The sequence below is a fragment of the Aquibaculum arenosum genome, from assembly GCF_029222965.1.
Taxonomy (GTDB): Bacteria; Pseudomonadota; Alphaproteobacteria; order Kiloniellales; family DSM-21159; genus Aquibaculum; species Aquibaculum arenosum.
This window is the reverse complement of record NZ_JARHUD010000004.1, coordinates 340,817-385,801: the sequence shown is the minus strand read 5'-3', so window position 1 is coordinate 385,801 and position 44,985 is coordinate 340,817. Positions and strand designations below refer to the sequence as shown.

General features: G+C 65.8%; 47 protein-coding genes (1 of these 47 running past the window's edge). 27 read left to right on the top strand and 20 right to left on the bottom strand.

Annotated elements, in window-relative coordinates; genetic code table 11:
• The first annotated feature begins 309 nt into the window (after positions 1-309).
• Entirely contained in the window at positions 310-648 is a 339-nt protein-coding gene (locus P2G67_RS08980; RefSeq protein ID WP_275822184.1) for a P-II family nitrogen regulator, read from the top strand.
• 93 nt (positions 649-741) lie between these two features.
• A complete protein-coding gene (gene glnA / locus P2G67_RS08975; RefSeq protein ID WP_275822182.1) occupies positions 742-2,151 on the top strand; it encodes a type I glutamate--ammonia ligase in 1,410 nt (469 codons plus the stop codon).
• 110 nt (positions 2,152-2,261) lie between these two features.
• Here glnA and apbC read toward each other — a convergent pair whose 3' ends face one another.
• On the bottom strand, positions 2,262-3,401 hold the full coding sequence (apbC, locus tag P2G67_RS08970) for an iron-sulfur cluster carrier protein ApbC (protein ID WP_275822180.1): 1,140 nt from the start codon (positions 3,399-3,401) through the stop codon (positions 2,262-2,264).
• 149 nt (positions 3,402-3,550) lie between these two features.
• Between apbC and hflK the strand changes: the two genes are divergently transcribed.
• From hflK to P2G67_RS08940, 6 genes are all read left to right on the top strand, one after another.
• Positions 3,551-4,717, top strand: a complete 1,167-nt coding sequence (hflK, locus tag P2G67_RS08965) for an FtsH protease activity modulator HflK (RefSeq protein ID WP_275822178.1) — start codon at positions 3,551-3,553, stop codon at positions 4,715-4,717.
• 22 nt (positions 4,718-4,739) lie between these two features.
• Positions 4,740-5,672 (top strand): protease modulator HflC, encoded by a 933-nt coding sequence (gene hflC / locus P2G67_RS08960; RefSeq protein ID WP_275822176.1) that lies wholly within the window; start codon positions 4,740-4,742, stop codon positions 5,670-5,672.
• Positions 5,673-5,729: 57 nt separating this feature from the next.
• On the top strand, positions 5,730-5,915 hold the full coding sequence (locus P2G67_RS08955) for a DUF2065 family protein (protein ID WP_275822174.1): 186 nt from the start codon (positions 5,730-5,732) through the stop codon (positions 5,913-5,915).
• Between the two features lie 247 nt (positions 5,916-6,162).
• Positions 6,163-7,644 carry a DegQ family serine endoprotease gene (locus P2G67_RS08950; protein WP_275822172.1) on the top strand — a complete coding sequence of 494 codons (1,482 nt, stop codon included), beginning with the start codon at positions 6,163-6,165 and terminating at the stop codon, positions 7,642-7,644.
• Positions 7,645-7,879: 235 nt separating this feature from the next.
• Entirely contained in the window at positions 7,880-9,757 is a 1,878-nt protein-coding gene (locus P2G67_RS08945) for an AI-2E family transporter (RefSeq protein WP_275822170.1), read from the top strand.
• Positions 9,758-9,839: 82 nt separating this feature from the next.
• Positions 9,840-10,595 carry a sulfite exporter TauE/SafE family protein gene (locus P2G67_RS08940; RefSeq protein WP_275822168.1) on the top strand — a complete coding sequence of 252 codons (756 nt, stop codon included), beginning with the start codon at positions 9,840-9,842 and terminating at the stop codon, positions 10,593-10,595.
• A 94-nt stretch (positions 10,596-10,689) separates the two neighbouring features.
• On the opposite strand, the gene P2G67_RS08935 is transcribed toward P2G67_RS08940, so the two are convergent.
• Together P2G67_RS08935 and P2G67_RS08930 are read right to left on the bottom strand one after the other, a co-directional pair.
• Positions 10,690-11,403 carry a rhomboid family intramembrane serine protease gene (locus P2G67_RS08935; protein ID WP_275822166.1) on the bottom strand — a complete coding sequence of 238 codons (714 nt, stop codon included), beginning with the start codon at positions 11,401-11,403 and terminating at the stop codon, positions 10,690-10,692.
• Positions 11,400-12,362 (bottom strand): complex I NDUFA9 subunit family protein, encoded by a 963-nt coding sequence (locus P2G67_RS08930; RefSeq protein WP_275822164.1) that lies wholly within the window; start codon positions 12,360-12,362, stop codon positions 11,400-11,402. The genes P2G67_RS08935 and P2G67_RS08930 overlap by 4 nt, the downstream gene beginning before the upstream one ends.
• Positions 12,363-12,610: 248 nt before the next feature.
• On the opposite strand from P2G67_RS08930, the gene P2G67_RS08925 reads away from it, so the two are divergent.
• From P2G67_RS08925 to ptsN, 8 genes are all read left to right on the top strand, one after another.
• The gene (locus tag P2G67_RS08925; protein ID WP_275822162.1) at positions 12,611-13,219 is read left to right on the top strand and encodes a ribonuclease D; all 609 of its coding nucleotides are present in this window, start codon (positions 12,611-12,613) and stop codon (positions 13,217-13,219) included.
• Positions 13,220-13,528: 309 nt separating this feature from the next.
• The gene (locus P2G67_RS08920) at positions 13,529-14,539 is read left to right on the top strand and encodes a KpsF/GutQ family sugar-phosphate isomerase (protein ID WP_275822210.1); all 1,011 of its coding nucleotides are present in this window, start codon (positions 13,529-13,531) and stop codon (positions 14,537-14,539) included.
• 11 nt (positions 14,540-14,550) lie between these two features.
• Positions 14,551-15,201, top strand: coding sequence for an LPS export ABC transporter periplasmic protein LptC (gene lptC, locus P2G67_RS08915; RefSeq protein WP_275822161.1), 651 nt, complete (start codon positions 14,551-14,553; stop codon positions 15,199-15,201).
• On the top strand, positions 15,198-16,052 hold the full coding sequence (locus P2G67_RS08910; protein ID WP_275822159.1) for an LptA/OstA family protein: 855 nt from the start codon (positions 15,198-15,200) through the stop codon (positions 16,050-16,052). The genes lptC and P2G67_RS08910 overlap by 4 nt, the downstream gene beginning before the upstream one ends.
• 47 nt (positions 16,053-16,099) lie before the next feature.
• Complete coding sequence (lptB, locus tag P2G67_RS08905) at positions 16,100-16,843, top strand: LPS export ABC transporter ATP-binding protein (RefSeq protein WP_275822208.1); 744 nt, start codon at positions 16,100-16,102, stop codon at positions 16,841-16,843.
• A gap of 8 nt (positions 16,844-16,851) precedes the next feature.
• Positions 16,852-18,294, top strand: coding sequence for an RNA polymerase factor sigma-54 (rpoN, locus tag P2G67_RS08900; protein ID WP_275822157.1), 1,443 nt, complete (start codon positions 16,852-16,854; stop codon positions 18,292-18,294).
• Between the two features lie 191 nt (positions 18,295-18,485).
• Positions 18,486-19,094: a ribosome hibernation-promoting factor, HPF/YfiA family gene (gene hpf, locus P2G67_RS08895; RefSeq protein WP_275822155.1), complete on the top strand. Its 609-nt coding sequence runs from the start codon at positions 18,486-18,488 to the stop codon at positions 19,092-19,094.
• Between the two features lie 22 nt (positions 19,095-19,116).
• A complete protein-coding gene (ptsN, locus tag P2G67_RS08890; protein ID WP_275822152.1) occupies positions 19,117-19,581 on the top strand; it encodes a PTS IIA-like nitrogen regulatory protein PtsN in 465 nt (154 codons plus the stop codon).
• A gap of 61 nt (positions 19,582-19,642) precedes the next feature.
• Here ptsN and P2G67_RS08885 read toward each other — a convergent pair whose 3' ends face one another.
• Complete coding sequence (locus tag P2G67_RS08885) at positions 19,643-19,861, bottom strand: DUF1150 family protein (RefSeq protein WP_275822150.1); 219 nt, start codon at positions 19,859-19,861, stop codon at positions 19,643-19,645.
• A gap of 80 nt (positions 19,862-19,941) precedes the next feature.
• Positions 19,942-20,379: an Hsp20 family protein gene (locus tag P2G67_RS08880; RefSeq protein WP_275822148.1), complete on the bottom strand. Its 438-nt coding sequence runs from the start codon at positions 20,377-20,379 to the stop codon at positions 19,942-19,944.
• Positions 20,380-20,631: 252 nt separating this feature from the next.
• On the opposite strand from P2G67_RS08880, the gene P2G67_RS08875 reads away from it, so the two are divergent.
• Positions 20,632-21,909: a cobyrinic acid a,c-diamide synthase CobB gene (locus tag P2G67_RS08875; protein ID WP_275822147.1), complete on the top strand. Its 1,278-nt coding sequence runs from the start codon at positions 20,632-20,634 to the stop codon at positions 21,907-21,909.
• A 25-nt stretch (positions 21,910-21,934) separates the two neighbouring features.
• Positions 21,935-23,269, top strand: coding sequence for a dicarboxylate/amino acid:cation symporter (locus P2G67_RS08870; protein WP_275822145.1), 1,335 nt, complete (start codon positions 21,935-21,937; stop codon positions 23,267-23,269).
• On the opposite strand, the gene P2G67_RS08865 is transcribed toward P2G67_RS08870, so the two are convergent.
• Complete coding sequence (locus P2G67_RS08865; protein ID WP_275822143.1) at positions 23,266-23,748, bottom strand: Lrp/AsnC family transcriptional regulator; 483 nt, start codon at positions 23,746-23,748, stop codon at positions 23,266-23,268. The genes P2G67_RS08870 and P2G67_RS08865 overlap by 4 nt on opposite strands.
• A 143-nt stretch (positions 23,749-23,891) precedes the next feature.
• Between P2G67_RS08865 and P2G67_RS08860 the strand changes: the two genes are divergently transcribed.
• The gene (locus tag P2G67_RS08860) at positions 23,892-24,146 is read left to right on the top strand and encodes a DUF6356 family protein (RefSeq protein WP_275822141.1); all 255 of its coding nucleotides are present in this window, start codon (positions 23,892-23,894) and stop codon (positions 24,144-24,146) included.
• A gap of 16 nt (positions 24,147-24,162) precedes the next feature.
• Here the strand turns inward: P2G67_RS08860 and P2G67_RS08855 are convergent, their stop codons facing one another.
• From P2G67_RS08855 to P2G67_RS08835, 5 genes are all read right to left on the bottom strand, one after another.
• The gene (locus P2G67_RS08855; protein WP_275822139.1) at positions 24,163-24,624 is read right to left on the bottom strand and encodes an RrF2 family transcriptional regulator; all 462 of its coding nucleotides are present in this window, start codon (positions 24,622-24,624) and stop codon (positions 24,163-24,165) included.
• Between the two features lie 7 nt (positions 24,625-24,631).
• The gene (dut, locus tag P2G67_RS08850) at positions 24,632-25,123 is read right to left on the bottom strand and encodes a dUTP diphosphatase (protein WP_275822137.1); all 492 of its coding nucleotides are present in this window, start codon (positions 25,121-25,123) and stop codon (positions 24,632-24,634) included.
• Positions 25,120-26,331, bottom strand: coding sequence for a bifunctional phosphopantothenoylcysteine decarboxylase/phosphopantothenate--cysteine ligase CoaBC (gene coaBC / locus P2G67_RS08845; protein ID WP_275822135.1), 1,212 nt, complete (start codon positions 26,329-26,331; stop codon positions 25,120-25,122). Before coaBC ends, dut begins: the two co-directional genes overlap by 4 nt.
• Before the next feature lie 107 nt (positions 26,332-26,438).
• Entirely contained in the window at positions 26,439-27,764 is a 1,326-nt protein-coding gene (gene rimO / locus P2G67_RS08840) for a 30S ribosomal protein S12 methylthiotransferase RimO (RefSeq protein WP_275822133.1), read from the bottom strand.
• Between the two features lie 84 nt (positions 27,765-27,848).
• Positions 27,849-29,474, bottom strand: a complete 1,626-nt coding sequence (locus tag P2G67_RS08835) for an OpgD/OpgG family glucan biosynthesis protein (protein ID WP_275822131.1) — start codon at positions 29,472-29,474, stop codon at positions 27,849-27,851.
• Positions 29,475-29,656: 182 nt separating this feature from the next.
• On the opposite strand from P2G67_RS08835, the gene P2G67_RS08830 reads away from it, so the two are divergent.
• Complete coding sequence (locus P2G67_RS08830) at positions 29,657-30,349, top strand: RluA family pseudouridine synthase (protein ID WP_275822129.1); 693 nt, start codon at positions 29,657-29,659, stop codon at positions 30,347-30,349.
• Between the two features lie 25 nt (positions 30,350-30,374).
• On the opposite strand, the gene P2G67_RS08825 is transcribed toward P2G67_RS08830, so the two are convergent.
• The 8 genes from P2G67_RS08825 to P2G67_RS08790 form a co-directional block, all read right to left on the bottom strand.
• Positions 30,375-31,346 carry a ketopantoate reductase family protein gene (locus tag P2G67_RS08825; RefSeq protein ID WP_275822127.1) on the bottom strand — a complete coding sequence of 324 codons (972 nt, stop codon included), beginning with the start codon at positions 31,344-31,346 and terminating at the stop codon, positions 30,375-30,377.
• A 19-nt stretch (positions 31,347-31,365) separates the two neighbouring features.
• Complete coding sequence (locus P2G67_RS08820) at positions 31,366-32,898, bottom strand: inorganic phosphate transporter (RefSeq protein ID WP_322099669.1); 1,533 nt, start codon at positions 32,896-32,898, stop codon at positions 31,366-31,368.
• A gap of 32 nt (positions 32,899-32,930) precedes the next feature.
• Entirely contained in the window at positions 32,931-35,345 is a 2,415-nt protein-coding gene (gene pheT / locus P2G67_RS08815) for a phenylalanine--tRNA ligase subunit beta (protein ID WP_275822125.1), read from the bottom strand.
• 4 nt (positions 35,346-35,349) lie between these two features.
• Complete coding sequence (gene pheS, locus P2G67_RS08810; RefSeq protein ID WP_275822123.1) at positions 35,350-36,426, bottom strand: phenylalanine--tRNA ligase subunit alpha; 1,077 nt, start codon at positions 36,424-36,426, stop codon at positions 35,350-35,352.
• A 151-nt stretch (positions 36,427-36,577) separates the two neighbouring features.
• Entirely contained in the window at positions 36,578-36,955 is a 378-nt protein-coding gene (gene rplT / locus P2G67_RS08805; RefSeq protein WP_275822121.1) for a 50S ribosomal protein L20, read from the bottom strand.
• 20 nt (positions 36,956-36,975) lie between these two features.
• Positions 36,976-37,176 carry a 50S ribosomal protein L35 gene (rpmI, locus tag P2G67_RS08800; RefSeq protein ID WP_275822119.1) on the bottom strand — a complete coding sequence of 67 codons (201 nt, stop codon included), beginning with the start codon at positions 37,174-37,176 and terminating at the stop codon, positions 36,976-36,978.
• A gap of 234 nt (positions 37,177-37,410) precedes the next feature.
• Positions 37,411-38,166 (bottom strand): DUF4394 domain-containing protein, encoded by a 756-nt coding sequence (locus tag P2G67_RS08795; RefSeq protein ID WP_275822117.1) that lies wholly within the window; start codon positions 38,164-38,166, stop codon positions 37,411-37,413.
• A gap of 15 nt (positions 38,167-38,181) precedes the next feature.
• Positions 38,182-38,727, bottom strand: a complete 546-nt coding sequence (locus P2G67_RS08790; RefSeq protein ID WP_275822115.1) for a hypothetical protein — start codon at positions 38,725-38,727, stop codon at positions 38,182-38,184.
• 265 nt (positions 38,728-38,992) lie between these two features.
• Here P2G67_RS08790 and P2G67_RS08785 point away from each other — a divergent pair, with 265 nt between their 5' ends.
• Positions 38,993-39,298 (top strand): Rieske (2Fe-2S) protein, encoded by a 306-nt coding sequence (locus tag P2G67_RS08785; RefSeq protein ID WP_275822113.1) that lies wholly within the window; start codon positions 38,993-38,995, stop codon positions 39,296-39,298.
• Between the two features lie 21 nt (positions 39,299-39,319).
• Here P2G67_RS08785 and P2G67_RS08780 read toward each other — a convergent pair whose 3' ends face one another.
• A complete protein-coding gene (locus P2G67_RS08780; RefSeq protein WP_275822111.1) occupies positions 39,320-39,955 on the bottom strand; it encodes an MBL fold metallo-hydrolase in 636 nt (211 codons plus the stop codon).
• A gap of 96 nt (positions 39,956-40,051) precedes the next feature.
• Between P2G67_RS08780 and soxR the strand changes: the two genes are divergently transcribed.
• From soxR to P2G67_RS08750, 6 genes are all read left to right on the top strand, one after another.
• Positions 40,052-40,507, top strand: a complete 456-nt coding sequence (soxR, locus tag P2G67_RS08775) for a redox-sensitive transcriptional activator SoxR (RefSeq protein WP_275822109.1) — start codon at positions 40,052-40,054, stop codon at positions 40,505-40,507.
• Between the two features lie 124 nt (positions 40,508-40,631).
• Entirely contained in the window at positions 40,632-40,982 is a 351-nt protein-coding gene (locus P2G67_RS08770) for an NIPSNAP family protein (RefSeq protein WP_275822107.1), read from the top strand.
• Between the two features lie 84 nt (positions 40,983-41,066).
• Complete coding sequence (locus P2G67_RS08765) at positions 41,067-41,291, top strand: AbrB/MazE/SpoVT family DNA-binding domain-containing protein (RefSeq protein ID WP_275822105.1); 225 nt, start codon at positions 41,067-41,069, stop codon at positions 41,289-41,291.
• Positions 41,288-41,689, top strand: coding sequence for a type II toxin-antitoxin system death-on-curing family toxin (locus P2G67_RS08760; protein ID WP_275822103.1), 402 nt, complete (start codon positions 41,288-41,290; stop codon positions 41,687-41,689). Before P2G67_RS08765 ends, P2G67_RS08760 begins: the two co-directional genes overlap by 4 nt.
• Positions 41,690-41,958: 269 nt before the next feature.
• Positions 41,959-43,956: a ligand-gated channel protein gene (locus P2G67_RS08755; RefSeq protein WP_275822101.1), complete on the top strand. Its 1,998-nt coding sequence runs from the start codon at positions 41,959-41,961 to the stop codon at positions 43,954-43,956.
• Between the two features lie 221 nt (positions 43,957-44,177).
• Positions 44,178-44,985: the start of a GcvT family protein gene (locus tag P2G67_RS08750; RefSeq protein WP_275822099.1), read on the top strand. The gene runs 1,646 nt beyond the window's last position; only the first 808 of its 2,454 coding nucleotides appear in the window; the start codon lies at positions 44,178-44,180; its stop codon lies beyond the right edge, outside the window.

Sequence of the window (44,985 nt, the reverse complement as noted above, 5' to 3'; positions counted from 1 at the left end):
CGACAGAGAGGACCGCCGACCTCCATAGCCCCGCCGAGGCTGCAGGGTAAGGCGAGCGCAATACTGAAGCACGGCGCGGCTTGGCTGCTTCAGAACATCAAACCCGGTTGTTAGAGGTCCTCAGCTTCTCAGAAGGCGCATTGCCCATTCCTTGAGCAGGCTGCTACCTTCGCAGGCAGTCAGTTGCGTCACAGTCCGACAGACGGCTGACTTCGTCTCGTTCGGCACATTGGCACGCATCTTGCATCTATGTTGGGCAGGAGCACGCCGGGCGACCGCTCCCCGTGAATGACACAGCGACGTTGGGCCATGAAAAAGATCGAAGCGATTATCAAACCCTTCAAACTCGACGAAGTGAAGGAAGCCCTGCACGAGGTCGGGATCAAGGGCATCACCGTCACCGAAGCCAAGGGCTTTGGACGGCAGAAAGGCCACACCGAGCTCTACCGGGGCGCCGAGTACGTCGTTGATTTCCTGCCGAAGGTGAAGATCGAAGTGGTGGTCGACGACACCCTGGTGGAGCGAGCCGTGGAAGCGATCATGGAAACCGCTCGCACCGGACGGATCGGCGACGGCAAGATTTTCGTCTCCAGCGTGGATGAAGCCATACGCATCCGCACGGGCGAACGCGGCCCCGACGCGGTCTGACCGCGAAGCGGCGCGCTTACCCCCGGACCTCTTTTCGCCGGAACTTTCAACAAAACCCCAAGAGCTAGACAGCCAGAAAGGACGGAGCCGCCAATGTCGGACTCGAAGACCGTTCTCCAGATGATCAAGGACAACGACGTTTCCTACGTCGACTTCCGTTTTACCGACCCCAAGGGCAAGTGGCAGCATATCGCCCAGCACGTCGACACGGTCGACGAAGACCTGCTAGAAGAAGGCATCATGTTCGACGGCTCCTCCATCGCCGGATGGAAGGAGATCAACGAATCTGACATGGCGCTGAAGCCCGACCTCAGCACCGCGGTGATGGATCCCTTTGCCGCCCAGCCTCAGCTCATCCTGACCTGTGACGTTCTCGACCCCGTCACCGGCCAGCCCTACAACCGCGACCCGCGCACCACCGCCCGCAAGGCTCTGAAGTACATGGCAGCCTCGGGCATCGCCGACACTGCAGTGGTGGGCCCGGAAGCCGAGTTCTTCGTGTTCGACGACATCCGCTTCAGCGTGGAGATGAACCACACCTTCGTGAAGTTCGTCAGCGAGGAAGGCCCCTACATGTCCGGGGCCAAGATGGAGGAAGGCAACCTGGGCCACCGCCCGGGGATCAAGGGTGGCTACTTCCCAGTCCCGCCGGTGGACAGCGGCACCGACCTGCGCGCCGAGATGGTCTCGGTGATGAAGCAGATGGGCGTGAACGTCGAGAAGCACCACCACGAGGTGGCGCCCTCCCAGCACGAACTGGGCATAAAGTTCGATTCCCTGGTGAAGTGCGCCGACAACATGCAGGTCTACAAATACGTGGTGCACAATGTCGCGCACAGCTATGGCAAGACCGCGACTTTCATGCCCAAGCCGGTCTATGGCGACAACGGCTCAGGCATGCACGTGCACCAGTCACTTTGGAAGGATGGCAAACCGCTCTTCGCGGGCGACGGCTATGCGGGTCTCTCAGAAACGGCGCTCTACTACATCGGCGGCATCATCAAGCACGCCCGGGCGCTCAATGCCTTCACGAACCCCAGCACCAACAGCTACAAGCGCCTGGTGCCGGGCTTCGAGGCCCCGGTGCTGCTCGCCTATTCGGCGCGCAACCGCTCGGCCTCCTGCCGCATTCCCTACGGCGCCGGCCCCAAGGCCAAGCGTGTCGAGGTCCGCTTCCCCGATCCGCTCGCCAATCCCTATCTGGCCTTCACCGCCATGCTGATGGCTGGCCTCGACGGCATCCAGAACCGGATCCATCCGGGCGACGCCATGGACAAGAACCTCTACGATCTGCCGCCGGAGGAACTGAAGGAAGTGCCGACGGTCTGCGGTTCGCTCCGCCAGGCGCTGGAGGCCCTGGAGGCCGACCACGACTTCCTGCTGGCCGGCGACGTCTTCGACAAGGACCAGATCGAGGGCTACCTCGCGGTGAAGTGGGCGGAGGTCTATGCCTTCGAACAGTCCCCGCACCCGATCGAGTTCAAGATGTACTACTCGGGCTGAGCCTGAGCTTCAGGTAGCGCAACGAAAACACCCCAGGGCTTCTGACAGGAGGCCCTGGGGTGCTTCTTTTGTAAGCTGCTGCGACGGTACCGGTGGCCGCAGCGATCCGCCTACTCCATGACGATGCGCGGCGCGGCGCGCTGTGCGCCCTCGAGTTTTGCCTTCACCTTTTGCGCAATGGCGATATAGGCCTGGGCATGGGGGCTGTCCGGTACGGTGACGACAATGGGCCGGCCGGAATCGGAGGTTTCGCGAATCTCGATGTCGAGCGGGATCTCGCCCAGCAGGTCGACCCCCAGCTTTTCCGCTTCCTGCACGGCTCCACCATGGCCGAAGATGTGCGCTTCATGTCCGCAATTGGGGCAGACATAGAGGCTCATGTTCTCGACGATGCCAAACACCGGCACGTCCACCTTGCGGAACATGTTGAGCCCCTTGCGCGCATCGATCAGGGCGATGTCCTGCGGCGTCGAGACGATGACAGCGCCGGACAGCGGCACCTGCTGCGCCATGGTGAGCTGGGCATCGCCCGTGCCAGGCGGCATGTCCACCACCAGCACGTCGAGCTCGCCCCAGTCCACGTCGCGTAGCATCTGCGAGATCGCCGACTGCACCATGGGGCCGCGCCAGATCATCGGCGTATCCTCGGCCACCAGGAAGCCCATGGACATGCACTTCACACCGAAGTTCTCCATCGGCCGCAGGGTCTTACCATCGGGCGAGGAGGGGCGGCCAGCAATGCCCATCATGCGAGGCTGCGACGGCCCATAGATATCCGCATCCAGCATGCCCGTACGCCAACCCAGGCTGGCAAGCGCAAGCGCAAGATTCACCGCGGTCGTCGACTTGCCCACGCCACCCTTGCCACTGGCGACGGCGATGATGTGCTTCACACCGGGCACCATCGCGCGGCGCGCGCCCGGCCCCTGGGCCTGCTGCTGTGCAGGGCCTGCGGATGCGCCGCCGCCCTGAGCCGCTGCCTGGTCCGCGGAGCCACCTTCACGCTGGGCGGTAAGTACTGCCGTAACCGACAGCACACCGGGCACTTCGCCAGCCGCCTGCTCGGCCGCTTTGCGCAGCGGTTCCATCTGCGCCCCGCGTCGGGGATCAACCTCGATCGCGAAGCCGACGTTGCCGTCGCGCACCACGAGGCCACTCACCATATCGCGGCTGATAATATCTTCGCCGCTGTCCGGATCTCGGACCTTCTGCAGGGCGCTGCGAATCTGGGCTTCGCTCGGTCCGGTCATGCTTGAATTCCCCCTCCCGCGGGCAATATCTTCGGGACGTCCGGCACTAGAGGATGCGTGTGCTCGGCTCTGTGGCCTGATATAGGATCACACCCGCCCGTTTGTACAGCAGCCGGGTTACCAGCAGCAGGAATTTGGGGAGTTAACATATGCCTTGGCAATCCGGCGGCAGCGGTGGCGGCGGCCCCTGGGGAGGTGGCGGTTCCGGAAATACGGGCGGCCCCTGGGGAGGAGGCACCGGCGGCAGCGGCGGCGGTGGTGGTGGCGGGGGTGGCTTCGGCGGCCAGCGTCCCCCTGACCTGGAAGACATGATCCGCCGCAGCCAGGAGAAGCTCAAAGGCGTGGTTCCTGGTGGTTTCGGCGGCGGACGAGGCGTGTTGATCGCCATCGCCATCATCCTGGTGCTCTGGCTTGCCTCGGGCTTTTATCGGGTCCAGCCTGACCAGCAGGGTGTGGTGTTGCGCTTTGGCGCCTGGGTCCAAACCACCGAGCCCGGTCTGAACTGGCATCTTCCCTATCCCATCGAGACGGTCCTCACGCCTTCGGTCGAGGCCATCAACTCGATCGACGTTGGCTACCGCTCCGGCAGCGGGGCCAGTCGCACGACCCAGGATGTGCCGGAAGAAAGCCTGATGCTGACCGGCGACCAGAACATCATCGACATCGATTTCGCGGTCTTCTGGAAGATCGCCGACGCCGGCCAGTTCCTCTTCAACATCCGCGACCCCGAGGCGACGGTGAAGACTGCGGCCGAGGCGGCGATGCGTGAGATCATCGGCCGCACCGACATCCAGCGCGCTCTGACCGAATCGCGTCAGAACATTGAGTTGGACACCCGCGAACTGTTGCAGTCGCTTTTGGTGGAGTACGAGGCCGGCATCGAGATCACCCAGGTTCAGTTGCAGCAGGTGCAGCCCCCAGCCCAGGTGATCGACGCCTTCAACGACGTGCAGCGTTCGCTTCAAGATCGCGACCGACTGCGCAACGAGGCCGAGGCCTATCGCAACGACATCCTGCCGCGCGCCCGAGGCGAAGCGCAGCAGATCATTCAAGACGCCAACGCTTATCGCGAGCGGATCATCAACGAGGCAATCGGTGAGGCGCAGCGCTTCGTGAGTGTCTATGAGGCCTATCAGCAGGACCCAGAGATCGCCACGCGGCGTATGTATCTTGAAACCATGCAGGAGGTGATGAGCGGCACGAACAAGGTGATCCTGGGCAACGGCACCGAAGGCATCGTGCCCTACCTGCCCTTGAACGAACTGCAGCGCCGCATGCCGACAGCGCCCCAGTCATCCGACGGCCAGAGCCGTTGAGGCCGGGGAAGGGAGTAAGTTGATGAAAGCACGTTTCCTCGTCCCGCTCGCGATCCTGCTCGGCGGCGGCCTCATTTTGCTGCTGGCCTCGCTCTTTACCGTGCAGCAGACCCAGCAAGCCTTGGTGCTGCAGTTCGGTGAACCGCGTCGTGTTATCACCGAGCCAGGACTGAAGTTCAAAATCCCCTTCATTCAGAACGTCCTCTACTACGAGCGGCGGGTGCTGAACCTTGACCCGCCGACCCAGAGGGTGCTGCTCACCGATCAGAAGCCGCTGCTGGTGGATTCCTACGCGCGTTACCGCATCTCTGACCCGCTGCGCTTCTATCAGGCGGTGCGCACTGAAGCGACGGCAGCCAGCCGGCTCGGTTCAATCGTAAACGCCACGATGCGTGGTGTTCTGGGTAACGTGACCCTGGCCTCAGTGCTGTCGGAAGAACGCGTCGGCATCATGAACAGCATTCGTGACCAGGTGAACGAAGAGGTGTCACGCTTCGGCATCGAGATCGTCGACGTGCGCATTCGTCGATCCGACCTACCAGACGAGACCAGTCAGGCGGTCTACGACCGCATGCAGTCGGAACGCGAACGCGAAGCGGCCGAGTTCCGTGCCCAGGGTTTCGAACAGGCCCAGCGCATTCGCGCGAGTGCCGATCGCGAAGCCACGGTGATCCGAGCGGAAGCCACCCGTGAATCACAGATCCTGCGCGGTCAGGGTGAAGCTGAACGGACCACCACGCTGAGCGAAGCCTTCGGGCGCGATGCGGAGTTCTTCGAGTTCTATCGCTCCATGCAGGCCTATGTGGAAGCCATCGACGGCGACAACTCGCTGCTGGTGCTGCCGCCGGATAACGACTTCTTCCGCTACTTCAATCAGGCGGGCGGTGCGAACGCACCGCAGGCGGCCCAGCGGGCTCCGCTCCTGGAGGAATCGGCACCGGCGCCCGCCGAGTAGACCTGAAACCAAGAGCCGGCTCTTGCCCAAGTCGGGAGCGCGTGCCAGGGAGGGAGCATGACTGACCTGCTCACCGCCCTGGCACTCGTTCTCGTGATCGAGGGCCTGATGCTGGCACTCGCTCCCAATGTGCCGCAGCGCGTGCTCCTGCTGCTGGCCCAAGTGCCTCACTCGGTGTTGCGAACGGGCGGATTGGCGGCCATGGCGCTCGGCACCTTTTTTGTGTGGCTGTTGCGCGGATGAGCGCTCGCACAGCAATTCCGAGCCACCCACACTCAATCGGGTTCATTTGATGATCCGACTGCTCGCGTGGAGCAGCGATACGCCCTTGAATCCTCTTCGAATTCACGCGCTCAATCACGAACCTTGCGGTTCAGAATGACCGCGACCTGCTCGAAGCTTCCTCCGGGGGCGGCGGGGCGCTACACTTGTCGAAAGCAAGGTCCGAGACGCCGGCTCGCCAGCGCACAGGAGAGGCAAGAAGCGCGTAATGCAGTTCCCATCCACCCCTCTATTCGCAGCACCATCCGCTAAGCGATCCTGCACGGCAGGCCTTCGCTCGGCGCTCACCTGCCTTGCGCTGCTCGGCTTCATTCTGTCCTGTATTGCAGCCCCGGCGCAGGCGCGCGGCGCCCCGGACAGCTTCGCCGACCTGGCCGAGGAACTTCTGCCCACAGTGGTGAACATCTCCACCAGCCAGGTGGTCGAGGGCGGTGGCGGGCCGGAATCCTTCGAGGACCTTTTCCGGGAGTTCTTCGAACGCCGCGGCGGCGAGAGCCTGCCCTCCCTGCCGCAACGCCGGCAAGCCTCTCTCGGTTCCGGCTTCATCATCGACCCCGACGGCTACATCGTCACCAATCACCATGTGGTTGACGGTGCTGACGAGATCACTGTTCGCCTCGCCGACAATCGACCTCTGGCCGCCGAGGTGATCGGCACCGATGATAAAACCGATCTGGCGCTGCTCAAGGTGGAGGCGGACGAGCCCCTGCCCTATGCCCGCTGGGGTGACAGCGACAAAGCCCGGGTCGGCGACTGGGTGCTGGCCATCGGCAACCCCTTCGGCCTCGGCGGCACGGTGACCGCCGGTATCATCTCCGCCCGCCAACGCGACATCAACGCCGGCCCCTACGACGACTTCATCCAGACCGATGCCTCGATCAACCGCGGCAACTCCGGCGGCCCGACCTTCGACCTCGACGGTGCTGTCATCGGCGTGAACACCGCGATCTTCTCACCTTCGGGAGGGTCAATCGGGATTGGCTTCGCTATTCCCTCCACCATGGCCCGCAGCATCATCGCCAGCCTGCGGGAGTACGGCGAGGTGCGCCGCGGTTGGCTGGGTGTGCATCTGCAAAGTGTCACCGACGAACTGGCCGAGGGCATGCGCCTGCCGGACACCGAAGGGGCGCTGGTCGCCTCGGTCGTTGCCGGTGGCCCGGCGGACGAAGCAGGCATCGAGCAGGGTGATGTCATCCTGCGCTTCAATGGACGTCCGGTCACCGAAATGCGGCGCCTGCCACGCATGGTCGCGGAAACGCCGGTGGGCGAGAGTGTGGAGGTGGTGATCTGGCGCCGTGGCGAGGAAGTCTCCCTCTTCGTGGACCTCGGACTGCTGGACGAAGAGGTGGTCGCCGCCCTGCCCCAGCCCCGTGAGGAACCGGCGAGCGAAGAGAGCATCGAGGATCTGGGCCTGACGCTCAGCCCGATCACGGAAGAACTGCAGGAGCGTTTCCTGCTCGAGCCCGATGCGGCGGGCGTGGTGGTCATTGACGTCGCACCCATGAGCCCGGCCGCTGAACGCGGCTTGCGGCCGGGCGATGTGATCGCCGAAATGGATCAGGAGCCGGTGACAACGCCCGAAGAGGTGCGCGATCACCTGGTGCAGGCGCGCGAAGAAGGCTACCGCGTCATAACCCTGCTGATCCGGCGCAACGGCGAGTATCAGTGGGTGGCCCTGCGCATCGAGTAGGTCACAGGCCCAGCACACCGCACGGGCAGAACCGGATGCCCTAAAACTGACACCGTGTGGTTGCTTGCACTGGCACTCCTTCTGCCGGAAGGTGAGATCATTCAGCGAGTGATGTCCCGCGGCCGCCAGACGGCCCGGAAACCGCGCGTGCGTGGGGAGGGTTATGGCGGCTGAGCGTTCGGCGGCAGGCATGACAGGAAACGGCGGAACGGGACGTCCGCGGGGCACTGAACCTGTGCGGCGGGGCGTTGACCCGCGCACCATTCTGCTTTTCGCCGTCGCCATCATCGCTGCGCTGCACTTCGGCCAGGATATCTTTATCCCCCTGGCCGTGGCGGTCCTGCTGTCCTTCGTGCTCGCACCGCTGGTCCGCTTGCTGCGCCGCATCTACCTGCCGCGCCTGCTGGCGGTTCTGCTGGTGGTCACGGTGGCTTTCATGATCGTAGCAGGCATTTTCGGCGTTGTTGCCGATCAGCTGCGCGATCTCGCCAGCAACCTACCGCGTTACGAATACACACTGCGCAACAAGATCCGCAACATCGACGTGTCCCTGCCAGCCGACAGCGGCTTCGAACGGGCCTTCCAAACCCTGCGCCAGGTGGGCGAAGAGATCGAGCGCAAGGCCGCACCTGACGGGAACGGCGAGGAGGCGCAATCGCCGCCGGCCCCGGCTGGTCCCACACCCACCGGGAGCTCCTCTCAGGCCAGCGAGGAGGGCTCGGAGGAGGCGCAAGGGCCTTCGGTGGTACGCATCGCGCCGCAGCCACAATCGGCCTGGGAAACCGTCAAGTCCATCGCCGGACCTCTGTTCAAGCCTCTGGCCACGGCCGGACTGGTGCTGGTGCTCGTCGTATTCATGCTTTTGAAACGCGAGGACCTACGCGACCGGGTGATTCGCCTAGCAGGCGCCGAGGATGTGCTCCGCACCACCGCGGCCATCGATGACGCGGCTTCCCGGGTCAGCCGCTACCTCCTGATGCACCTGATCATCAACGTCACCTATGGCATACCGGTTGCCCTGGGACTCTGGGTGATCGGCGTGCCCAATCCCCTGCTCTGGGGCCTTCTCGCCACGGTGCTGCGCTTCATTCCCTATGCTGGGCCGATCATCAGCGCCATCATGCCCATTGCGCTGGCCTTTGCCGTGGATCCGGGCTGGTCGATGGTGCTCATGACCATCGCCTTGCTCATCGTCCTGGAGGTTTTCTCCAATAATGTCATGGAGCCCTGGCTCTACGGCTCCAGCACGGGACTGTCCTCCATCGCCATTATTGCCGGTGCGGTCTTTTGGGTGACGCTCTGGGGGCCGGTGGGATTGCTGCTGGCCACACCGCTTACCGTCTGCTTGGTGGTGCTCGGCCGACACGTGCCGCATCTGTCCTTCCTCGACATCCTGCTCGGGAGCGCCCCGGCCCTGCCGCCGGAGATCAAGCTCTATCAGCGACTGCTGGCCGGTGATGAGCAGGAAGTGGAGGAACTGACGGAGGAACTGGCCGAGCGCATGGAACTGGAAGTCCTCTGCGATGAGGTGCTCTTTTCCGTGCTGGCCTTGGCTGAACAGGACCGGCGGCGCGGCGCCCTGTCGACTGCCCAGCAGGAGCAAATCGGCAGCACGTTGGTCGAGATCCTGGACGAGTTGATCGTGGATCAGGGGGGAGCGCCGGCAGAAGCGATCCCCACGGCAGCTTCCGCAGGCGACGGCGGGCTCTGCCTGCTGGTGGCCGCGCGCCACCAGCTCGATGAGGCCGCCGCCAATCTGCTGTGCCGGCTGCTGCAGCGCCGCGGCACTCGGGTGGCCGTTGTTTCACCGCGCGCGGTCGCACGGCGTGCACTGGCAGACCTGGAGCCTGGCCGCGTGGATCGCTTGTTGATCTGCTACATCTCTCCGGTCTCGCTGCATCACCCGCGGCGTATGTTCAGGCGCCTGCGCGCCGTGTTCCCTCCCCCGACGCCCGCCGGACTCTGCCTGTTGCACGCCGAAGGAGACGCGGCGCAAGGGGCCCTGGCCGAGGGTGTGGAGCGCATCACCAGCGCGCGGATGCTGCTGGACAGTATCCCCGGCAAACCAACGGGCGTCGATATCCCCTCAGCGGAGCTGCGGCGGCGAGCCTGACGCAAGGCAGGGCTGCGCCTGTTGGGGTGGCTGCGCCCCGCTTTCGGCGGCATGATCCGCCGCCGAAAAGGGGCGCTGAGCATTGGAATACCTGAACGATATCGAGTTTCTCCTGGCCGTTGCCGGGATCCTGTTTCTGGGTGGCTGGATCAAGGGGGTGATCGGCCTGGGGCTGCCGCTGGTGTCGGTCCCCTTGCTGACCTATCTCCTGCCAGTGCCCGTGGCCATCTTCGTTCTGGCCGTTCCGGTGTTGGTCTCCAACTGCTACCAGGCCACCCGCGGCGGTCTTCTGGTCGAGGCCCTGCAGCGCTTCTGGCCGTTGCTGACCGCGATGATGCTGGGCGTGGGTCTGGGTGCCCAGTTGCTCATCACTCTGGATGAGCGCAGCCTTTACCTGATTCTGGGGACGATGGTGACCCTCCTGGGCTTCATCTACCTCTTTGGCGGTAACCTGATGATCAGCGCGCGCTTCGAGCGGGGCACCGGCGTCGCCGTCGGCTTCGGCTCGGGGCTTCTGGGCGGCGTCTCCAGCTTCCTGGGCCCGCCGATCGTGCTCTACCTGGTGGCACTTCACCTGGGCAAGGAACTCTTCATCGTCGCGCTCGCCCTGGTCTTCTTCCTGGGCGGGGTGCCGCTCTACGGCACCTTGGCAGCCAGCGACATCGTGAGCTGGGACGAGATCCTGCTCTCGGCACTTGGCGTCCTGCCGGTCATGCTGGGCGTCTTTGCTGGACAGCGGCTCCGCCGCGTGATGCCCCAGGAACTCTTCCGCCGGGTCGTGCTGGCGGTCATGGTCATCATGGGCCTGCTGCTGATCCGCCGCGGGCTGGTGCTCTGAGAGGTCAGGAGCAAGGCCTTGGGCAACCAAGGAGGTTAAGAAAGGAAGCTTTCGTTAGCGCAATGCTTACGAAATGATTCCGCCCAAAGCTTTCTTAAGCCACTTCCCGCCGCTGCCTTTGCATGCGGATGAAGAGCGGCAGCAGCAGGATTCCGGCCAGGAAGCCGCCGGCGTGGGCTTCCCAGGCGATCCGGCCGGCTTCGGCGCCCGGCGAGCCGATATAGGCGTAGGCCAGGTTCAGGGCCATCATCACTGCGGTAAAGGCCAGCAGGCTGCGCAGACGCGCCGAGCGAGACTGCCAGGGTCGGGCCACGCCAAGGTGACCGAAGGCGCCAATCAGCCCGAACACGCCGCCCGATGCGCCGATGGCCACCGCCGTCTCGCCCCAGTGCACAAAGCTGTAGGCCAGCCCCCCGGCTATTGCCGACGCGAAGAAGAGCAGAAAGAAGCCCAGATTGCCGAGGACGCGATGGATCAGCGTGCCCAGCGTGGCGATCCACAGGCCGTTGAAGAGCAGGTGCAGCCAGCCGTCGTGCAGAAAAACGCTGGTAACCAGGCTGTAAAGCCGCTGCCACTGGAACTGCCCATCGATGAAGAGGTACAGCCCGAAGTCAACGATCATCTCGAACTCGAACTGGCGACCAGCAAAGTTCAAAACCGCGGTGATCGCTATCAGGATCACCAGGAAGGCGCCGATGAGCGGCGGCAGATTCAGCGCCGGGCCACCATCGGGCCGGTCGCCCTGGGGAGGGTCGCCCTGGGGAGGCGCGTCAGGGGACCCCTGGCGCTGCACGGTGGGATCGCTCAACTTCCACCCGGGGACAGGCGACCTGCGGCGCGGCCGAAACGGCGATAGCGATCGAGGTAGGTGGGCAAAATCACTTCCACCGTATGGGGATCGATCCCCAACTCGGCAAAACCCGGACGGCCTTCCTCGACCACATTGTCGCTTTTCAACTGCTCCACCTGATCGCGGGTGAGCGGCGCTCCCGGCAGCGCCTGAAAGACCGCGCCCATGCGGCTCGCCAGCCCCCAGGGCAGGGAGACCAGGCAGCGCCGCCGCTCGATGACGCCCAACATCAGGCGCATGAGCTCTTCGAAGGTGTAGACCTTGGGCCCGCCCAGTTCATAGATCTTGCCGGCTGCATCGCGCCGGGTCAGAGCGGCGACGACAGCATCGGCGACATCGCCCACGTAGACCGGCTGGAAGCGCGTCTTGCCGCCACCGATCAGCGGCAGCACCAGCGAAAAGCGCGCCATGGAGGCAAAGCGATTGAAGAAAGAATCCTCCGGACCGAAGACCACCGAGGGGCGCAGCACCACCGCCTCGGGAATGATCTCCAGCAGCGCCTGCTCAGCCTCGGCCTTGGAGCGCGCATAGTCGGAGCTGGAGTCGGCAGAGGCACCCAGCGCGGAGATCTGAACGAAGCGCGTGATGCCGGCTTCGGCCGCGGCGCGCGCGATCGAGCGCGTGCCTTCAACATGCACCGCATCGAAGCTCTGCTTGCCGTGAGATTGCAGAATGCCCACCAGGTTGATCACGGCATCGGACCCGGCGACAGCGTTGCGCACCTCGGCATCGTTGGTGAGATTGCAGCGCAGGGGCACCACCTGGGCCACGTCCCCCAGGGGCTTGAGAAACTCGGCCCGGCCCGGTCGGCGCACCGCCACGCGCACGGTCCATCCAAGATCGGCCAGGCGCGCCACGACGTAACGCCCGATGAATCCGGATCCGCCAAAAACCGTGACACAGCGCTGACTTAGCATTCTCTCTCGACTCCTCTTCCCTGGCCGGCATCTCACCGGCACGGCGTCGGATGGCAACCGGCCTTGCGGCCCCTTCGCATTCGGCGCCGTCCGAGATACGGGCTATGCCCACCCCTGCGTGCCGCTCCGGTGCGCTCGTGCCGCGCTATATACCGCGGCGGAGCCGCCGTTGACAGCCCGCTGCGCGCCCTTATTGTCTTGCCGCGCCTCGGATCAGTGCCCGAGGGCTGCCGGAAGGAACGCGCTTCGTGACCGTTACGCTCCATCAAGACGACCTGCCCGCGGATCTCACTTTCGGGGAGGCCGTTGCGGTGGACTGCGAAACCATGGGCCTCAACCTGCAGCGCGACCGCCTGTGCCTGATCCAGCTCTCCGCCGGCGACGGGAATGCCCACCTGGTGCAATTCCGTGGCGGCTATGAAGCCCCCAACCTGCGCCGGCTGCTGGCCGATCCTCAGGTCACCAAGATCTATCACTTCGCACGCTTCGACGTCGCTGCGATCGAGCGCTATCTCGAAGTCACCGCAGCCCCCATCTACTGCACCAAGATCGCCTCCAAGCTCGTGCGCACCTTCACCGACCGCCACGGCCTCAAGGACCTGTGCAATGAGTTGCTGGGGGTCTCGCTGTCGAAACAGCAGCAGTCTTCCGATTGGGGCGCCGCCGAACTGACCGAGGAGCAGCAGCGCTATGCTGCCAGCGACGTGCTGCACCTGCACGCGCTGCGCCAGCGGCTGGACGAGATGCTGGAGCGCGAGGGTCGCAGGGAACTGGCCGAGGCCATGTTCACCTTCCTGCCCACGCGCGCCCGGCTGGACCTGGCAGGTTGGGACGAGATCGACCTCTTCGCCCACTGAGACCGCACGAGAACCGGCTGCGGCATATTCGGTACGGGGCTAGACCGGATCGGTCTACATCAAAGAGATAGAGCCGATTCACGTCTCTGTTCGGATCGCTTCGCGAATCCGATCTGAGACGATTGGCTCTAAGCGGCACTTTCGCGCTTGCCTTTGACCGGATAGTTTAAGCGAATCGTCAAACGTCTTGTCATTGCTGTGGTGCGAGCCACCTAAGAAAAGCCTGGGCGGCAGTCCGTACAGCCTTTCGCAAAAGGCTATGGGCAAGGCGCTGCCTCGGAACTCGAGCGGTAGATGTACATGAGCACAATGAACTATGCAGAGCAGGCTGGCGCCCCAGCCACCGGAACGGCTGCCGCCGGAACGGCTGCCGCCGACCTGGAATCGGCGCGGCGCACGCTGGCAACGGAAGCTCGCGGGCTTGAGACCCTCTCCCAGTCCCTGGGCGAGGCCTTCGTGCAGGGTGTGAACGTCCTGCAAGCAGTCCAGGGTCGTGTCATCGTCACCGGCATGGGCAAGAGCGGGCACATCGGCTGCAAGATTGCAGCCACGCTTGCCTCCACCGGCACACCGGCACAGTTCGTCCATCCTGCCGAGGCCAGCCACGGCGACCTGGGCATGATCACCCGCAAGGATGCGATCATCGCCCTGTCCAACTCCGGCAACACGCCGGAACTGGGTTCGGTGATCGCCTACAGCCGGCGCTTCGAGATCCCCCTGCTCGCCATCACCGCCAAGCAGAACTCCATCCTGGCGGAAGCCTCCGACGTGCTGTTGCTGCTGCCGCCGGTTGAGGAAGCCTGCCCCATGGGCTTGGCGCCCACCACCTCCACCACGGTCACTCTTGCCCTGGGGGATGCGCTGGCCGTGGCGCTGCTTGAGCGGCGTGGCTTTACGCCGGAAGACTTCAAGGTCTTCCATCCGGGCGGCGCCCTCGGCAAGCGCCTTGTGCGGGTCATCGACGTGATGCATGGCCCGGCTGAGATGCCGGTATGCAGCCCCGATACGCCGATGAGTGAAGCCATCCTTCTTATGACCGCGAAAACCTTTGGCGTCGTCGGCGTGCTCAATGAGGACGGCGCCTTGGCCGGGGTCATCACCGACGGCGACTTGCGCCGCCACATGGGTGACCGCCTGCTTGCCCAAGCGGCGGGCGACGTGATGACCGGGCATCCGATCACCATTCATCCGGGCGCCCTGGGCGCCGAAGCCCTCAAGATCATGAACGCCAAGCGCGTCACCTGCCTCTTCGTCGAGGAAGGTGGACGGCCGGTGGGCTTGGTGCGCCTGCACGACCTGCTGCGCGAGGGTGTCGCCTGAACAGCCGCGCCATGTCAGCAGAGACGCCCCCCGCCCCCCACCGCCCCAAGCCCCATGACATGGGGCGGCGGCGGCTGGTTGCGCTGGGCAAGCTCGTGGTCCCGACGATCGGCGCACTGGTGATTGCCGCCCTGGTGGCGCTGCCCCTGCTGCGCTCCGATCCTCTGGACGAGCCGCCTGAGGCCGCTCAACGCGAAGACGGCGCGGTCGATCTCTCGGCAGGCGTCATCGCGCCCCGCTTTGCGGGACTGGACGGACAGGGCCGGCCCTTCACGGTCACCGCCTCCACCGCCGACTTTGCCACCGAAGACCAGCGCTTCGTCCGGCTCGATCGTCCCGAAGGAGATCTGACGCTCTCCGACGGATCCTGGGTGGCTATCACCGCGGCGCGGGGGGTGTATGACCGGGAAGATCAGTTGATGCAGCTGGCGGAGGAGGTCACGCTGTTCCACGACGAGGGCTTCGAGGTGGTAACCGAAAGCGCCTGGCTCGACATCCCGGGCGGCCGGGCTGAGGGTCACGATCCCGTGCAGGGTCAGGGCCCGGTCGGTCATATCGCCTCCGAGGGCTTCCGAATCGAGGAACGAGGGGCAAAGGTTGTCTTTACCGGCCGGTCCCGACTACTACTGTATGAAGAACCACAAGAGGGGGACCTGCCATGATACGTGCGCCTGCGAGGCTGTTGCTCGGGCTGTGCCTCTCCCTCCTCCTGGCCGGGCAGGCCTTGGCGCAGGCCACCTTCAGCGATGGCGGTTCCCTGGAGATCACCGCCGAGGAAGGCATTGAGTGGCAGCGTGAGGAGCAGGTCTACCTTGCCCGAGGCAACGCCGTGGCCCGCCGGGACGACATGACGGTCCGCGCCCAGGTGCTTGCGGCGCACTATCGCCGCGACGACGAGGGGCAGGAACGCATCATCCGGGTGGAGGCCATCGGCGGCGTCATCGTCGAAACCGCCAATGAACGGGTGACCGGCGACCGTGCAATCTATTATGTTGAGGAACGGTCGTTTCGCATCACCGGGGACGATCTGCGCCTGGAGACCGATACGGAAGAGGTCACGGCGGAGGAAAGCCTGGAGTACTTCGAGGCGGCCGAGGGCGGCCCCCTAGCCGTGGCGCGCGGCAACGCCGTGCTGCGGCGGCCGGCTGAAGGCGAGGAAGTGCGTGGTGATGTGATATCCGCGCGTTTTTCCGGCACAGACGGTCCAAGCCGCGACAGCCTGGTCGAGGTCCAGGCAGAAGGCGGTATTGAGGTGAGCAGCGACAGCGTCGTTGCCCGGGGTGCGCGCGGGGTCTACTACGCTGCAGAGCAGACAGCCGTGCTGGACGGCGACGTGAAGGTGACACGTGGCCAGACGCAGTTGAATGGCGAACGGGCCGAGATCGACCTGCGCACCGGCGTCAGCCGGCTGCTTGCCGGCGAGGGAACGCCGGTCCGCGGCCTGCTGTCCCAAGATGACCTGCCCGGCGAGGATGCGCCGGGGGACGAAGCTGCTGAAGGGGAGAGCGAGTGACACCCGATCTGCACAGCCCGCAAGGCACGGACGCCAAGGTAACGCCCTTGCCGCGCGCGGTGCCGGAGGCACGCGGTCTGGAAGCCGTATCCATCGGCAAGTCCTTCTCCGGGCGCATCGTGCTGCGCGATGTGACGCTGCGCCTGCGCCGCGGCGAAGCGGTCGGTCTGCTCGGGCCGAACGGCGCGGGGAAGACCACCTGTTTCTACATCATATCGGGACTGCTGGCGCCGGATGCGGGCTATGTGGCACTGGACGGGCAGGACGTGACCGACCTGCCCATGTACCGGCGCGCACGGCTCGGCATCGGTTACCTGCCTCAGGAAGCCTCGATCTTCCGCGGCATGACGGTGGAGCAGAACATTCGCAGCGTGCTGGAGGTGGTCGAGAAGGACCGCGGCTGGCGCCGGCAGCGGCTGGAACAACTGCTCGACGAGTTCTCCATCACCCATCTGCGCCGCTCCCCTGCCCTGGCGCTCTCCGGCGGTGAGCGGCGGCGCTGCGAGATCGCCCGGGCCCTGGCCGCTGATCCGCGCTTCATCCTGCTGGACGAGCCTCTGGCGGGGATCGACCCCATCGCCGTGGCCGACATCCGTGAACTGGTCCTGCACCTCAAGGATCGGGGCATCGGGGTGCTGATCACCGATCACAATGTCCGCGAGACCCTCGATATCGTCGATCGCGCCTACATCATCCACGACGGGCGCGTGCTGATGGAAGGGCGGCCGGACGAGATCGTCGAGAACCCCGACGTGCGCCGGGTCTACCTGGGCGAACGCTTCAGCCGCTGATCGCCCCTATGCCGCCACGTCACAGCCTGGTTCTGCGCCCCACGCAAAGCCTGGCCATGACGGCGCGCCTGCAGCAGGCGATCAAACTGCTGCAGTTCTCCCAGAGCGAACTGGAAGCCTTCGTCGACGCGGAGTTGGTCGATAACCCTCTGCTCGAGCGGGCCCAGGATCTGTCCGATGCCGGCGAGGCAGGTGACCGACTCGAAGCAGTGCAGACACTGCCCACGGAGCAGGCATCGCAACAGCCCCCGGACTGGTCGGACTGGGACGAGTACCGGAACGAGGAGCCCTGGTCACCCCAAGACCGCGCCGCGCCAGCAACCGCCGGAGTGGAGTCCGACTGGTCCCTGGAACACCTCCCGCAGCCAGACGTCGGCTTGCGCGAGCACCTCCTGGAGCAGCTCCGACTGGAACGGCTTAGCCAACGAGAGTCCACTCTTGCAGCAGCGCTGATCGATGCCCTGGACCCCGACGGGTACCTGCGCGCTGAACTGCCTGAACTGGCCGCGGACCTCGGCTGCGCCCCGGCAGATCTGGAAGCTCTTGTCCCACGCCTACAGGAGCTGGAACCCAGTGGCGTCTTCGCCCGGTCGCTGCAGGAGTGTTTCGCGCTGCAGCTTGCCCGGCTCGACCGGCTGGACCCGGCCATGCAGACGCTGCTGGACAACCTGCCACTGCTTGCCGAAGGCCGCTGGTCGCGCCTGCAGTCGCTCTGTGGCGTCGATGTGGACGACCTGAACGAGATGGTGAGCGAACTGCGCCGGCTGGACGCCGCCCCGGGCCACGCCTTTGCTGCGCCATCTCCCGAAACCCTGATCCCCGAGGTGCTGGTGACCCGCGATGCGACGGGCATCTGGCAGGCAAGTCTCAATCCCGAAGGCCGCATCCAGGTGAGAGTGGACGCCTCCGCCTATCGCCAGTTGGTACGCCGCTGCCGCACGGCAGGCGACCGCAACTATCTTTCGGAACGCTATCAGGCTGCCCGCTGGCTGGAACGCAGCCTGCAACAGCGCGGTGACACGCTGCTGCGAGTCGCCAACGCACTGGTCGGCACCCAGCAGGACTTCTTCGAGCAGGGCGCCTCCGGACTGCGCCCCCTCACCCGACGTGAGCTCGCCGAGAAACTGACGCTGCACGAATCCACCGTCAGCCGGGCCATCGCCAACAAGCACCTGGCCTGTCCGCGTGGCACCTTCGCGCTCAGCTATTTCTTCACCACGGCGATTGCCGGCGCCGAGGGCGATGCCCACGCGGCCGAGAGCATCCGACAGCGGATTCGCAGTCTGATCGAGGGGGAATCGCCTGAGGCAATCCTCAGCGATGAGGCCCTGGTGGCCCTGCTCAAGCAGGATGGCATCGAAATCGCCCGGCGCACCGTGGCCAAATACCGAGAAGCAATGAACATTCCGACATCGCGACAACGCCGGCGTCAGGCCCGGCTAGCCGGATGACCGGTCGATTATGCTTTTTCCGGCTTGCAGCCCGCAGAGTGCGGGTCGATATTCAGAGGACCGGAGGCTTCCTGCGAAGGGGTGGCAGGGGGAGTTGACACCCTGAGGGGGCGAACCTATGGTCCGGCCGCTTGCGAACAGGCCCCCCTGAGCGAGGGGAGATGCCGGGCTTCGGAGCCGAGGAAAGATAAATGCAGTTGTCGGTTAAGGGACGGCATGTCGATACGGGCGATGCCTTCCGTCAATACGCCTACGACCGCCTGAGTGGAATCCTGGACAAGTACTTTGGCGATGCCATAGAGGCCAGCGTCACGCTGTCCAAGGATGCCTTCCTCTTTCGTGCGGCCTTATCAATCCACGTCGGCCGGGGCCTGCTGCTGCAGGCGACGGGCGAAGCGCAGGACGTGCATCCTGCCTTCGACATGGCGGCGGATCGTCTTGCGAAGCAACTCCGGCGCTATAAGCGGCGTTTGCGCGACCATGGGCGTACACCGGCCACAGTGGCGGACGTGCTCCCGGCGCAGCAGTACATCCTCGCACCCGAGGATGCTTCAGAGGAAGAGGCTGCTGAAGAACCGGACGCCAAGGAGTCCCTGAACGGCGACCAGCCACTGGTCGTCGCGGAAATGCAGTCCGAGGTGCCCAATCTGACGGTGGGCGAAGCGGTGATGCGCATGGATCTGGCAGATCAGCCCGCGCTGCTGTTCCAGAACCGGGCGCACGGAGGGATCAACATGGTGTACCGCCGGAACGACGGAAACATTGGGTGGATAGATCCTCTTGGAAATCGCGACGGCTAAACGGCACGCCGGGATCCGTACAATGGAAATCGCCGATATGCTCAGCCCTGAAGGGGTGATTCCGGCGCTGCGCGTTACCAGCAAGAAGCAAGCCTTGCAGGAACTGGCGCGGCGGGCGGCCGAAGTCGTTCGCCAGCCGGAGCGCGCCATCTTTGAGGTGCTGGTTGAACGCGAACGCTTGGGAACCACGGGGGTGGGGAACGGCATTGCCATTCCGCATGGCAAACTGGCCGACCTCGACCGGCTTCACGCGCTCTTTGCGCGCCTGGAGACCCCGGTGGATTTCGACGCCATCGACGAGCAGCCGGTGGACCTGGTGTGCGTGCTTCTGGCGCCCGAACAGGCTGGGGCGGACCATCTCAAGGCCCTGGCTCGCGTGTCTCGGCTGCTGCGCGACCGCAGCGTCTGCGAGAAACTGCGTGGCAGCGACAGCCGAGATGCCATCTACGCGCTTCTGACTGAACCCGCGAACAGCCGCGCCGCCTGATCACATCCGGGCCACAGCCCCGCACGGAAGACCGGCGGGGCTGGGCCGAATGCGGTGCGAGTCAGTGGAGACTGAGCGGCTCCATGTCGTGCTGGCGGATGGCGGCGAAGGCAAGCGCCTGACTGGCCGCCACGGCTATCTGCGTGCCGTCAGCGGCGAAAATGGCGTACAGCTCGCCATCCTGATTCTCAGACTTGCGTACGTACGCGACCTGATTGACGCCGACGCTGGCGAAATCGGCCGGTGAGATGTGACGCAGTGTTTGAAGTCTGTCCTGCATGATTCAACTCCTCTGAGCGACCGCCGCTTTCCCGCATCGCGGCCAAGGCGGCGATCCATCCAAAAAACCGATCTATCTGTTCAAGTGAGGGCCTTGCTGCCGGTTCCGCTGCGCTCGATATCGATGCGGCGAACCACCGGCTCTTCGATCGGGCGGCGCAGATCGATGTGTAACAGGCCGTTGTCCAGGCGCGCCGACTCCACCTCGATGCCGTCTGCCAAGACGAAAGCCCGCTGGAACTGGCGCGCGGCAATGCCGCGATGGAGGAAGACCCGATCTTCCGACTCCGGCTCCTGGCGGCCGCGTATCACCAGCTGGTTGTTCTCGATTTGAACGCTGAGCTCAGCCTCGGAAAAGCCGGCAACCGCGAGGGTGATGCGCAGGTGCCCATCATCGATCTGCTCAACATTGTAGGGGGGATAGCCGTCCCCGGTGCTCTTGTTCATACGATCCAGCGCACGCTCAAGCTGATCGAATCCGAGCAGCAGGGGAGAATTGAACAGGGTTGCGCGACTCATCAGGCCTCCTCGAAATGAGCAAGGTCATCACTATCCACCCGCGTCCCTTACGGCCCGCCGGTGGCGAGCGACCCGAGAACCGGCGTCGCCTGAATGATAAATGGTAAGACCGCGCTGCCTGGTCAAGCATCGGCAGGCCGCCACCGCACCTGGCCAATCGCTCTCGCCGGGCACCAATCCGCTGTGCTATGAAGCCGCATGCCCTCCAATCAGCCTTCCCAACCCACCGGCACAAGGGAGCCGGGTGGTCTCGTGATCGCGGCCCCCTCGTCAGGCTGTGGCCTGACCACAGTCTGCGCCGCCATACTGCACGCCCTCTGCCAGTCAGGACGGGACGCAGCGGGCGCCAAGGCGGGCCTCGATCCTCGGCCAACCTTGCTGCAGAGCCGGGCGACCGGCCGTGGCGCCTACAATCTTGATACCTGGGCCATGCGCCCGCAAACCCGCGCCGCGCTGCTGGCGGATGCCTATGGCGATAGTGATCTACTGCTTATCGAGGGCAGTGCCGGCCTCTTTGACGGCGATGCTGCTGGCCTGGGCGCCACGGCGGACCTGGCTGAGGAACTCGCCCTGCCCGTGGTGCTCCTGATCGACGCCCAGGGCCTCACTCATTCCATCGCCCCCCTGCTCGAGGGCTTCGCCCGCCACCGCAGCACACTACCAATCGTGGCGGTCATCCTGAACCGCGTGGCTGGGCCCACGCATGAGAAGGTGCTGCGCCAGGCGCTGCAGTCGAGCGGCGCACCGGTGCTGGGCGCCATTCCGGATACGCCGGAACTCGCCATCTCCACAGCGTCGGAGGCTTTCCTGGATGGCGCCGCTGCCGTGGTCGCGCGCAGCCTGGACCTCTCCGCCCTGGCCGCGCTTGCGCAGCCGGTGCCACTGCCTGCGGAGCCGGCGGAGGACCCGGGGCTGCCGGCGCCCGGGCGCCACCTCGCCATCGCCCGAGACGAGGCCTTTGCCCCACTCTATCCCCACCTGCTGGACGCCTGGCGGGCCCAGGGCGTCGAGCTCTCCTTCTTCTCGCCGCTGGCCGACGAGGCGCCCGCCCCCACTGCCGATGTCATCTGGCTGCCCGGCAGTCCCGCTGTCAGCGGCCTGGCGCCGGAAACGTTCGACAGGCTGGTGCAGGCTAAAGCCTTCCGGACAGGGCTGCAGGCCGCCGCGGCGGACAGGCGGCATATCTACGGCGAGGGCAGCGGCTTCATGCTGCTCGGGGAAAGCCTGCTCGACAGCAAGGGCCTGGAGCATCCGCTGCTGGGTCTGCTGCCGCTGCGCTTTGCCCTGCCCACCCGGCGCACGCTGCCGGGCCGTCAGGCCCTGACTCTGTCCAGCCCCGGTCTCTGGGGCGAGTTTGGCACCAGGCTGCGCGCCTGCGCCTGGGAGGATGCGGTCCTGCGCTGGCAGGGCCTCGGCGAGCCGTTGTTCCAGGCCTTCACTCCTCATGGCGAAGCGCTGGGGCCAGCGGGTATCGCACGGGGCAGCGTCGCCGGCTCCCTGCTGCGGCTCGTGGACCGAAACACCCTTTGACTGAACCACGACGGATGCCAAAAACGTGAGCGACAGCTATCCCCTGTCCGCGGGGCAATTGCACCAGCAGCGCTTTCGCCTGCGCGCCTGGATCCGCACACGCCTTTGGGCGCAGGTGCTGATCGGTCTCCTGGCGGGCCTTCTCGTCGGCACCCTGCTGGGCCCGGATGTGGGCCTGCTGGAACCGGACACTTCGGAAGCCGTGGGCGGGTGGCTCGCCCTCCCGGGGCAGCTCTTCCTCGGCCTGATCGCCATGGTCCTGGTGCCGCTGATCTTCACCTCGATCGTGCAAGGCCTCACCGGGGCGGAGTCGGGCGCCGAACTGAAAGCCGTCGGCCTGCGCCTTGCGGGCTTCATCATCGCGACCACCTTCATGGCCGCGGGCATCGGGGTCGGCCTTGCCCTCTGGCTGCAGCCGGGCGCCGGCATGGCCGCCCTGATGCCCCCGGCAGCCGTGCCTCCATCGGCTGAAGCCGCGCCCTTCACCGGCGCCCAAGCACCGGACATCATCGCCGGCATCCTGCCCACAAACCCCACGGCGGCCATCGCCCAGGGCGACATGCTGGCGGTGGTCGTCCTCGCCCTGTTGGTGGGCATCGCCGCCACCCAGGTCAGCCGCGAGCGCGCAGAACCCTTCCTCAAGGTGCTCGACGCGCTGCTCTCCATCGCCATGGTCATCGTGAAGTGGGCCATGTTCCTGGCACCCTTCGCCGTCTTCGGCCTGATGGCGCAGCTCGTCATGCGCATCGGCCTGTCGAGCCTGGCGGCCATGTCGCATTATGTGGGCACGGTGCTGCTGGGCCTGGCGCTACTGATGCTGCTCTATCTCACCCTGGCGGCGCTGTTCGGCGGTCGCGGGCCGCTGACCTTCCTCAAGGCCGCGGGCGGCAACCTGCTCCTGGCCTTCTCGACCTCGAGTTCGTCGGCCGTGATGCCGGTGACCATCGACACGGCGGTCAACCGCCTGCACGTGCCCGCCAACATCGGCAACCTTGTCGTGCCCCTGGGTGCGACCATGAACATGGCCGGCACCGCGCTCTATCAGTCGGTGGCGATCCTCTTTCTGGCGCAGATGTCGGGGATCGACCTATCGACGGGGCAGATGGTCGTGATCGTGGTGACCCTGGTGGCCTCCTCCATCGGTGCCCCGGGCACGCCGGGCGTCAGCATCGGCATCCTGGTCAGCGTCGCCGCCGCCTTCGGCATCCCGGCCGAGGGCCTGGTGATCATCCTCGGCGTCGACCGCATTCTGGACATGTCGCGCACCACGGTGAACGTGACCGGCGACCTCACCGCCTGCCTGCTGTTCCGCGGCACCACGGTCAGTCCCGAAGCCGGCCCGGCAACGTCCCGCGCTTAACGGGTGGGGGCGTAGTCCAGCGGCACGGCGGTGGTGTACTTGATCTGCTCCATGGCAAAGGCCGAGGAGACTTCCGAGAGGTCGGCCACGGCGATCAGGCGCTTGTAGACCGCATCGTAGGCGGCGATGGAGGGCACCTGCAGCTTTAGCAGGTAGTCGGTGACGCCGCTCATCCGATAGAACTCCACGACCTCGGGAATGGCGGCCGCGCCCTTGGCGAAGCGCTCCAGCCAAACCGGATCGTGCCGGTCGGTGCGCACCATGACGAAGACCGTCACACCGGCATTCAACTTTTCCGCATCAAGCAGGGCCACCCGTTTGCGGATCACGCCGGCCGCCTGCAGTGCCTGTACCCGCCGCCAGCAGGGCGTCGTCGACAGCCCCACGCGCTCGGCCAGTTCGGCAAGCGAGAGTTCCGCATCCTCCTGCAGCAGCGCAAGGATCTTCAGATCATGAATGTCGTAGAATTCTTTTCTCATTCAGGCGTAATCCAGGAACATTATCCCGGTACTGCAGCATCGCCTGCGAAAGAACGCAAACCCTTTCCCGCCACAGAGGGATAGGCTTCCTCTGCATCGGGTCGAGAGACCCCCAAGCGTCAAGGCAGGAGGCTTCGCAGAGCATGAAATCGCTGTTCACCGACCACCCGGCTTCGGTCGGGGAGAGCTATTTCGAGCACATGGGCCAGGCGCTCTCCTTCGCCGGGCCGCTGTTCGTCGCGTCGCTCGCCTGCCTCGTGCACGCGGTCTTTCCCTTTCTCTGCGTGAAGACCGGCAGCCGCGCAGTGACCCGCCTGCACCAGCGCATGGTCACCCAGCGCGACCGCCGCCCCGACCCCGCTTCCCAGCACGGCACTCTGGCCGCCAAGGACGCGTAATCGACCTATCAGAAACTTAGGCCTGTCCGCCGCTCATCGCCGGGTCGAGAGGGTCCCGCTCGATGCCCGACTGCTGGGCCTGGAGGCAGAGTCGCTCGACAGTGAGAGTATCGAAACGCCCCATCATCTCCTCCTGCATCTCCAGCCAGAGGGGGCGCACGACGCGCTGGCCGATTTCCGAGCCTTCCGGCTCCAGCAGCGGGTCGGGCGTGCCCTCGAGCTGGCGCACGATACGGATGATCTCTCCCACCGAGATGCTCTCGCTCGCCCGGGCTAGGCGATAGCCGCCGCGCGGCCCACGCTGGCCCTGCAGCACCTTGTGATGCACCAGATGCTGCAGGACCTGCTCGAGGTAGCGCCGGGGAATGCCCTGGCGCCGAGAGATTTCGCTGGAGCGGACCAGGCCTGCATCGGCGTGGAAGGCGATGTCGACCACCGCCTCTATGGCGAAGAGCAGCTTCTTGGAAAGGCGCAGCATCGCCGGTTCACTCCCCGCCAGTCGTGGCGAGATTGCCGACGCCAGTAGAGCCGAAGCCACCGCTGCCGCGCAGAGTGTCCTCCAGGTCGGCCACCTCCTGCCACTGCACCGGCAGATAGCGCGCCACCACCAATTGCGCGATGCGCATGCCGCGCTCGACCTTGAAGGGCTCCGGGCCATGGTTGATCAGGACGGCCTTGATCTCCCCGCGATAGTCCGCGTCGATCGTCCCCGGCGCATTGAGCAGGGTGATCCCATGCTTGAGCGCCAGGCCGGAGCGCGGGCGCACCTGGCCCTCCGTGCCCGGCGGCAGGGCGATTGCCAGCCCCGTGGGAACCGCCTGCCAGGCTCCGGACTCGATCACCAGCGGCGCCTCCACGGCGGCCAGCAGGTCGAGACCGGCGGAGTCCGCGGTGGCTGCCTGGGGCAAGGGGAGATCTGCGGCGTGGGGCAGACGACGAATGGCAACGGCCACAGCAGACGCGCGCTGTTCGCTCATGAGCGCGCGCTCCCGGCAAGCTGTTCTGCAATGCGCTCGACCAGGCGCCGGGCCACGGCTTGCTTATCCAGTTTGGGCCAGGCTTCCGCCCCCTGTTCGTCGATCAGGGTGATCTGATTATCGCTGCCGCCGAAGGTTCCGCTGTCCGGCCCGACATCGTTGGCGAGGATCCAGTCGCAGCCCTTGCGCTGGCGTTTGGCGGCGGCATGGCTTGCCACCTGCTCCGTCTCCGCGGCGAAACCGATGAGCAGTCGCGGGCGATTTCCCTCCGCCTTACTCAGAGTCGCGAGAATATCGGGGTTCTCCGCCAAGGTGAGTTCGGGCAAGCGCCCAGCCTCCTTCTTGAGCTTCTGCTCCGACAGCCCGGCGACGCGCCAATCGGCCACGGCCGCGGCGCAGACAGCGATGTCCACCGGCAGGGCCGCCATGCAGGCCTCCAGCATTTCCTGGGCGCTCTCCACGTGCACCACCTCCACGCCCGGCGGGTCCGGCAGTGTAACGGGGCCGCTGACCAGCAGTGTCTGTGCACCGGCAGCCGCCAGGGCCTCGGCAATGGCGTGTCCCTGCCGGCCGGAGGAGCGGTTGGCGATGTAGCGCACGGGGTCGATGGGTTCGTGGGTCGGGCCGCTGGTGACCAGGGCGCTGAAGCCCTGCAAAGGCTTGGACTGATCGAACGACGCCTCGATGGCCGCCAGGATCTCGGCCGGCTCGGCCATGCGGCCAGGCCCGAACTCGCCGCAGGCCATGGCACCCTCCCCCGGCCCGACGAAGGCAACGCCGCGGGCGCGCAGTGTCGCGAGATTGGCCTGGGTTGCCGGATGCTCCCACATGCGCACGTTCATGGCCGGCGCCGCCAGCACGGCCTTGTCCGTGGCCAGCAGGGCGGTGGTTGCCAGATCATCCGCCATGCCGGCGGTCATCTTGGCCAAGAGGTCGGCGGTGGCCGGCGCCACCACCAATAGATCGGCATCGCGGCTGAGCTGAATGTGGCCCATCTCGGCCTCGTCGGTCAGCGAGAAGAGCTCGCCGTAGACTTTGTCCTCGGTCAGGGCCGAAAGCGAGAGCGGCGTCACGAACTCGCCGCCGGCGCGGGTCAGGATGCTGCGCACCGATGCGCCGCGCTCGCGCAGGCGGCGCACCAGTTCCAGGGACTTGTAGGCCGCGATCCCGCCGCCAACGATCAGGAGGATGCGTTTGCCCTGCAGCATCGCTCAGCCCAAGACCCCTTACTGAAAGCGCAACTTCGCCCGCTGCGAGCAGTCTTTCACTGCCTTCCCGGCGAAACAAGCAGAGAAAGCCCCGTCGCCTCGCCTGGTCAGTCGTCAAGCACCACAGCGCGCAGGTCGTAGGCATCTGCTTCAACCACGCGGGCGCGCACGATCTGGCCCGGTTCCACCCAGTCGGCATCGTCCAGATAGATCGCGCCGTCGATCTCCGGCGCATCGGCGTAGCTGCGGCCCACCGCCCCCTCCTCGTCGAGGGCATCCACCAGCACCTCCAGGACCTGGCCCACCCTGGCCTGCTGCTTGGCGGCGCTGATGGCCTGCTGCTTGGCCATGAAGCGATCCCAGCGCTCCTGCTTGATCTCTTCAGGTACCGCACCTTCGAGTTCATTTGCGGAAGCGCCGCTGACGGCCTCGTACTTGAAGCAGCCGACGCGGTCGAGCTGGGCCTCGTCGAGCCAGTCGAGCAGGAGCTGGAAATCCTCCTCGGTCTCCCCGGGGAAGCCGACGATGAAGGTCGAGCGGATGACGAGTTCCGGGCAGATCTCACGCCAGCGGGCCAGCCGCTCCAGCACCCGGGCGTTGTTGGCCGGGCGACGCATGGCCTTCAGAACCTTGGGGCTGGCGTGCTGAAAGGGAATGTCCAGGTAGGGCAGGATCTTGCCCTCGGCCATCAGGGGGATGACCTCCTCCACGTGGGGATAAGGATAGACGTAGTGCAGTCGAACCCAGATGCCGAGATCGCCGAGCGCGCGGCAGAGGTCGGTCATGTGGGTGCGCAGCGGCTGCCCCTGCCACTCGGACTCGGCGTGGCGCAGGTCAAGGCCATAGGCGCTGGTGTCCTGGCTGATCACCAACAGTTCCTTGACCCCGGCATCGGCCAGACGCTTGGCCTCCCAAAGCACCTCCTTGATCGGCCGGCTGACCAGGTCGCCGCGCAGCTGCGGGATGATGCAGAAGCTGCAGCGATGATTGCAGCCTTCAGAGATCTTGAGATAAGCGTAGTGGCGCGGCGTCAAGCGCAGGCCTTCGGGCGGGACCAGATCGACGTAAGGGTCGTGCGCCGGCGGCGCCACCTCGTGCACCGCCTCCATCACCGCCTCGTACTGATGCGGCCCGGTGATCGCCAATACCTCGGGGTGACGCTGGCGGATCATCTCCGGCTCCGCGCCCAGGCAGCCGGTCACGATCACCCGACCGTTCTCCGAAATGGCCTCGCCAATGGCATCCAGCGATTCATCGCGCGCAGAATCGAGAAAACCGCAGGTGTTCACCAGCACCAGGTCAGCGCCCTCGTAGTCAGCGGAGATGTCATAGCCTTCGGCGCGCAAGCGCGTGACGATACGCTCACTGTCGACGAGCGCTTTCGGGCAGCCGAGACTGACGAGCCCGACGCGGCGGGCGGCGGTGGCGGACATGGCGGAACTCCGGGTAAAAGCAGGCCCGGGAAGTATCGCGTCCGCGCAGCCGACGCAAGGAAAAGCCGGTTGCTCCGAGCGCTATCAGCCCCGTCCCTCGGGCAGGAATTGATAGAGCCAGGTTTCGGTGAGGGTTCGATCCTCATTACGCAAATAGAGCCGCAGCTCCACGGCATCGGGCGTCTCTTCCGACAGGTCGAGGTCGAAGTGCGCCCGCCAGCGTTCGGTGCCCGGCACGCGTTCGGCGTAGATGTAGGAGAGTTCCCCGCGGCTGGCCTCGACCTCCACCTCCACCTTCGCATCAAGAGAAAGCTCCGGCAGGGCACCGCCGGCAAACTCGACGACGAACTTGGTCACACCCTCCGGCCGCGGCTGCCCGGCCTGCCCGCCGCGTCCCATGCGAGTGGCCACGCAGCGGCCCAGTGCGCGAGCCGGGAAGGGCTCGTCCGCCGCCCAGTAAAGACGATAATCGAAGCTGAGCGCATCCCCGCCCTGGGGCGTTTCGCCGGGAACCCAAAAGGCGACGATGTTGTCGTGAATCTCGTCGTCGGTGGGAATCTCCACCAGTTGCACCGCGCCGGTGCCCCAATCGCCCAAGGGCTCGACCCAGAGGCTGGGCCGGTCCTGATAGCGCACGCCGTCCAGATAGTGCTCGCGGTTGCGATCACGCTGCATCAGGCCAAAGCCACGCGGACTGGCGTCAGCGAAGGCGGCGACGCGCACTTGAGTCGGATTGTTGAGCGGCCGCCAGATCCGCTCGCCACTGCCGGTCCAGAGCTGCAGACCGTCGCTGTCGTGCACCTCCGGACGCCAATCCTCGCGGAAGCGCTTGTCATACTCCGAGTACCAGAACATGGAGGTCAGAGGCGCGATGCCCAGCCGCTCCACCTCACTGCGCAGGAAGAGCCGCGCCGAGACTTCCATCTCCACGTGCTCCTTGCGCCAGCAGAGGAAGCGATAGGCGCCGGTGACGCTGGGACCATCGAGGAGGGCATAGACAACGGCCGGCTCTTCCGGGTCCTGCGGACTTTCGATCCAGAAGGCGACGAACTCCGGAAACTCTTCGGCTTCCGACGCAGCCACATCGACGGCCAGCCCGCGGGCCGAGAGGCCATACTGGCCCAACTCGCCGATCGCCCGGAAGTAGGAGGCGCCGAGAAAGGCAAGCCAGTCTTGGGTGCGCCAGTCGGCCCGGCCGTTCTGCTCCTGAAAGCGGAAGCCGGCAAAGCCCGCGTCCTCCGGCAGGTCCCGGGCCGGGCTGTCCTCAGGCATCTCGAAGTCGCCGGAGCGATAGAGGATCTCCCGAGCCTGCCCTTCCTGCAGCAGGTGCATGCGCACCGGCCGGGGAAAGAACTGGCCAAGATGGAAGAAGGTCACGGGATAGCGCCCTGGGCCTTCGGCATGGGGCACACGACCGGGGCGAAAGCGCAGCCGGCCGTGCGCGTCGTAGTCGATCTGCTCGACCACCTCGGGCGCGACGACGCTTCGCTCCTCGAAATCCTGCTGCGCCATCTGCTGTGCGCGTTCCACCAACCCCTCAAAAGAGAAGTTTTCGGCCTCACCCAGCGTCAGCTCCGGCGCCGATTCCTGCAGCTCGCCGTTCTGTGCCAGCACAGCGCGGGGCAAGAAACCAGCGCCGGCCAGGAAGCTCGCGGCACCGCTGGCCGAGAGGAGAGTGCGGCGTGAGAAAGCGGCAGAAGTCGAGGTCATTGAGCAGTCATCCAGCTGTTGTGGAGCAGGCAGCGCGACAGGACAGCAGCGCCGGGCACCGCAGATAGGTTCCGCGCCCCACCACTACCAGAGGTGAGGCATGTCAGCTTCGTGACCGTGGTGGGACCAAGGCGCGCCACGGCAGGGCTTGACGCCACGGCGGCAGCGCAGGAGAGAAGGGCATGGCGCTGCCCGATCTCTCCAAACGTCTGCTCTACCGTGACGGCCTGCTGCTGGTGATCGATAAGCCGGCCGGGATCGCCGTGCATGCCGGGCCCAGCGGCGGCCTTTCGCTGGAGGCCGGCTTCGATGCCTTGCGCTTCGGCCTGCCCCGCCCGCCGGCCCTGGCCCACCGCCTGGACCGCGACACCAGCGGCTGCCTTGCCCTGGGGCGTCACCCCAAGGCCCTGCGCAAGTTGGCGGCCCTGTTTCGCGAGGGTCGGGTGGAAAAGGTCTACTGGGCGCTGGTGATGGGCGCACCGCCCGAGCCTGAGGGCCAGCTCGATCGGGCCCTAGAAAAGATGTCGAGTCGCGAAGTCGGCTGGCGCATGCGCCCGGCGGACAAAGGTGGCTTACAGGCCAGCACCCGGTGGCGAACTCTGGGCAGCGGCGGTGGGCTGAGCTGGCTGGAGCTGCGCCCTCTGACCGGCCGCACCCATCAGATCCGGGTGCACTGCGCAGCATTGGGTTGCCCCATCCTCGGCGACCCGGTCTACGCCACCACCCGTCCGCCTGCGGGGCTACGCCTGCATCTGCGCGCGCGCAGCCTGCGCCTGCCGCTCTATCGCAGCAAGGAGCCTGTCGCGGTGACCGCGCCGCTGCCGGACGACATGGCCGCGACTCTGGCGGCGCGCGGGTTCCCGCTCAACCAATAGCAGCGCTGAGGCGACGTAAGCCCCCTCAGGAGATGGCGAGATCGGCGCGCAGGCGCGCCAGGGCCAGCACGGTTTCAAGCGTGGGTGTGTCGAGGGACAGGCGGCGACCCAGTTCGACCACGACTCCCAGCAGGGCCTCGACCTCGATGCGCCGGCCGGCTTCCAAGTCCTGCAGGCTCGAAGGCTTGAAGTCGCCGAGCTTGCAGGCGATGGCGAAGCGCTCCTCAACGCTCATGCCGAATTGGACGCCCAGGGCCTCACCCACCTGCTGCGCCTCACGCATCATTTGTTGCAGGAGTGTCGCCACCTCGGGCCGCTCCGTCATCTGCCGCACGGTCCCACCGGTCAGCACGGCAGCAAGGTTGAGGGAGAGGTTGCCCCAAAGTTTGACCCAGATGGCATCGCGAATGCGCGGGTTGAGTTCTGCCGGCAGGCCGGCCGTAGTGAAGGCCTCCACCAGCCGGAGTCCGCGCTTCGAATCACGGCCGTTGGGCTCGCCGATCAGGTAGTTGCCGATCTGCGTTACATCGACCAGGCCGGAGGGCTCGACTGCGGCCGCGATGTAGAGGACGCAGCCCAGTACCCGCTCCGGCGACAATCCACTCCAGAGCACCCCGCCGGGATCGACGCTTTCCAGGATCTGACCTTCCCAGGCCCCGCCAACACCATGATTGTACCACCAGGGAAGTCCGTTCTGCGCGGCCAGCAGGACCGTTTCCGGCCCGCAGAGCGCACCGACACCCTCCACCACCGCCGGCAGGGAGTGGGCCTTCAGCGCCAAGATGACAGTGTCCTGCGGCCCGAACTGGGCCGGATCGTCGCTGACCGGCAGGCGCGTCCTGCTCTCCCGCCCCTCGACGCGCAGCCGCAGCCCTTCATCGCGCACCTGCGCCAAGCGCTGCCCGCGAGCGATCAGCACCACCTCATGCCCGGCATCCGCCAGCTTCGCGGCCAGCACACTGCCCACCGCGCCGGCGCCGTAGACCGCTATGCGCATTGCCGTCTTTCCGGGATCATCAGATCAGATCGCCCAGGCCGACCCAAAGCAGAAGCCGGGCCAACACCGCGGCCAGGAGGGCGCTGCAGGGAACGGTGATAATCCAGGCGGCTGCAATGGTGAAGACATGCGACCGGCGCACGAGATAGCGCTTGCGCTGCTTTTCTGCCTTGGCACGCAGCTTCGCCATCTCCACGGCACCGCGGTCTTCTATGGGCATGGCGTCGGGCGGCGGATCCATGCGGAAAATCCGGGCGCGTTTGCTGGGCTCACGCTCCTGATTGGCGAAATATTCGCGCAGGAACCCGACGCCGAAGAGCGCGCCGATGGCCGTGTGGGTCGAACTGACCGGCAGCCCTAGGGCCGAGGCGATGATCACAGTGATCGCGGCGGACAGCGTCACACAAAAGGCGCGCACGCGATTGAGCTTGGTGATCTTGGAGCCGACGGTGCGGATCAGCTTCGGCCCGAAGAGTGCCAGGCCGACGGCAATTCCCCCGGCACCCACCAACAGGATCCAGAAGGGCAGCACCACCTCGCCGCCGGCAACGCCACCCCTGAGCGCGGCGTGGATCGCCGAGAGCGGGCCGATGGCGTTGGCGACATCGTTGGCGCCATGGGCGAAGGACAGCAGCGCCGCCCCGCCGATCACCGGGATGGTGAAGAGATCGCCCAGGCTGTAGGTGCCGTCCCCGGTCCGCGCCAGCTTGGCCTGGACCCGCGGACGCACCAGGAAATAGGTCGGCACGGCCAGGAGCAGGCCCACCGCCAACGCCATCCAGAAGGAGACGGGCAGCACCTGATTCAAGCCCTTCATCATGAGGTACGCTGAGAAGGCACCCACCATGATGGCCACGAGCAGAGGAACCCGAAGCGCCGCCGCGGAAAGGCGGTCCGGCGCATCGTAGACCGAGCGCTTGAGGTAGGCGAGAAAGCCGGCGGCGATCGCGCCGCCCATGACCGGGGAGACCACCCAACTCGCCACGATGCTGGCCACCACCGACCAGTCCGCTACGCCCAGCCCCGCCATGGCCACGCCGCCGCCCAGCACACCGCCCACAACCGAGTGGGTGGTAGAAACGGGCGCATTCAGCCAAGTCGCGAGGTTGATCCAGAGCGCCGCGGCAAAGAGCGCAGCTATCATGGCAATGACGAAGTGCTCGGTTCCGGGCATGCGCGAGGGGTCGATGATGCCTTTCGACACCGTCTCGACCACATCGCCGCCGGCGATGATGGCGCCCGCCGCCTCGCAGACGGCCGCGATCATCACGGCCACGCCAATGGTGAGCGCTCGCGAGCCCACCGCCGGCGACATGTTGTTGGCCACGTCGTTGGCGCCGATGTTGAGTGCCATGTAGGCACCCACGACCGTTGCTCCCACCGCGATGGCCCAGACGCCGCTCACGCCAACCTGAAAGGCGGCGAAGATTGCCGCGGCCACCAGGAAGAGCAGGGCCAGGCCGAACGGCACCAGGCTGCGGGCGAAATCCTGCGCCCCGTACTCCATGCGGGAGAGGCGCTTGAGATCCTTGTCGAGTTTCGTCTTGGCCAAGCGTCGCTCCGTTTGCCTCTACGGGAGCCTGATCAACCGCGCAGGCTGCCGCCGGTTGCCTTGGTAACCTGTTGTACGATCTTTGCCGAGACCGCTTCCAGTTCCGCCTCGGTCAAGGTCTTGTCCCGCGGCTGCAGAGTCACCGCGAGCGCTAGGGACTTGCTGTTCTCCGGCAAACCCTTGCCACGATAAAGATCAAAGACCTCGACCTGTTGGATGAGCTGCTTGTCAGCACCCTTCGCCGCACGCACCGCCTTTTCCGCCGGGACAGCCTCGTCTACCACGAAGGCGAAGTCCCGCACCACCGGCTGGAAGGCCGGCAGGTCGGCCGGCGGCTTTGCCTTGCCGCCCTTCTGCTTTGGCTGCGGCAGGGCGTCCAGGAAGACCTCGCAGGCCACCACCGGGCCGCGGGCGTCGAAGGCGCGCAGCACGCGCGGGTGCAGTTCCCCGAACCAGGCCAGGACCTTCGGGCCAAGACGCAAGGCCCCGGAGCGGCCGGGATGATACCAGGCCGGCGCATCGGGCGAGACCTGGAGGTTGGCAACCGGCGCCCCCAGAGCTTCCAGCACACGCTCGGCATCGGCCTTGGCATCGAAGGCGTCTACGGGCCGCGCCCGGTCCAGCCAGTGGCGGGAGATCGCCTGCCCGGCGCGCAGGGCCGCTGCCACGCTGGCCTGATCTTCAGGGGCGGTCCCGCTGTACTGCGGCCCGATCTCGAACAGGCCCACGTCGGGATAGCCGCGATCGGCGTTGCGCGCGGCCGCCTCCAGCAGGGTCGGCAGCACCGAGGGGCGCATGATATCTAGGTCGCTCGAGATGGGATTGTCGAGACGCAGCGCCTCATTTTCCCACCCGAAGGCCCGCGCCTGGCGCTCGGCCACGAAGGAGAAGGTCACCGCCTCTTCCAACCCGGCCCAGGCCAGCGCCGTGCGCGCTGCCGCGCCCCGCTTCTGGGACAGGTTGAGGGCGGCCGTCGGCAGGCTGCTCTCTCGCGGTAGGGAGACGGCGGGAATGGACTCGTAGCCGTTGAGGCGCAGCACCTCTTCCACCAGGCAGGCCTCGCCCTCAATGTCGCGGCGCCAGGTCGGCACACGGCAATCGAGCGTGCCTTCCGCGCTCTCCGTCACCTCGAAGCCCAGTGTGGTCAGCAGCGCCTGCTGGCGTTCGCTGGGTACGTCGACACCGCCAAGTTCCGCCACGCGACCCGGCCGCAGTGAAACCCGCCGCTCCTCGGCGGGCAATTCACCGGCCGAGACGGTGTGGCTGGCCTCGCCGCCGCAGAGTTCAAGGATGAGGCGCGTGGCTACATCCACGCCCCAGGCTGCGCTTTCGGGGTCCAGCCCGCGCTCGAAGCGATAGCGGGCATCGGAGTGGATGCCGAGGCGACGGCCGGTAAAAGCCACCATGATGGGATCGAAGAGCGCCACCTCGAGGAAAACATTACGAGTTTCCTCGGTGCAGCCGGAGAGCTCACCGCCCATGATGCCGCCGATGCCTTCCGGCCCCTGCTCGTCGGCGATGACCAGGGTTTCCGGATCGAGCGCGTAGGTTCGGCCGTCCAGCGCCAGGATCTCTTCGCCGTCGCGCGCAAAGCGCATGGTGGGATGACCCTTGACCTTGTCGGCGTCGAAGACGTGCAGCGGACGGCCGAGGTCGTAGGTCACATAGTTGGTGATATCCACCAGCGCGGAGATCGGCCGCAGCCCGATGGCCTTGAGCCGCTCCTGCAGCCAGCGCGGGCTCGGACCGTTGGTGACTCCACGGAAATAGCGGCCTGCCACATAGGGGCAGGACTGTTCCCACTCGGCCGGCAGGTCGCGCCGCCATGCGAGCGGGCTGTCGAAGCTCCCCTCGCTCGGCGACATGAGGGCCGAGGGTTTCAGGCGCCCCAGTCCCGCCGCGGCCAGGTCGCGCGCCACGCCGCGCACGCCCAGACAGTCGGCGCGGTTCGGCGTGATCGCGATCTCGATTACCGGATCGTCGAGACCCTGCAGGCTGGCGAAGGATTGCCCCACCGCGAGTCCCTCGCCCGCTCCCAGGTCGATGATGCCCTCGTGATCGTCGGACAGGCCAAGTTCGCGCTCGGAAACCAACATGCCGTTGGATTCGACGCCGCGAATGACGCCCTTCTTCAGATCGACCCCGGTGCCGGGGACATGGCTGCCGGGCGGGGCGAAGACGCCCCACATGCCGGTGCGGGCATTCGGCGCGCCGCAGACCACCTGCACCTCGCCCTCAATCGTCTCCACACGGCAGACGCGCAGGCGATCGGCATCGGGGTGCGGCTCGGCAGCAAGCACGCGCGCGACGGTGAAGGGTCGTAAAGCTGCGGCGCGATCCTCAACGCCTTCGACCTCGAGCCCCAGCATGGAGAGCTTCTCGACAATCTCCTCCAGGGAGGCCTCGGTCTCCAGATGGTCCTTCAACCAGCTCAGCGTGAATTTCATGACGTCACAGCCCCCGCACCATGGAGGGCACTTCCAGCGGCAGGAAGCCGAAGTGCCGCAGCCAGCGGATGTCGCTCTCGTAGAAGGGGCGCAGGTCCGGCATGCCGTACTTGAGCATGGCGATGCGCTCGATGCCCATGCCGAAGGCAAAGCCCTGATAGCGCGTCGGATCGATGCCGCAGTTGGCCAGCACCTTGGGATGCACCATGCCGCAACCGAGAATCTCCAGCCAGTCCTTGCCCGGACCGATGACGAGCTGCCCCTTTTCCCGTGAGCAGCCGATGTCCACCTCGGCCGAAGGCTCGGTGAAGGGGAAGTAGCTGGGCCGAAAGCGCACCGGCAGGTCGTCAACGCCGAAGAAAGCGCGGCAGAAGTCGATCAGCGTGCCCTTCAGATGCCCCATGTGCGTCTTCTCGTCGATCACCAGGCCCTCGACCTGGTGGAACATGGGGCTGTGGGTCGCATCGCTGTCGGCGCGGTAGGTGCGGCCGGGCACGATGATGCGGATCGGCGGCTTGGTGGTCTGCATGTGCCGGATCTGCACCGGCGAGGTGTGGGTGCGCAGCACCGGGCGCTCGCCGCTGCCGTCAGCCGGGGGCTTTAGGTAGAAAGTATCGTGATCCTGGCGCGCGGGGTGCCAGGCTGGAATATTGAGGGCTTCGAAGTTGTGGAAGTCGTCCTCGATGTGCGGACCTTCCGCCACGGAGAAGCCCATCTCGCCGAAGATCGCGATCAGCTCGTCGATGGTGCGGCTGAGCGGGTGCAGGTGGCCCACGCTCTGGGCGCGGGACGGCAAGGAGACATCGACCCGCTCCTCACCCAGGCGCGCTTCGAGCGCCTCTTCCTCGAGCACGGCCTTGCGCGCCTCGATGGCGCCGGCCAGCGCCTCCTTGACCTGATTGAGCGCCTGGCCCCGAGCCTTGCGTGCCTCGGGGTCGAGCTGACCCAGCGTCTTCATCCGCTCGGTGACCAAGCCCTTCTTGCCAAGCGCACGCACGCGCAACGCGTCAAGCGCGGAGAGGTCCGGCGCCTGCTCGGCGGCCGAGAGCAGCTCGGCCTTCAGACTGTCGAGATCGTCCATGGACTTCCTTCCAGCATCGCCTCAAGAGGCATTGCGGGTCTGTCCCCGCGGCGCCGACGAGGGGCCGGTGGAAAGGCCGGAACCGGACTGCCGCGCCGCGGGGCCACGACAGTCCGGAGCAGGGACAGGGAAGAGCGCGAAGCCCGGAGGCTCAGGCCTTGGCCTGAGCAGCCTCGGCGAGCGCGGCCTGTGCCTGCTCGACCAGGCTGGCAAAAGCGGCCGGCTCGCGCACCGCAAGATCGGCCAGGACCTTACGGTCCACCTCGATGCCGGCCTTGTGGATGCCGTTCATGAACTGCGAATAAGTCAGGCCATGCTCGCGCGAAGCGGCATTGATCCGCTGGATCCACAGCGCACGGAAATCGCGCTTGCGCACACGGCGGTCGCGATAGGCGTACTGCAGAGCCTTTTCAACGCGCTGGACTGCGACGCGATAGACGTTCTTGCCGCGGCCGCGATAGCCCTTGGCCTGCTTGATGATTTTCTTATGAGCGGCATGGGCGGTCGTGCCGCGCTTGATGCGTGCCATTGTCTTTCTCCGCTCTCAGATCAGCCGTTGGGCAGGAAGTGCTTGCGCACCACCTGTGCGTCGCACTCGCTCAGGATCATCGTCCCGCGAGCCTGACGCTTCATCTGCTGCGGCTTGCGGCGCATCATGTGGCGCATATAGGCGGAGTTGGCGCGGACCTTGCCCTTCGCCGTGAGGCGGAAGCGCTTCTTGGCACCGCTCTTGGTCTTCATCTTCGGCATTTTCATTCCTTTCAGGCTCTAGGGCCGTGAATGTTCTGGACGGCTGGGCATGCCTGTAGGCCGCACCGTCCGGTTCGGGAGTGCGCCTTATAGCCCCGGCGCCGGGTCGGTGCAAGCGCGCCTTGTGCACTGCAACCCGGCGCGGTCGCGGAGCATCTCCTTAGGAAAAGACCCTAGAGCAGATTCACGCATTTTCTCTGAACGCTGCGCGCTACAGATCAAACGCGATCTACTCTAATACTCGAAGAGTGGCGCCATGTCAGTGATGACGAGATCTTGCGCCCCGAAGCTGCCTCGGTCCCAGGCCCGCCCGGTCAACAGGTCGACTGTATAGATGCGGTGACCGTCCACCAGGATAGCCGTGTCGCCGCGCTCCGGCGTTGAGAAGATGCGGAAGGCAGAGAGTTCGCGCAGGTCAATACCCAGCGCCCCGATGTATTCCACGCGGCCCGGCTCGCGCGGATCCTCCACATGCAGCGCCCGCTGCCCGACATCGAGGAGGTAGAGCGGGGCCTGGCGGGCATCCGGCAGCCCCCGGGCATAGGCGATGGCCGAAAGCCGCGGCCGTCCGCGCCCGTCCCAGAGCGAGAGGCTGACATCGGCCTGAAGCGCGCCGCTTTCCGGATCGACCCGGAAGCTGCGTCCGGAGGGCGTCACCGCGCGCAGGTTGTCTTGCACCGGATCAAAGGCGATGAGGGCATTTTCCGGCAGGGGCAAATCAAGCCCCACCTCGTTGACCTGCTGGCGGAAGTCGGCACTGCGCGTGGCGCCGGGCGGCAGCGGCAGCAGGCTCATGCGATCAGTCATTTCGGTCAGGCCGGTCAGGGCGTAGATCCGCCCGTCCGACGGGCGCCGATCAAGGGCCAGGAGCAGGCCACGCAGATCCTCCACGTTGGCGAGCCGTCGACGCTCACCGATGACACCGCTGTCTAGGTCGAGATGCAGCAGTTCCTGGCGAATCGTCAGGCCCAGGGCTTGCAGAGCACTCATTGCACGTCTCCCACCTCACTCGATGCCGCTGGTGGGCAGGCTGCCGCCGGCGCTGAGGCTCTGTCGCGGCAGCGCCTCGCCGAGGGTGTGGTTGAGGAGCGCCCAGTGCATGGCGCCATCCGCGGCGGCGGCGGCCAGCAGCATCTTGGTCTCACCTTCGGCCGTGTCCTGTGCCAGGTAGCCGGCCAGCGCCCGCGCCTCGATATCGCGCATCAGCCGGATCAGCGCCGTGGGCGTGTTAGCCGCCTGGATCGCGGCCTGCACGTCCGGCTGCTCCAGGCCGGCCGGCCGTGCGCCCGAAATGCGCTCACCCAGCGCCTCTTCCGTGGCCCGGTGGCGTTCGTAGATGCGCTCGGCCAGATCGAGGATCAGCGCCGGCAGACGGCCGCTCTCCAGCAGCAGGTGGTAGGCGGCACGCGCCCGACCGGCCGCGGCATGGGCGTCCTGCAAGGCCTGGGTCGAGGCTGCCGCCGGTGCGGGCGCGATTACAGCCAGACCGCCCGCGGCCGCGAGCGACAGACCAGCCCCGACCGTCAGAGCCGAACGGCGTGAAAGTGACATGGATCTTCTCCCTGGACTCATGCGTGAGACGGATCGGCTTCCGTCCAGCACGGGAACTGGGGCGGGGCAGCGCAACGACAAGCGCCCGCGCGGCGCTTCCCACTTCTTTGCCGCAAAAGCGTCACCATGTGCGACCGACGGGCGCCCAACCACCGCTGCCTCAGGGGCGTTTGCAAGCATGGGGCCTGCGGGCTACCGTCCGCCCGGCTCGCGACGGGCCAAGGATCACCGCACACACCAGGTTTAACGAGTACGGGGGCAGATGATGGCGTGGCACAAAGTTGCTCAGCGAGATGACATTCCGGCAGACAAGCCCATCGAGGTGCGCGTCGGCAAGCGGCAGATCGCGCTCTACGACTATGAGGGCAAGATCTATGCCACCGACAACATCTGCACCCACGCCTATGCCTGTCTGCACACCGGCTACTATGACGACGGCACCATCGAATGCCCGCTGCACCAGGGCGTGTTCGACATCCAAACCGGCGAGCCACTGGAAGGCCCGGTGGACGAAGCCCTTCAGACCTTCGAGGTGAAGGTGGAGGAGGGAGAGGTCTGGATCGACGTCTGACCTCTCCTTGCCCCGACGCGGCTAGGACAAGCGCCGCAGCACAGGCTCGACACTGGCGGCCCACTCACCGGGCGCCATCTCCTTATAGGAGGGCTCGCCAAGCGAGGCGCTCGACAGGATCACATCCGGCTCCAGTCCGCGCAGGACTTCCAGGCTCCGACGCAGGTCGTCCCTGTCCGCGTCATCGAACACCAGAGTTTTCCACCGTCCATCGTTCAGGAAGACCGTGTCGCCGGTAAAGAGGTAGCGGCGTCCGTGCGGCGAGTGCACGAGGTAGCAGGTGCTGCCCGGGCTGTGGCCAGGGGTGGGAATGACCTCGATGTTGCCCAGGTGCACTTCCTGCTTATCGAGAACCAGGTCGACCGGCGCCGCGGCGCCCACATCCGCCAGCTCGGCTTCGTGGGCGACAAGCATCGAGCCGAACCGCTCTCGGATCGTCGCCAGGTGAGGCCCGACCTCGTCCCGGTGACTGAGATACTGGCGCGCCAGCCCGCCCATTTCGGCGATCCGCTCGTGCTCGGCCGTGTTGCCGGTTGCGTAGAAGAGGACATTTCCGTCCTCGCGCGTCAGCAGGTAGGCATGGGTGTTCACCTGGGGCGCCCCGGGGATGGGGTTCTCGGTCTTGCTCTGCCAGAGGTCGGGATAGATCTGTCGCATCTGTCAGCTCCTTGAGTGGATGACGCCAAGCGCTTGTGACGTCGGGAGCCACTCTGATAGAACCTCAACTATACTTGAGGTCAAGAGGTCGATGCGATGAAATCTGCGGGCCCGTTGCAGCGCGAACTTTCCATCGGCGCCGTTTCGGCGCGCAGCGGTGTGGCCGTCTCGGCCCTGCACTTCTACGAATCCAAGGGCCTGATCCACAGCCGGCGCAACAGCGGCAACCAGCGCCGCTACCCGCGCGAAGTGCTGCGGCGGGTTGCCGTGATCAAGGTTGCGCAGCGCGCCGGCATTCCCCTTGCCGAGATCAAGGAAGCCCTCTCCACCCTGCCGGACGAGCGCACGCCGACGGCGGAGGACTGGCGTGCGCTCTCGATCCGCTGGCACGCCGAACTCGATGGGCGCATCGAGCGCCTGACCCGGCTGCGCGATCAACTCGAGGGCTGCATCGGCTGCGGCTGCCTGTCGCTGCGCGACTGCCCCTTACGCAACCCGGGCGACTTGGCAGCCGCCGGCGGACCGGGCGCCCGGCTGTTCGATCCGCAGTAGCGGCGACGGGGTCTTCTTCCATCGGCTTGCTGCCGGCAGGACTTGATCGCCGGGCCCCGGCGTGATTCTTCAAGCGTGAGTCCGCTCGCAACTAGAAGAACGCCAGACAGAGAGGGAGACCATCATGCTCTTCGACATGCGCACCTATACCTGCCGCCCCGGCACCATCCAGAAGCAGCTCGCGCTCTACCGTGAGCACGGCTATGAGGCGCAGGTTCGCCATCTCGGCGCGCCGGTCTTCTATGGCATCACCGAAACCGGGGCGCAGAACACCTACATTCACATCTGGGCCTACCGAGACGCCGCCGATCGCGCGACCCGCCGGGCCGCCATGGAAGCCGACCCGGATTGGATCCGCTTCAAGCAGATGAGCGCCGAGGCCGGCAACCTGATCCACCAGGAAAACCGCCTCCTGGCCGCCACCGACTTCTTCAGCCCCACCGCAGCCGCGGAGTCGCTTCAGCGCTTTGGGTAGGGGGGTGGCGGTTCAATAACCGTCGTAAACGCAACTGTGCTTGTGGTAGAATTGTCGTTCTATACGGTGAGGAGTTGGGTGACCGTGAGCACCACCAAGCTGGTTAAGATCGGCAGTTCAACTGGCGTTGTCCTACCGCAGGACGTGCTATCCGCGGCAGGCATGGAGCAGGGTGACGCCGTTACCGTGTCGCTGAAAGGCGAAACGGTGGAGATTGTGCGCGTCAGCCAAGACGATACGCGTGCGCTGGAAATCGGGCGCCGCTTTGCACAGCGCTACCATCGAACGATGAGTGATCTCGCCAAGTGAAGCAGGGGATCGCACTCCCCAGCGTTCAAGCGCTCATTCGGTTACACGAGGAACTGCTCGACGAACACGGCGGCGCAGGTGGCATACGAGATCGCGCTGCCCTGGATGCGGCACTCGCACGGCCGCAGCAGTTCCTGGCATATGCGGATCAGGACCACGTTTCCGTCGTCGAGTTGGCCGCTGCCTTGGCTGTATCGCTCATCCGACGGCACCCCTTCGTCGATGGCAACAAGCGCATCAGCTTCATGGCGCTCGGCGTCACTCTCGGACTGAACCATCTGCACCTGGATGTCCCCGAGCGCGAAGCAACGGAAGTCATGATTGCTCTCGCCGCAGGAACACTCGATGAGCAGCAATTCTCAGCCTGGGTAGAGCGAAACACTTTTGAGTTTCGCTAGCCTGACGGGGCTGCGAGACGGCTGGAGGCGCGTGCAGTTGAACTGCAGTGAGCGCTTTGTCTCTCAGGTCAAAGCACCCTGATCGTTTTCAACGTGGGTGCTTGCAATGCGTGACGCCCCGGTTCGGCGCCATCTGAACCCACCGCCTGCATCCCCGCCCCACCTCCCCCCCGGCCTCCTCTCTCCCTCCCACCAACATTTCCCCGTTGTCTTAGCAAATGCGAGTCAGTATCACTTGCGACATTCGTATCAACTTTGGGGGCAATTGAATGTCGGTGACTTACAGCAGGCTCCGGTGCCGGTCGGCGCGGGGCTGCAGCCTTTCGCTTACGGCGGTGGGGCTTCTCGCGACGCTGGCGGGCGGAACGGCGCTGGCGCAGGAAGAGGATGCGGCCGCGCTTTCGCCGGTCGTGGTGACGGCTTCGGGCTATGAGCAGCAGCTCAAGGATGCCCCGGCCTCAATCAGCGTCATTCCGCGCGAGAAACTGGAGCGCGGCCAGTATAACGACCTCACGGATGCGCTGCGCAGCGTGCCCGGCGTCACGGTGACCGGGGGCGGTTCCGGCGACAACGGGGCGGATATCAGCATCCGCGGTTTTCCGGCGGCCTACACCCTGCTGCTGGTGGACGGGCAGCGCGTTGACACCCGCGAGGTCCGGCCGAACGGCAGTGCGGGCTTCGAACAGCACTGGTTGCCGCCGCTGCAGGCCATCGAGCGCATCGAGGTGATCCGCGGCCCCATGTCGACCCTCTATGGCTCCGACGCCATGGGCGGTGTGATCAACATCATCACCCGTAAAGTGCCTGGAGAGTGGCAGAGCGCGGTCGAGACCGCTATCACCCTGCAGGAAAGCACCAATTCAGGCAGCGGCTACCAGGGCAATTTCTACACCGGCGGTCCGCTGATCCAGGACCGGGTGGGACTGCAGGTCTGGGGCCAGTACACTCGGCGCGCGGAAGACAACCTCGAGAACGGCTTTGAGGACCGGCGCTTCACCAGCCTGACCGGGCGCCTGACCTTCACCCCGAATGACGATCACGACATCACGCTGGAGGCCGGTCGGACGCTGCAGAATCGCGAGGCGACGGTTGGAAAGACCATCGTGCCCCCCTGTCGCGGCGGCTGCTCGGACTCGCAGACCACCCACACCAACGCACACGTTGCGGCAAGCCACGTCGGTCGCTTCGAGGTTGGCACCCTCGACAGCCACGTGAAGCACGAGATTGCGGATAATCAGAGCCGCAACATGCAGATCGAGAACACCACCGCCAAATCCAGCATGATCATCCCGCTGGGCAACCACATCGTAACCGTGGGCGGCAACTTCGGATACGAGCATCTGGAAGACGAAACCAGCAACCAGATCTCCAGCCGCACCAAGATCTCCATGACCAAGTACGCCGGCTTCGTGGAGGACGAGTGGCTCTTGACGGACAGCTTCTCCCTGACCGGAGGGGCGCGGCTCGACTCCAGCAGCGACTACGGCGCCCATGTCAGCCCGCGGCTCTACGGCGTGTGGAACTTCGCCGACGAGTGGACCCTGAAGGGCGGTGTCTCCACGGGCTATCGTTCGCCGAGCCTGCGCGAGATCACCTCCGACTGGGGCCAGGTCAGCCGCGGCGGCAATGTATATGGCAACCCCGATCTCGAGCCGGAGAAGTCCCTCAACAAGGAAATATCGCTGATCTATTCCGGGCTCTCCGGCCTGGATATGAGCCTGACCCTGTTCCACAACGACTTCGAGGACAAGATTACCCGGGTCCAGTGTCCTGCCAGCATCTGCCCCGGCGGCCCCAATCAGTTCGGTTCACCGCCGACCTATCGCGTTAATGTAGACAAGGCGGTCACCCGGGGCATCGAGGCTTCTGTGCAAGCCGAACTGACCAAGGATCTGGCCTTCACCGGCAGCTACACCTACACGGACTCCGAACAGAAGTCCGGCCAGTACAAGGGGCAGCCGCTGACCCAGCTGCCGAAGCACCTGGCCTCCGCCGAACTTGAGTGGCAGGCGAGTGAGAAGCTGCGCCCCTGGACCCGCATCACCTACCGCGGCCAGGAGAGTCAGCCGATCCAGGGCCCCTCCTCCAGCTCCATCGTCGCCCCCTCATACACCTTCGTGGACGTGGGCCTGGGCTATCAGATGCTGGACAACGTCCAGCTTAACGTCGGCGTCTATAACATCACCGATAAGCAGGTCCGCTACAGCGAGTACGGCCAGGTGGAAGACGGCCGGCGGCTTTGGTTGAGCGTAAAGACCACCTTCTAACCGATAACCCAACGGGGGGCCGAAAGGCCTTCCGTTGGGCCAGCTCACTCTTCGACGCACCTGAACTCGCCTGAGTGTGGCACAGCCGAAAGCATGGCATGTCGCTCCCACTCTTTCCGGCGTCGCTCAGTGTCCTGCTTTCCCGCTTCACGACTGCGAATGTGCCGCCGTCCGGAGGTCGCCGGCGTACAATCTCGCGTGGTCGCAAGGAGTAGGAAGCAATGAAGTCCCATGCCCGCGTGGTGGTGATCGGCGGCGGTGCCGTCGGGGTCTCCACCCTCTATCATTTGGCGAAACTCGGCTGGTCGGACGTGGTGCTGCTGGAGCGCACCGAACTGACCGCCGGGTCCACCTGGCACGCCGCGGGCCTCCTGCCGCTGTTCAACATGAGCTATGGCGTCGGCCAGATTCACAAATACTCGGTCGACCTCTACAAGTCCCTGGAGGAGGAGACGGGGCAGAATGTCTCCTTCCACGTCACCGGCAACCTGCGCCTGGCGACCAATCAGGAGCGCATGGACGAGTACAAAAAGTACTGCGGCACCGCGAACACCATCGGCGTCCCCTTCGAGATGATCGGCCCGGAGGAGGTTCAGAAGCTCTGGCCACTGGCCAACATCGAGGGCCTCGTGGGCGCGCTTTATCACCCGCAGGACGGCCACATCGCACCGGCGGACCTGACCAACGCCCTGGCCCTGGGAGCACGCCGCCGCGGCGCCGAAATCTACCGCCAGACGCCGGTCACCGGCGTCACCCAGCAGGCCAATGGCGAGTGGACCCTGCACACGCCCAAGGGCGACATCACTTGCGAGCACGTCGTCTGCGCGACCGGCAACTATGCGCGGCAGACCGGCGCGCTCTTCGGCCTGGATATCCCGGCGATCCCGGTGGAGCACCAGTACATCGTCACCGAGGCGCACCCGACGCTGATCGAGCGCCAGAAGCAGGGCCTGCCGGAGATGCCAGTGCTGCGCGAGAGCGACGCCTCCTACTATATGCGCGAGGAGCGCCAGGGCCTGATCCTCGGCC

Excerpts from the sequence above, each read along its gene's own strand:
- P2G67_RS08980 (WP_275822184.1), top strand. The coding sequence starts at position 310 with ATGAAAAAGATCGAAGCGATTATCAAACCCTTCAAACTCGACGAAGTG.
- glnA (WP_275822182.1), top strand. The coding sequence starts at position 742 with ATGTCGGACTCGAAGACCGTTCTCCAGATGATCAAGGACAACGACGTT.
- apbC (WP_275822180.1), bottom strand. The coding sequence starts at position 3,401 with ATGACCGGACCGAGCGAAGCCCAGATTCGCAGCGCCCTGCAGAAGGTC.
- hflK (WP_275822178.1), top strand. The coding sequence starts at position 3,551 with ATGCCTTGGCAATCCGGCGGCAGCGGTGGCGGCGGCCCCTGGGGAGGT.
- hflC (WP_275822176.1), top strand. The coding sequence starts at position 4,740 with ATGAAAGCACGTTTCCTCGTCCCGCTCGCGATCCTGCTCGGCGGCGGC.
- P2G67_RS08955 (WP_275822174.1), top strand. The coding sequence starts at position 5,730 with ATGACTGACCTGCTCACCGCCCTGGCACTCGTTCTCGTGATCGAGGGC.
- P2G67_RS08950 (WP_275822172.1), top strand. The coding sequence starts at position 6,163 with ATGCAGTTCCCATCCACCCCTCTATTCGCAGCACCATCCGCTAAGCGA.
- P2G67_RS08930 (WP_275822164.1), bottom strand. The coding sequence starts at position 12,362 with ATGCTAAGTCAGCGCTGTGTCACGGTTTTTGGCGGATCCGGATTCATC.
- P2G67_RS08920 (WP_275822210.1), top strand. The coding sequence starts at position 13,529 with ATGAACTATGCAGAGCAGGCTGGCGCCCCAGCCACCGGAACGGCTGCC.
- lptC (WP_275822161.1), top strand. The coding sequence starts at position 14,551 with ATGTCAGCAGAGACGCCCCCCGCCCCCCACCGCCCCAAGCCCCATGAC.
- P2G67_RS08910 (WP_275822159.1), top strand. The coding sequence starts at position 15,198 with ATGATACGTGCGCCTGCGAGGCTGTTGCTCGGGCTGTGCCTCTCCCTC.
- rpoN (WP_275822157.1), top strand. The coding sequence starts at position 16,852 with ATGCCGCCACGTCACAGCCTGGTTCTGCGCCCCACGCAAAGCCTGGCC.
- hpf (WP_275822155.1), top strand. The coding sequence starts at position 18,486 with ATGCAGTTGTCGGTTAAGGGACGGCATGTCGATACGGGCGATGCCTTC.
- ptsN (WP_275822152.1), top strand. The coding sequence starts at position 19,117 with ATGGAAATCGCCGATATGCTCAGCCCTGAAGGGGTGATTCCGGCGCTG.
- P2G67_RS08885 (WP_275822150.1), bottom strand. The coding sequence starts at position 19,861 with ATGCAGGACAGACTTCAAACACTGCGTCACATCTCACCGGCCGATTTC.
- P2G67_RS08880 (WP_275822148.1), bottom strand. The coding sequence starts at position 20,379 with ATGAGTCGCGCAACCCTGTTCAATTCTCCCCTGCTGCTCGGATTCGAT.
- P2G67_RS08865 (WP_275822143.1), bottom strand. The coding sequence starts at position 23,748 with ATGAGAAAAGAATTCTACGACATTCATGATCTGAAGATCCTTGCGCTG.
- P2G67_RS08860 (WP_275822141.1), top strand. The coding sequence starts at position 23,892 with ATGAAATCGCTGTTCACCGACCACCCGGCTTCGGTCGGGGAGAGCTAT.
- P2G67_RS08855 (WP_275822139.1), bottom strand. The coding sequence starts at position 24,624 with ATGCTGCGCCTTTCCAAGAAGCTGCTCTTCGCCATAGAGGCGGTGGTC.
- dut (WP_275822137.1), bottom strand. The coding sequence starts at position 25,123 with ATGAGCGAACAGCGCGCGTCTGCTGTGGCCGTTGCCATTCGTCGTCTG.
- coaBC (WP_275822135.1), bottom strand. The coding sequence starts at position 26,331 with ATGCTGCAGGGCAAACGCATCCTCCTGATCGTTGGCGGCGGGATCGCG.
- rimO (WP_275822133.1), bottom strand. The coding sequence starts at position 27,764 with ATGTCCGCCACCGCCGCCCGCCGCGTCGGGCTCGTCAGTCTCGGCTGC.
- P2G67_RS08835 (WP_275822131.1), bottom strand. The coding sequence starts at position 29,474 with ATGACCTCGACTTCTGCCGCTTTCTCACGCCGCACTCTCCTCTCGGCC.
- P2G67_RS08830 (WP_275822129.1), top strand. The coding sequence starts at position 29,657 with ATGGCGCTGCCCGATCTCTCCAAACGTCTGCTCTACCGTGACGGCCTG.
- P2G67_RS08825 (WP_275822127.1), bottom strand. The coding sequence starts at position 31,346 with ATGCGCATAGCGGTCTACGGCGCCGGCGCGGTGGGCAGTGTGCTGGCC.
- pheT (WP_275822125.1), bottom strand. The coding sequence starts at position 35,345 with ATGAAATTCACGCTGAGCTGGTTGAAGGACCATCTGGAGACCGAGGCC.
- pheS (WP_275822123.1), bottom strand. The coding sequence starts at position 36,426 with ATGGACGATCTCGACAGTCTGAAGGCCGAGCTGCTCTCGGCCGCCGAG.
- rplT (WP_275822121.1), bottom strand. The coding sequence starts at position 36,955 with ATGGCACGCATCAAGCGCGGCACGACCGCCCATGCCGCTCATAAGAAA.
- rpmI (WP_275822119.1), bottom strand. The coding sequence starts at position 37,176 with ATGCCGAAGATGAAGACCAAGAGCGGTGCCAAGAAGCGCTTCCGCCTC.
- P2G67_RS08795 (WP_275822117.1), bottom strand. The coding sequence starts at position 38,166 with ATGAGTGCTCTGCAAGCCCTGGGCCTGACGATTCGCCAGGAACTGCTG.
- P2G67_RS08790 (WP_275822115.1), bottom strand. The coding sequence starts at position 38,727 with ATGTCACTTTCACGCCGTTCGGCTCTGACGGTCGGGGCTGGTCTGTCG.
- P2G67_RS08785 (WP_275822113.1), top strand. The coding sequence starts at position 38,993 with ATGGCGTGGCACAAAGTTGCTCAGCGAGATGACATTCCGGCAGACAAG.
- P2G67_RS08780 (WP_275822111.1), bottom strand. The coding sequence starts at position 39,955 with ATGCGACAGATCTATCCCGACCTCTGGCAGAGCAAGACCGAGAACCCC.
- soxR (WP_275822109.1), top strand. The coding sequence starts at position 40,052 with ATGAAATCTGCGGGCCCGTTGCAGCGCGAACTTTCCATCGGCGCCGTT.
- P2G67_RS08770 (WP_275822107.1), top strand. The coding sequence starts at position 40,632 with ATGCTCTTCGACATGCGCACCTATACCTGCCGCCCCGGCACCATCCAG.
- P2G67_RS08755 (WP_275822101.1), top strand. The coding sequence starts at position 41,959 with ATGTCGGTGACTTACAGCAGGCTCCGGTGCCGGTCGGCGCGGGGCTGC.